The sequence below is a fragment of the Streptomyces sp. NPDC059816 genome (assembly GCF_042732055.1).
Classification (GTDB): Bacteria; Actinomycetota; Actinomycetes; order Streptomycetales; family Streptomycetaceae; genus Streptomyces.
In genome coordinates, this window is sequence record NZ_JBHWIQ010000023.1 from 57,672 (window position 1) to 113,794 (window position 56,123).

At 74.1% G+C, this 56,123-nt stretch carries 54 protein-coding genes and 2 riboswitches (1 of these 56 only partly in view); of the genes, 25 read left to right on the plus strand and 29 right to left on the minus strand.

What is annotated here, in order from left to right; translation table 11 throughout:
• Nucleotides 1-512, minus strand: the 5' portion of a protein-coding gene (locus tag ACFV88_RS26790) for an O-antigen ligase family protein (RefSeq protein WP_385494522.1). Its footprint begins 448 nt before the window's first position; 512 of the gene's 960 nt are visible here — the first part of the coding sequence; its start codon is at nt 510-512; its stop codon lies off the left edge, out of view.
• Nucleotides 513-800: 288 nt separating this feature from the next.
• On the opposite strand from ACFV88_RS26790, the gene lnt reads away from it, so the two are divergent.
• Both lnt and ACFV88_RS26800 read left to right on the plus strand, forming a co-directional pair.
• Nucleotides 801-2,426, plus strand: a complete 1,626-nt coding sequence (gene lnt / locus ACFV88_RS26795) for an apolipoprotein N-acyltransferase (protein WP_385494451.1) — start codon at nt 801-803, stop codon at nt 2,424-2,426.
• A gap of 51 nt (nt 2,427-2,477) precedes the next feature.
• On the plus strand, nt 2,478-2,951 hold the full coding sequence (locus ACFV88_RS26800; RefSeq protein ID WP_385494452.1) for an NUDIX domain-containing protein: 474 nt from the start codon (nt 2,478-2,480) through the stop codon (nt 2,949-2,951).
• Nucleotides 2,952-3,020: 69 nt separating this feature from the next.
• On the opposite strand, the gene ACFV88_RS26805 is transcribed toward ACFV88_RS26800, so the two are convergent.
• Complete coding sequence (locus ACFV88_RS26805) at nt 3,021-3,221, minus strand: hypothetical protein (RefSeq protein ID WP_385494453.1); 201 nt, start codon at nt 3,219-3,221, stop codon at nt 3,021-3,023.
• A 561-nt stretch (nt 3,222-3,782) separates the two neighbouring features.
• Here ACFV88_RS26805 and ACFV88_RS26810 point away from each other — a divergent pair.
• The 4 genes from ACFV88_RS26810 (at nt 3,783) to ACFV88_RS26825 (ending at nt 9,143) form a co-directional block, all read left to right on the plus strand.
• The gene (locus ACFV88_RS26810; protein ID WP_385494454.1) at nt 3,783-4,679 is read left to right on the plus strand and encodes a potassium-transporting ATPase subunit C; all 897 of its coding nucleotides are present in this window, start codon (nt 3,783-3,785) and stop codon (nt 4,677-4,679) included.
• A 1-nt stretch (nt 4,680) separates the two neighbouring features.
• A complete protein-coding gene (gene kdpA, locus ACFV88_RS26815; RefSeq protein ID WP_385494455.1) occupies nt 4,681-6,330 on the plus strand; it encodes a potassium-transporting ATPase subunit KdpA in 1,650 nt (549 codons plus the stop codon).
• A gap of 115 nt (nt 6,331-6,445) precedes the next feature.
• Entirely contained in the window at nt 6,446-7,816 is a 1,371-nt protein-coding gene (locus tag ACFV88_RS26820) for a ferric reductase-like transmembrane domain-containing protein (RefSeq protein ID WP_385494456.1), read from the plus strand.
• A 427-nt stretch (nt 7,817-8,243) separates the two neighbouring features.
• Nucleotides 8,244-9,143, plus strand: a complete 900-nt coding sequence (locus tag ACFV88_RS26825; protein WP_385494457.1) for a glycoside hydrolase family 19 protein — start codon at nt 8,244-8,246, stop codon at nt 9,141-9,143.
• Nucleotides 9,144-9,236: 93 nt separating this feature from the next.
• Here ACFV88_RS26825 and ACFV88_RS26830 read toward each other — a convergent pair whose 3' ends face one another.
• Nucleotides 9,237-9,896, minus strand: coding sequence for a TetR/AcrR family transcriptional regulator (locus ACFV88_RS26830; protein WP_385494458.1), 660 nt, complete (start codon nt 9,894-9,896; stop codon nt 9,237-9,239).
• A 196-nt stretch (nt 9,897-10,092) separates the two neighbouring features.
• On the opposite strand from ACFV88_RS26830, the gene ACFV88_RS26835 reads away from it, so the two are divergent.
• From ACFV88_RS26835 to ACFV88_RS26845, 3 genes are all read left to right on the plus strand, one after another.
• Nucleotides 10,093-11,598, plus strand: a complete 1,506-nt coding sequence (locus ACFV88_RS26835; protein WP_385494459.1) for an MFS transporter — start codon at nt 10,093-10,095, stop codon at nt 11,596-11,598.
• Between the two features lie 231 nt (nt 11,599-11,829).
• The gene (locus tag ACFV88_RS26840) at nt 11,830-12,588 is read left to right on the plus strand and encodes a DUF4118 domain-containing protein (RefSeq protein ID WP_385494460.1); all 759 of its coding nucleotides are present in this window, start codon (nt 11,830-11,832) and stop codon (nt 12,586-12,588) included.
• Nucleotides 12,589-12,718: 130 nt separating this feature from the next.
• Nucleotides 12,719-13,537, plus strand: a complete 819-nt coding sequence (locus ACFV88_RS26845; protein ID WP_385494461.1) for a GNAT family N-acetyltransferase — start codon at nt 12,719-12,721, stop codon at nt 13,535-13,537.
• Between the two features lie 66 nt (nt 13,538-13,603).
• On the opposite strand, the gene ACFV88_RS26850 is transcribed toward ACFV88_RS26845, so the two are convergent.
• Entirely contained in the window at nt 13,604-14,122 is a 519-nt protein-coding gene (locus tag ACFV88_RS26850; protein WP_385494462.1) for a hypothetical protein, read from the minus strand.
• Nucleotides 14,123-14,287: 165 nt separating this feature from the next.
• A complete protein-coding gene (locus tag ACFV88_RS26855) occupies nt 14,288-15,280 on the minus strand; it encodes a fibronectin type III domain-containing protein (protein ID WP_385494463.1) in 993 nt (330 codons plus the stop codon).
• A 218-nt stretch (nt 15,281-15,498) separates the two neighbouring features.
• On the opposite strand from ACFV88_RS26855, the gene ACFV88_RS26860 reads away from it, so the two are divergent.
• Entirely contained in the window at nt 15,499-16,263 is a 765-nt protein-coding gene (locus ACFV88_RS26860; protein WP_385494464.1) for a glycoside hydrolase family 75 protein, read from the plus strand.
• A 19-nt stretch (nt 16,264-16,282) separates the two neighbouring features.
• Here the strand turns inward: ACFV88_RS26860 and ACFV88_RS26865 are convergent, their stop codons facing one another.
• The 7 genes from ACFV88_RS26865 to ACFV88_RS26895 all read right to left on the minus strand — a co-directional run bounded on the left by ACFV88_RS26865 (nt 16,283) and on the right by ACFV88_RS26895 (nt 22,272).
• Nucleotides 16,283-16,732: a PTS-dependent dihydroxyacetone kinase phosphotransferase subunit DhaM gene (locus ACFV88_RS26865; RefSeq protein WP_385494523.1), complete on the minus strand. Its 450-nt coding sequence runs from the start codon at nt 16,730-16,732 to the stop codon at nt 16,283-16,285.
• Between the two features lie 4 nt (nt 16,733-16,736).
• On the minus strand, nt 16,737-17,354 hold the full coding sequence (dhaL, locus tag ACFV88_RS26870; protein WP_385494465.1) for a dihydroxyacetone kinase subunit DhaL: 618 nt from the start codon (nt 17,352-17,354) through the stop codon (nt 16,737-16,739).
• Nucleotides 17,355-17,405: 51 nt separating this feature from the next.
• Nucleotides 17,406-18,398: a dihydroxyacetone kinase subunit DhaK gene (gene dhaK, locus ACFV88_RS26875; RefSeq protein ID WP_385494466.1), complete on the minus strand. Its 993-nt coding sequence runs from the start codon at nt 18,396-18,398 to the stop codon at nt 17,406-17,408.
• Between the two features lie 178 nt (nt 18,399-18,576).
• On the minus strand, nt 18,577-19,473 hold the full coding sequence (locus ACFV88_RS26880) for an alpha/beta fold hydrolase (RefSeq protein WP_385494467.1): 897 nt from the start codon (nt 19,471-19,473) through the stop codon (nt 18,577-18,579).
• A 68-nt stretch (nt 19,474-19,541) separates the two neighbouring features.
• The gene (locus tag ACFV88_RS26885) at nt 19,542-20,891 is read right to left on the minus strand and encodes an MFS transporter (protein WP_385494468.1); all 1,350 of its coding nucleotides are present in this window, start codon (nt 20,889-20,891) and stop codon (nt 19,542-19,544) included.
• Nucleotides 20,888-21,547, minus strand: a complete 660-nt coding sequence (locus ACFV88_RS26890) for an ArsR/SmtB family transcription factor (protein WP_385494469.1) — start codon at nt 21,545-21,547, stop codon at nt 20,888-20,890. Before ACFV88_RS26890 ends, ACFV88_RS26885 begins: the two co-directional genes overlap by 4 nt.
• Before the next feature lie 155 nt (nt 21,548-21,702).
• Nucleotides 21,703-22,272 carry a TetR/AcrR family transcriptional regulator gene (locus ACFV88_RS26895; RefSeq protein ID WP_385494470.1) on the minus strand — a complete coding sequence of 190 codons (570 nt, stop codon included), beginning with the start codon at nt 22,270-22,272 and terminating at the stop codon, nt 21,703-21,705.
• A gap of 90 nt (nt 22,273-22,362) precedes the next feature.
• Here ACFV88_RS26895 and ACFV88_RS26900 point away from each other — a divergent pair, with 90 nt between their 5' ends.
• Nucleotides 22,363-24,243 (plus strand): ABC transporter ATP-binding protein, encoded by a 1,881-nt coding sequence (locus tag ACFV88_RS26900; protein ID WP_385494471.1) that lies wholly within the window; start codon nt 22,363-22,365, stop codon nt 24,241-24,243.
• Between the two features lie 59 nt (nt 24,244-24,302).
• On the opposite strand, the gene ACFV88_RS26905 is transcribed toward ACFV88_RS26900, so the two are convergent.
• From ACFV88_RS26905 to ACFV88_RS26935, 7 genes are all read right to left on the minus strand, one after another.
• Entirely contained in the window at nt 24,303-25,013 is a 711-nt protein-coding gene (locus tag ACFV88_RS26905; RefSeq protein WP_385494524.1) for a (2Fe-2S)-binding protein, read from the minus strand.
• Nucleotides 25,014-25,066: 53 nt separating this feature from the next.
• Complete coding sequence (locus ACFV88_RS26910) at nt 25,067-25,915, minus strand: ABC transporter ATP-binding protein (protein WP_385494472.1); 849 nt, start codon at nt 25,913-25,915, stop codon at nt 25,067-25,069.
• A complete protein-coding gene (locus ACFV88_RS26915; protein WP_385494525.1) occupies nt 25,912-26,916 on the minus strand; it encodes a FecCD family ABC transporter permease in 1,005 nt (334 codons plus the stop codon). The genes ACFV88_RS26910 and ACFV88_RS26915 overlap by 4 nt, the downstream gene beginning before the upstream one ends.
• A gap of 110 nt (nt 26,917-27,026) precedes the next feature.
• The gene (locus tag ACFV88_RS26920) at nt 27,027-28,007 is read right to left on the minus strand and encodes an ABC transporter substrate-binding protein (protein WP_385494473.1); all 981 of its coding nucleotides are present in this window, start codon (nt 28,005-28,007) and stop codon (nt 27,027-27,029) included.
• Nucleotides 28,008-28,066: 59 nt separating this feature from the next.
• Nucleotides 28,067-28,456 (minus strand): (2Fe-2S) ferredoxin domain-containing protein, encoded by a 390-nt coding sequence (locus ACFV88_RS26925; RefSeq protein WP_385494474.1) that lies wholly within the window; start codon nt 28,454-28,456, stop codon nt 28,067-28,069.
• A gap of 60 nt (nt 28,457-28,516) precedes the next feature.
• A riboswitch (cobalamin riboswitch) is annotated at nt 28,517-28,644 on the minus strand.
• 161 nt (nt 28,645-28,805) lie between these two features.
• On the minus strand, nt 28,806-29,441 hold the full coding sequence (locus ACFV88_RS26930; protein WP_385494475.1) for a sigma-70 family RNA polymerase sigma factor: 636 nt from the start codon (nt 29,439-29,441) through the stop codon (nt 28,806-28,808).
• Nucleotides 29,442-29,502: 61 nt separating this feature from the next.
• Nucleotides 29,503-30,159 (minus strand): hypothetical protein, encoded by a 657-nt coding sequence (locus ACFV88_RS26935; protein WP_385494476.1) that lies wholly within the window; start codon nt 30,157-30,159, stop codon nt 29,503-29,505.
• Nucleotides 30,160-30,350: 191 nt separating this feature from the next.
• Between ACFV88_RS26935 and ACFV88_RS26940 the strand changes: the two genes are divergently transcribed.
• Nucleotides 30,351-31,379 carry a ferric reductase-like transmembrane domain-containing protein gene (locus ACFV88_RS26940; RefSeq protein WP_385494477.1) on the plus strand — a complete coding sequence of 343 codons (1,029 nt, stop codon included), beginning with the start codon at nt 30,351-30,353 and terminating at the stop codon, nt 31,377-31,379.
• 33 nt (nt 31,380-31,412) lie between these two features.
• On the opposite strand, the gene ACFV88_RS26945 is transcribed toward ACFV88_RS26940, so the two are convergent.
• A complete protein-coding gene (locus ACFV88_RS26945) occupies nt 31,413-31,925 on the minus strand; it encodes a DUF4430 domain-containing protein (protein WP_385494478.1) in 513 nt (170 codons plus the stop codon).
• A 162-nt stretch (nt 31,926-32,087) separates the two neighbouring features.
• Nucleotides 32,088-32,160: riboswitch (cobalamin riboswitch) on the minus strand.
• 331 nt (nt 32,161-32,491) lie between these two features.
• Between ACFV88_RS26945 and ACFV88_RS26950 the strand changes: the two genes are divergently transcribed.
• The 3 genes from ACFV88_RS26950 (at nt 32,492) to ACFV88_RS26960 (ending at nt 35,869) form a co-directional block, all read left to right on the plus strand.
• Nucleotides 32,492-33,502, plus strand: a complete 1,011-nt coding sequence (locus tag ACFV88_RS26950) for an alcohol dehydrogenase catalytic domain-containing protein (protein ID WP_385494479.1) — start codon at nt 32,492-32,494, stop codon at nt 33,500-33,502.
• Nucleotides 33,503-33,717: 215 nt separating this feature from the next.
• The gene (locus ACFV88_RS26955) at nt 33,718-35,121 is read left to right on the plus strand and encodes a rhodanese-like domain-containing protein (RefSeq protein ID WP_385494480.1); all 1,404 of its coding nucleotides are present in this window, start codon (nt 33,718-33,720) and stop codon (nt 35,119-35,121) included.
• Nucleotides 35,114-35,869, plus strand: coding sequence for a sulfite exporter TauE/SafE family protein (locus ACFV88_RS26960; RefSeq protein ID WP_385494481.1), 756 nt, complete (start codon nt 35,114-35,116; stop codon nt 35,867-35,869). The genes ACFV88_RS26955 and ACFV88_RS26960 overlap by 8 nt, the downstream gene beginning before the upstream one ends.
• A gap of 38 nt (nt 35,870-35,907) precedes the next feature.
• Here ACFV88_RS26960 and ACFV88_RS26965 read toward each other — a convergent pair whose 3' ends face one another.
• Nucleotides 35,908-36,189: a metal-sensitive transcriptional regulator gene (locus tag ACFV88_RS26965; protein WP_385494482.1), complete on the minus strand. Its 282-nt coding sequence runs from the start codon at nt 36,187-36,189 to the stop codon at nt 35,908-35,910.
• Between the two features lie 105 nt (nt 36,190-36,294).
• On the opposite strand from ACFV88_RS26965, the gene ACFV88_RS26970 reads away from it, so the two are divergent.
• Entirely contained in the window at nt 36,295-36,879 is a 585-nt protein-coding gene (locus ACFV88_RS26970) for a rhodanese-like domain-containing protein (protein WP_385494483.1), read from the plus strand.
• Between the two features lie 208 nt (nt 36,880-37,087).
• Here ACFV88_RS26970 and ACFV88_RS26975 read toward each other — a convergent pair whose 3' ends face one another.
• The 3 genes from ACFV88_RS26975 to ACFV88_RS26985 are packed head-to-tail and all read right to left on the minus strand — an operon-like array spanning nt 37,088 to nt 40,759.
• Nucleotides 37,088-39,403, minus strand: a complete 2,316-nt coding sequence (locus ACFV88_RS26975) for an FtsX-like permease family protein (RefSeq protein ID WP_385494484.1) — start codon at nt 39,401-39,403, stop codon at nt 37,088-37,090.
• Nucleotides 39,404-39,407: 4 nt separating this feature from the next.
• The gene (locus ACFV88_RS26980) at nt 39,408-40,253 is read right to left on the minus strand and encodes an ABC transporter ATP-binding protein (protein WP_385494485.1); all 846 of its coding nucleotides are present in this window, start codon (nt 40,251-40,253) and stop codon (nt 39,408-39,410) included.
• Complete coding sequence (locus ACFV88_RS26985) at nt 40,250-40,759, minus strand: PadR family transcriptional regulator (protein ID WP_385494486.1); 510 nt, start codon at nt 40,757-40,759, stop codon at nt 40,250-40,252. Before ACFV88_RS26985 ends, ACFV88_RS26980 begins: the two co-directional genes overlap by 4 nt.
• A gap of 201 nt (nt 40,760-40,960) precedes the next feature.
• On the opposite strand from ACFV88_RS26985, the gene ACFV88_RS26990 reads away from it, so the two are divergent.
• From ACFV88_RS26990 to ACFV88_RS27005, 4 genes are all read left to right on the plus strand, one after another.
• Entirely contained in the window at nt 40,961-42,250 is a 1,290-nt protein-coding gene (locus ACFV88_RS26990; RefSeq protein ID WP_385494487.1) for an ABC transporter substrate-binding protein, read from the plus strand.
• Nucleotides 42,251-42,599: 349 nt separating this feature from the next.
• Nucleotides 42,600-43,244: a hypothetical protein gene (locus tag ACFV88_RS26995; RefSeq protein WP_385494488.1), complete on the plus strand. Its 645-nt coding sequence runs from the start codon at nt 42,600-42,602 to the stop codon at nt 43,242-43,244.
• Nucleotides 43,245-43,476: 232 nt separating this feature from the next.
• Entirely contained in the window at nt 43,477-44,325 is an 849-nt protein-coding gene (locus ACFV88_RS27000; protein WP_385494489.1) for a helix-turn-helix transcriptional regulator, read from the plus strand.
• An 88-nt stretch (nt 44,326-44,413) separates the two neighbouring features.
• Entirely contained in the window at nt 44,414-45,181 is a 768-nt protein-coding gene (locus tag ACFV88_RS27005) for a glucose 1-dehydrogenase (RefSeq protein WP_385494490.1), read from the plus strand.
• A gap of 231 nt (nt 45,182-45,412) precedes the next feature.
• Here the strand turns inward: ACFV88_RS27005 and ACFV88_RS27010 are convergent, their stop codons facing one another.
• Nucleotides 45,413-45,799, minus strand: a complete 387-nt coding sequence (locus ACFV88_RS27010) for a VOC family protein (RefSeq protein WP_385494491.1) — start codon at nt 45,797-45,799, stop codon at nt 45,413-45,415.
• Between the two features lie 285 nt (nt 45,800-46,084).
• Between ACFV88_RS27010 and ACFV88_RS27015 the strand changes: the two genes are divergently transcribed.
• A complete protein-coding gene (locus ACFV88_RS27015; RefSeq protein WP_385494492.1) occupies nt 46,085-48,310 on the plus strand; it encodes a tetratricopeptide repeat protein in 2,226 nt (741 codons plus the stop codon).
• A gap of 30 nt (nt 48,311-48,340) precedes the next feature.
• Here the strand turns inward: ACFV88_RS27015 and ACFV88_RS27020 are convergent, their stop codons facing one another.
• From ACFV88_RS27020 to ACFV88_RS27030, 3 genes are all read right to left on the minus strand, one after another.
• Entirely contained in the window at nt 48,341-50,203 is a 1,863-nt protein-coding gene (locus ACFV88_RS27020) for a serine hydrolase (RefSeq protein ID WP_385494493.1), read from the minus strand.
• Nucleotides 50,204-50,418: 215 nt separating this feature from the next.
• Nucleotides 50,419-50,595, minus strand: coding sequence for a hypothetical protein (locus ACFV88_RS27025; RefSeq protein WP_385494494.1), 177 nt, complete (start codon nt 50,593-50,595; stop codon nt 50,419-50,421).
• Between the two features lie 43 nt (nt 50,596-50,638).
• Nucleotides 50,639-51,496, minus strand: coding sequence for a methyltransferase domain-containing protein (locus ACFV88_RS27030; protein ID WP_385494495.1), 858 nt, complete (start codon nt 51,494-51,496; stop codon nt 50,639-50,641).
• Nucleotides 51,497-51,524: 28 nt separating this feature from the next.
• On the opposite strand from ACFV88_RS27030, the gene ACFV88_RS27035 reads away from it, so the two are divergent.
• The 3 genes from ACFV88_RS27035 (at nt 51,525) to ACFV88_RS27045 (ending at nt 54,546) form a co-directional block, all read left to right on the plus strand.
• A complete protein-coding gene (locus ACFV88_RS27035) occupies nt 51,525-53,018 on the plus strand; it encodes a PLP-dependent aminotransferase family protein (RefSeq protein ID WP_385494496.1) in 1,494 nt (497 codons plus the stop codon).
• Between the two features lie 119 nt (nt 53,019-53,137).
• Complete coding sequence (locus ACFV88_RS27040; protein WP_385494497.1) at nt 53,138-53,380, plus strand: DUF397 domain-containing protein; 243 nt, start codon at nt 53,138-53,140, stop codon at nt 53,378-53,380.
• 260 nt (nt 53,381-53,640) lie between these two features.
• Nucleotides 53,641-54,546 (plus strand): universal stress protein, encoded by a 906-nt coding sequence (locus ACFV88_RS27045; protein WP_385494498.1) that lies wholly within the window; start codon nt 53,641-53,643, stop codon nt 54,544-54,546.
• Between the two features lie 64 nt (nt 54,547-54,610).
• On the opposite strand, the gene ACFV88_RS27050 is transcribed toward ACFV88_RS27045, so the two are convergent.
• Nucleotides 54,611-55,324 (minus strand): pyridoxal 5'-phosphate synthase, encoded by a 714-nt coding sequence (locus ACFV88_RS27050; protein WP_385494499.1) that lies wholly within the window; start codon nt 55,322-55,324, stop codon nt 54,611-54,613.
• Between the two features lie 133 nt (nt 55,325-55,457).
• On the opposite strand from ACFV88_RS27050, the gene ACFV88_RS27055 reads away from it, so the two are divergent.
• Nucleotides 55,458-56,078, plus strand: a complete 621-nt coding sequence (locus ACFV88_RS27055) for a CGNR zinc finger domain-containing protein (RefSeq protein ID WP_385494500.1) — start codon at nt 55,458-55,460, stop codon at nt 56,076-56,078.
• Nucleotides 56,079-56,123 lie beyond the last annotated feature (45 nt).

The window sequence follows — 56,123 nt, forward strand, 5'->3', positions numbered from 1 at the left end:
ACCGCCCACGCAGCGGCGGTGACCCCCGCCGCTCCCGCCGCCAGGGCACCCAGACCGAACGCCCGACGGGCCAGCCGGGCCGCCGCCAGCGAACAGAGCAGGATGCCGACGCAGAGCGTCAGCCCCGCCATCGAATCGAGCACCGGTGCCGCCGCCGTGATCAACAGGGCCAGGGCCCACAGCGCGCGGCGCGCCAGCACGCTGTGCGTCACCCACGCCGCGCAGCACGCCGCCCCCGCGGCCAGGGCGAGCAGCGCCGCGGTGGCGCCGCCGTGGCCGAGCGGGGACGAACCCTCCGGCGCGGTGCGCACGTGCGGCAACAGGAACGCGAGGACCAGGCCCACCAGGGCGGTCGTGGCGAGGGCGCCCACCGGGAGCAACGCCCCGTAGATGCGCCCGAACGCGTACGCCGCCGACACGGCCAGCACGGCGAGCAGCACCCCCTCGGGACGGCCGCCACTCGCCGCGGCGCTCATCAGCGCCCAGCCCGCACAGACACCCAACAGCACCATGCCGACCGGATCGGAGACCGTACGGGCGTCCGGCACCGACGCGGGAGCGTCCGACCCGTCGCCCGGGGCGCCCCGGGTCCGCCCCGTGTGGCCCGCGGCCCCCGTGTTGCTCCATGTCCCCATCCGTCGTCCCCCCGACGTCATGACGGGCCCCGGCGGCCCTGGGATGTGGCCGTTCGTGCGGGGCTGTGGCTCACGGTAACCGCTGGTGCCGTGGTTTGTGGATGGGTTCGGCGAGATCGTCTTGCGGGGTCCGGGGGTGCCGTGGCCGGGTCGTAGACTCCTGGGGTGACCGTCATCGCCACTCCGACCGACGAGCCGGAGCGCCTCACCCCGAAGCCCGCGGACACCGCGCGGCCGTCGTTGACGAGGCGCGTGGCGCTGCGGCTCGTACCCGCCGTGGTCGCGGCGCTCTCCGGGGTGCTCCTCTACATCAGTTTCCCGCCGCGCACCCTGTGGTGGCTGGCGCTGCCCGCGTTCGCGGGGTTCGCGTGGTCGGTCCGTGGTCGGTCCTGGAAGGCCGGACTGGGCAGCGGGTACGCCTTCGGCCTCGGGTTCCTGCTGCCGCTGCTCGTCTGGACGGGCGTCGAGGTGGGGCCCGGTCCCTGGCTCGCGCTGGTGGCCATCGAGGCGGCGTTCGTGGCACTGGTCGGCGCCGCAGCCGCCGCCGTGTCCCGGCGGCCCGGCTGGCCGGTGTGGGCCGCCGCCCTGTGGATCGCCGGGGAAGCGGCCCGCGCGCGCGTGCCGTTCAACGGCTTCCCCTGGGGCAAGGTGGCCTTCGGGCAGGCCGACGGCGCGTTCCTGCCGCTGGCCGCGCTCGGGGGGACCCCCGTCCTCGGCTTCGCCGTCGTCCTGTGCGGATACGGCCTGTACGAGGCGGTGTCGCTGGGGGTCGCCGCGCGGCGCGGAAGGGCCGTCCGGCGGGTCACCGCCGCCGGCGCCGCGGTGGCGCTCGCGCTGCCCCTGCTGGCGGCACTCGCCGCGCGCCCGCTGGTCAGCTCCGCCGCCGAGGACGGCACGACGACGATCGCCGCGATCCAGGGCAACGTCCCCCGGCTGGGGCTCGACTTCAACGCACAGCGCAGGGCCGTCCTCGACAACCACGTCAAGGAGACCGAACGCCTCGCCGCGGAGGTCGCCCGGGGGCGCGTCGAACAGCCGGACCTCGTGCTCTGGCCGGAGAACTCCTCCGACATCGACCCGTTCCGCAACGAGGACGCACGTGAGGTCATCGAGCGGGCGGTGGCGGCGATCGGCGTGCCGATCGCCGTCGGCGGGGTCGTCACCACCGAGGACGGCCGGCTCCTCAACCAGCAGATCCTCTGGGACCCGCAGAAGGGCCCCGTGGACACCTACGACAAGCGTCAGATCCAGCCGTTCGGCGAATACCTTCCGCTCAGGTCGATCGTCAGCGCCGTCAGCAGCGACGCGAGCATGGTCCGCAAGGACTTCAGCCGGGGCTCCGAGCCCGGGGTCTTCACGATGGCGGGCGCCCGGGTAGGCATCGCGACCTGCTACGAGGCGGCGTTCGACTGGGCGGTGCGCGACACGGTCACCGAAGGGGCCCAACTGCTGTCGGTGCCGAGCAACAACGCCACCTTCGGGCGCAGCGAGATGACCTACCAGCAGCTCGCCATGTCGCGGGTCCGGGCCGTCGAGCACAGCCGCACCGTCGTGGTGCCGGTCACCAGCGGGGTCAGCGCCGTGATCATGCCCGACGGCCGGGTCGCCGACCGCACCGGGATGTTCACCCCCGACGCGCTCGTCGCCGAAGTGCCGCTGCGGTCGAGCAGCACCCCCGCCACCCGGCTGGGCATCGTGCCCGAGGTGCTGCTGGTGCTGGTCGCGGCGGGTGGCCTCGGTTGGGCAGGTGCCGTCCGGCTCCGGACCCGCCGGGAATCCGCCACCGGGTGAACCGGCCGACCCGCGGGCGCCCTTGGGCGCCCAGGCCCTATCGTCGGTCGCATGGCTACTCCTGAATTCATCTCCACCCTGCGTGACACCGCGGGTCATCAACTGCTCTGGCTCCCGGGGGTGACGGCCATCGTCTTCGACGACGAGGGCAGGGTGCTCATCGGGCGGCGCAGCGACAACCGCGCGTGGTCGGTCGTCGGTGGCATCCCGGAGCCGGGGGAGCAGCCCGCGGCGTGTGCGGTGCGCGAGGTGTACGAGGAGACGGCCGTGCGCTGCGTGCCGGAGCGCGTGGTGCTCGTGCAGGCGCTGGAACCGGTGTCCTACCCCAACGGTGACGTGTGCCAGTACATGGACATCACGTTCCGGTGCCGGGCCGTGGGCGGCGAGGCGCGGGTCAACGACGACGAGTCGTTGGAGGTGGGCTGGTTCCCGCTCGACGCGCTGCCGGACCTCAACGAGTTCAGCCTCACCCGGATCAAGCACGCGCTCGCCGACACGCCCACCTGGTTCGAGCCCACTGCGTGAACCGACGCGGTGCGCGTGCGCTCACCCGTCCGGGTGAGCGCGGAGCGCGGGGGCGCCGGGCGACCGGCCTCAGCGCCGGTGGTCGTCCTCGCGGTGGAGCGCCACCCGGTCGTGGGCCGGACCGGTGCAGGAGCCGTCCGCGCGTTTCACCGCGGTGCACGGCAGGTGGCGCGTCCCGACGTGCCGGGTGCCGGGTGCGCTGACCGCGGCCCCCGCGTCCGCCAGCGGGCCGCCCGAACGCGCGGTCCGCGCCCGGTAGACCGCGTTCACCTCGCGGATGCGGTCCGGGGTGATGGCGCCGGCGCCTGGAGCACTCGCACGGTCCGGGTCCGTGGTCCGCCCGCGCGGCGGGCCGCCGCTTCGATCTGGTCGGCGAGGCGTCCGACGTCCGCGGCGTACCGCCGGACGTGCCGTCCGAGGTCGGATCACCGCACCCGACGGCCACCGGCAGGGCCGGCAGACAGCCCCCGGTCCACGGTCCACGACGTCCGCATGCGCGGCCCCGCCCCGGTGGAGACGTGGAACGGCTCCCCCCGTGATCCCGCCGCCCCGGTAACGGCCGCACCGCCGATTCGGCCACAGGAGGCGCTGAGAACGCGCCATCGCCGTCGGCGCCCACGGCCCGGGTCCGGCCGCCCGCCCCCGCGTCAGCGTCCCGTCAGGGCGCGGGGGTTCGCCGTATGCGTCGCGTCATGGACCGCCGACCGCCCGGTCGTGGGGGCCTAGCGTCGGCAGCCGGCCCGCCCGCCCACCCGGCCGCCCCCACCGCTGCTCCCCTGCTCACCCGTTCCTTTGCTCCTGCGCGAGCTGTTGATCCCGAGGCTACCGACCATGAACCGACGCCCCTGGCCGCCCGCCCGGTGGGGTCCCCCGCTCACCGCGATCCGCGTGGTGCTGGCCCTGACCGTGCTCCTCGGACTCGCCTACCCCCTGGGCATGACCGCCGCCGCACAGGTGCCCGGGCTGCGCGACCGCGCCGAGGGCTCGCCGCTCACCGGACCGGACGGCGAGCGGCTCGGCAGCGAACTGATCGGCCAGTCCTTCACGGACGCCGACGGCGAACCGCTGCCCGGCTACTTCCAGCCCCGCCCCTCGCACGCCGGCGCCGGCTACGACGCCTCGGCCTCCGCCGCCGGGAACCTGGGCCCCGAGTCCACCGTCGACACCCCGCCCGCCGGCACCGCCCCCGGCGTGCCGAGCCTGCTGACCCTGGTCTGCGCCCGCAGCAGGGCGATCGGGCTGCGGGAGGGCGTCGACGGCGACCGGCCCTACTGCACCGCGGACGGCGTCGGCGCGGTCCTCGGGGTCTACCGCGCGCACGGCACCACCGGTCGGGTCACCCGGGTGGTGAGCCTCAACCAGCCGTGTCCCGCGCGCCCGTTCCGCGCCCGGTACGCCGGCGCCGCCGTCGGGTGCGCCCGGCCGGGCGAGGACCACGCCCGCGCCGTGGTCACACCGGTCCGCGGTGACGCCCCCGCCCGGCCGGTCGTCCCGGGCGACGCGGTCACCGCGAGCGGCAGCGGACTCGACCCGCACATCAGCCCCGCGTACGCCCGGCTCCAGACACCACGGGTGGCCGCACGGCGGGGCCTGATCGAGGACGCCGTGCGGACCCTGGTCACCGCGCACACCACCGGTCGGGCGCTCGGCGTCCTCGGGGAGCCGGTGGTGAGCGTCGCCCCGCTGAACGCGGCACTCGACCGGCTCCGGCCCGGCAAGGGGGCCTGACGTGCACGGTTGGCTCCAGACCACCCTCGTGGTGGCGGTGGTGGTGGGGCTGCACGTGCCCCTCGGCGACCACCTCGCCCGGGTCCTCGACGGCGACCGACACACCCGCGCGGAACGGGTCCTGTACCGGTTCTGCGGTGTGGACCCGCACCGCGAGCAGGACTGGCGGCACTATCTGACCGCGCTGCTCGCGTTCTCCGCGGTGGGCGTCCTCGCCCTGTTCGCCCTCTTCACGCTCCAGGGCCGACTGCCCTGGTCCACCGGACACCCCGGCATGCCGTGGCGGCTCGCCCTGCACACGGCCGTCAGCTTCACCACCAACACCAGCTGGCAGAACTACGTCGCCGAGGACACCACCGGGCACCTGGCCGTGATGGCGGGCCTCGGCACCCAGGCGTTCGCCTCCGCCGCCGTCGGCATCTGCGTCGCCCTGGCGCTGATCCGTGGCCTGGTGCGGCGGGACACCGATCACCTGGGCAACTTCTGGGTCGACCTGACCCGCACCCTGTTCCGGGTGCTGCTGCCGCTCGCCGTCGTCACCGGACTCGTGTTCATCGCGCTCGGCGTCCCGCAGAACCTCGACGCCCCGCAGTCGGTGACCACCGTCACGGGCGGCCCGCAGAGCCTGCCCGGCGGCCCGGTGGGGTCCTGGGAGTCCATCAAACTGATGTCGGGCGACGGCGGGGGCTTCTTCAACGCGAGCAGCGCCCACCCCTTCGAGAACCCCTCGGCGTGGTCCCACGCGCTGTCCGTGGTCCTGATGCTGCTGATTCCGACCGCGCTGCTGCGCACCTACGGGCGGCTCGTCGGTTCCACCCGCCAGGGGTGGACCCTCCTGGCCGTCGCCGGCGCCCTGTTCACGCTGCTGGCCGTCGCCGGCTCCGCCGCACAGGGCGCCGCGGGCGGAACGGTGCCGCAGGCGGTCGGCGGTTCGTACGAGGGCACCGAGACCCGGATCGGCGTCGCCGGCTCCACCCTGTTCGGCCTCGCGGCCACCGCCAGCGCGGACGGCGCGTCGGGCGCCTCGTACGACAGTTTCACCGCGTTCGGCGGCGGGGTGCTGCTGAGCGCGATGATGCTCGGTGAGATCGCCCCCGGCGGTACCGGCAGCGGACTGTACGGGCTGCTGGTGGCCGTGCTGGTCGCCGTGTTCATCGGCGGCCTCATGGTCGGCCGCACCCCCGAGTACCTGGGCAAACGGCTCGGTCACCACGAGATCCGGTACGTCGCCCTGTACACGCTCGTCGCCCCCGCCACGATCCTGCTGTCCGCCGCGCTCGCCCTCGCCCTCGGCCACGGCCGCTCCTCCATGGGCGAACCGGGGCCGCACGGACTGACCGAGCTGATCTACGCCTACACCTCCAGCGTGGTGAGCAACGGCAGCGCGATGGCGGGCTTCAACGGGGCCACCGACTTCCACCACCTGCTGATGAGCGCGGTGATGCTCCTCGGCCGCTACCTCCCCATGGTGTTCCTGCTCGCCCTCGCGGGCCGGTTGGCACGGGGGCGTTCCACGGCCACCACGGCCGGTACCCTCCGCACGACGGGCGTCACCTTCGTCGCACTGGCCACCGGCGTGGCGCTGCTGTCGGCCCTGCTCAACCACCTGCCCGTGCTGTCCCTGGGGCCACTGGCCGAAGGGCTGCGGTGAGGGTTCCCGGCGCCGCGATCCGGCCTTTCCCGCCGGACGCCCCCACCGCGTGAACCGTGCCGGACCCGCCCACGTACCCCTCCTCGCAACGGACTACCGACCGGAGGAGACCCACGTGCCCGAACCCCTGCGCACCGTCCACCCGCCCCCGCCGCACCCCGGTCGGACGGCGGCCACCGGACCCGCCGTCCGGCCGGCCGTGGTGATCGCTCGGGCACTGGTCGGGGCCGGAGCCCTGGCCGTGCTCTGCCTGTGGTGGTTCGGCGCCGCGCCCGCGGGGGGCGCGGGAGGCCGGCTCACCGACGCGGGGCGTGTCACCGGGCTGCTCGCCGGCTACGCCGCCGCCGTACTGCTGCTGTTGATGGCCCGGGTGCCGTGGCTCGACCGGACGCTCGGCACCGACCGGCTCGCCCGCTGGCACGCACGGGGCGGCCGGATCACCGTGTCGCTGATGACGGCCCACGTCCTGCTGGTCCTGAGCGGCAAGTCCGTCACCGAGGAGCGGAACCTCGTGGACGAGACCGCTGCCGTCCTCGGCTACCCGAACATGCTGAAGGCCGCGAGCGCCTTCCTGCTGTTCCTGTTCGTCGCCGCGCTGTCCGCCCGTGCGGCCCGGCGCCGGGTGAGCTACGAGACGTGGCACGTCCTCCACCTCCTCACCTACCTCGCGGTGTACCTCGGCTTCTGGCACCAACTGTCGTCCGGTGCCCACTTCGTCGGGGACCGGGCCGCCCGGATCGCCTGGTACGCCTGGTACGGGACGGTGGCCGCCCTGGTGGTGTGGTTCCGCGTCCTGGGACCCGTCCGGAGCGCACGGAGACACCGGTTGCTCGTCTCGGAGGTGCGGCCGGAGGCCCCGGACGTGGTCTCGGTGTACCTGACCGGGCGACGGCTGGACCAACTGCGGGCCAGACCGGGGCAGTTCATGCGCTGGCGCTTCCTGGCGCCCGGGCTGTGGCGGACCGCCACCCCCTACTCGCTGTCGGCGCCACCGGACGGCCGTTCGCTGCGGATCACCGTCAAGGGCGTCGGGGAGCACAGTCGTGCCCTCGCCCGGATCGCGCCGGGCACCCGGGTCTGGGCGGCGGGCCCCTACGGGGGCCTCACCGCGTCCCGGGCGAAGGCCGGCAAGTCGCTGCTGCTCGCGGGCGGCGTCGGGATCACCCCGCTGAGGGCGCTGTTCGAGACGCTGCCTGGGGACGCGGTCCTCGTCTACTGGGCCCGCAGCGCCACCGATCTGGTGCTGCGCGGGGAGCTCGACCGGATCGCCGCCGAGCGGGGCCTGCGCGTCGTCTACTCGGTCAGCGATCCGGACGGCTACCGGGTGCCGTTGGACGCGCGCAGCCTGCGCCGGTTGGTTCCCGACCTGGCCCGGCGGGACGTCTACGTGTGCGGCCCGCCCCGGCTGACCCGGGCCGCGCTGTCCGCCCTCGCGGAGGCCGGGGTGCCGGGCTCCCGGGTGCACCACGAGTCGTTCTCGCTCTGAACGGGGTCGGACCGGTGGCGGCCGGTCCTGACCTGATCGGGTCCCCGACGAAGCGGGCCCGGGCAAGCGTGTGCTGTGCGCCCGTTGCACTGCCGCCCCCTGCGTACCGTACTGATGCACCCTCATATCGACGTCTACGGTGGATGGTTGGGGAGGTCAAGGGGCGAGCAGGGGCCAAGGGGCCGTTGCCGTGCACTGATTGTTCGCGGGGAAAGATCGGGGAAGGGTTTCCGGGCGGACGGCGCGGCCGGTTAGCGCGGGCAGAATGGTCTAAACCCTTGACTGGTACAGACCAAGGCGATTGAGTGGCATCCCGCCCCCCACCGCGGTCCGCCCGTCGTGCACCAGCCGCCCCTACCGGCACGTGCACGGGACGTGCTCCGTCCCGAAGACCCCCGGCGAGGCCGTACGCACGAGGAGTAGACGCATGTCCCAGCGACGCCTCACCGCCGCGCTCGCCTCCCTGGCCATCGCCACCGGCATCACGGTCGCCCTGCCCGCCACCCAGGCCGTGGCCGCGCCCTGTTCGAGCTACCAGGCCTGGACCCCCGGCACCTCCTACGCGGTGGGCGACGTCGTCCGCTACCGCGACGGCAAGGCGTACATCGCCGAGCACGCCAACCCCGGCTACGACCCCACCGTCTCCACCTGGTTCTGGGACCCGTACGCGTGCGAGACCGGTCCGTCCGGTCCCGAGACCCCCGCCGGCACCTTCGTCGTCACCGAGTCGCAGTTCCACCAGATGTTCCCGGGCCGCAACTCCTTCTACACGTACGCCGGTTTGAAGGAGGCGCTGAGCGCCTACCCGGAGTTCGCGATGACCGGCGGCGAGACGGTCAAGAAGCAGGAGGCCGCCGCCTTCCTCGCCAACATCGGCCACGAGACCGGCGGTCTCGTGCACGTGGTGGAGCAGAACACCGCCAACTACCCGCACTACTGCGACGCGACGCAGCCCTACGGCTGCCCCGCGGGCCGGGCCGCCTACTACGGCCGCGGTCCCATCCAGCTCAGCTGGAACTTCAACTACAAGGCCGCGGGTGACGCGCTCGGCATCGACCTGCTCCGCAACCCCTCGCTGGTGCAGACCGATCCGGCGGTCGCCTGGAAGACCGCCCTGTGGTACTGGAACACCCAGTCCGGCCCCGGCACCATGACGGGCCATCACGCGATGGTGACCGGCGCCGGGTTCGGCCAGACCATCCGCAGCATCAACGGTGCGCTGGAGTGCAACGGCGGCAACCCCGCGCAGGTCCAGAGCCGGATCAACAACTACCAGCGCTTCGCCGCGCTCCTCGGGGTCCCCACCGGAGGCAACCTCTCCTGCTGAGCGCCTTCGCTCAGCGGTCACTGACCAGCGGGCGCCCGGGGTGAATCGCCCCCCGGGCGCTTCTGCTGTTGTCCGGCCCGCCGGGTCGGGGAGTCAGGCGTCGGTGGCCGGCCCGGTCGCGTAGTACGCCAGGAACATGCCCACCCCGGCGTCGAGCAGCTTCTCCGTGGCCTCGTCGTCCAGCGTCGTGCCGTACTGGCCGACGACGAGGTGTGGGAAGACGAAGAGCGCGTAGAGCTGGAGGACGGCCACCTCCACGTCCCCGACGGCGAGACGGCCCCGTGCGTGCAGGGTGCGCAGCGCTTCGGCCACCTCGGGGTGATGGCCGGTCGGGCCGTGGCGGCGCCAGGCGTCGCCGAGTTCGGGGAAGCGGTGCTGCTCCGCGGCGACGAGGGCGCGCAGGGCGATCACGTCCTCGTTGTCCCTGACCGACTGCACCCAGGACCTGGCCACCTCGGTGAGCGCTCCGTGCAGATCCGCCGCTTCGGTGAGCCCGGCGAGCGGAGCCGTGGCGTCCGTCGCGGTCAGCGGTTCGTCGAGGGCCCCGGCCACGACCGCCGTGAACAGGGCTTCCTTGCTGCGGAAGTGGTTGTACACCGTCACCTTGGAGACCCCGGCGGCAGCGGCGATCGCGTCCATGCCGACGCCGAAGCCGTCCCGGAGGAACAGGGTGCGCGCCGCCGCGATGATGTCCCGCCGCTTGCGCTCGGCCCGGGGGCCGCTGGGGGCGGGGTGGGGGAGGTCGCCGCTCATGGGGGCAGCCTATCAGCAACTGAACGGTTGAGTTCATGTGAACTGATCTGTACGGTACAGTTCAGTTAGTTCGGTCGAGCCGCCGACCCGGGCCGACCGGCCCGATCACCCGGCGTCCCGGGACCCCGTCACGCCCCCGGTCGACGCACCCTGCCCGCGCCCGTCGAGGCGCACCCCTGCGCACGGAGGAACCGCCATGCCCCGTTCCCGGCCGCCCGCCGATCCCGATCCGGACCCCGGCCCCGATCTCGATCCCGACCCCGACCTTGAACCGGCACACCCGCACGGCGCCCACCCGGACCCGCACGGCAGTGCCCACCACGAGCCCGAGCCGCGCCGGTGGACGGCGCTCGCGGTCATCTGTCTCGCCCAGTTCGTCCTGATCCTCGACGTCACCGTCGTGAACGTCGCCCTCCCCGACCTCGCCGTCGACCTCGACCTCACCCGGTCCGCCCTGACCTGGGCGGTCACCGCCTACACGCTCTGCTTCGGCGGGCTGATGCTGCTCGGCGGGCGCCTCGCCGACGCCTTCGGGGCCCGCCGGATGATGACCGTCGGGATACTCGTCTTCACCACCGCCTCACTGCTGACCGGACTCGCCCAGAACGCACCGCAGTTGCTCGGCGGACGCATGGCCCAGGGGGTGGGCGCGGCGCTCCTGTCCCCGGCCGCGCTCTCCCTCGTCACCACGATGTTCCACGGCGCCGAGCGCACCAGGGCCCTCGGGGTGTGGGCGGCCGTCGGAGGCTCCGGCTCCGCGGCCGGCGTGCTCATCGGCGGGGCGCTGACCGACGGCCCGGGCTGGCGCTGGGCGTTCTACCTCAACGTGCCCGTCGGCATCGCGGTCCTCGCGGTCCTGCCCGCCCTGGTCGCCGCCCGCCCCGCTCGTCCCGCCCGCCTGGACGTACCGGGAGCGCTCCTCGTCACCGCCGGCACCGGCGCCCTGATCTACGGTCTGGTCCGGGCCGGCGACCAGGGGTGGGCCGATGCCGTCACCCTGCTGTGCCTGTTCGGCTCCCTCGCCCTGTACGGGCTCTTCTGGCTCGTCGAACGCACCAGCCGGGCCCCGCTGATGGACCTGCGGATGTTCACCCGGCGTCCGGTGCTGGCGGGCGCGTTCCTCATGCTGGTCGCCACCGCGCTGCTGCTGTCGTTCTTCTTCCTCGGCAGCGTGTACCTCCAACACGTGCGCGGACACGGTGCGTTCCGCACGGGCCTGTTGTTCCTGCCGGTCGCCGTGGGCACCGCGGCGGGCGCGCATCTGGGGTCCCGGTGGGTCGGCCGGATCGGCGCGCGGCCGACCGCGGTCGGGGGCCTGGCGGTCGCGGCCGTGGGCTGCCTGCCCCTGACGGCCCTCGACGCCGGGACGCCGGTCTACACGGTGGTGCTGCCCGGGCTCGCCTTCGCCTCGCTGGGGATCGGCGCGGTGTTCGTCACGGCCACGGCGACCGCCCTGGCCCTGGTGGAGCCGCAGGAGTCGGGTCTCGCTTCCGGAGTCGTCAACACCTTCCACGAGGTCGGCGGCTCGGTGGGGGTCGCGGTGGTCTCCACCGTCGCCGCCGCCGGCATCGACCGGGGGACCCCCGGCGGCTTCGCCGACGCCTTCACGCTCGGCGCGGTGGTGGCCGCGGTGGGTGCGGTGGTCTCCCTGGCCCTCGTGCCGCGCGGCAAACCGCAGCTGAGCGGGGTCCACGTCCACTGACCGTCCCCGATCGGCGGGCCCGGTCGTCCGGTGGCCCGGTGCCGTCAGGGAGCCGTCAAGGACGGCGGGGGCGGTCGCCGGTCCGCCCGCGGAGTCGGACGCTGGACGTAGCGGGACGTGCCGGCCCCGCCCGGTCCGGGTCCGTGCGGACGAGCCCCCGTCCCTCCGCCGGGCCATGACGGCGACGGCCCCGCGCCCCGCCACGACCCCGACCGCACGAGGGAGGCAGCGATGCGTACCCGGACACCCGTCGCGCGCGACCGGCTGGCCCTGCTCGCCGCTCTGACGCTCCCCCTGCTCACCGTCACGGCGCTCACCCCGCTGCGGACCCGCACCACCAGCGCGGTGCTGGCCCTCGCCGTCGCCGTGGCCGTCGTCGCGGTGGCGGCGCTCGGCAACCGGCTCGCAGCGGTCCTGGCTGCCCTCTCCGCCACCGTGTGGTTCGACCTCTTCCTGACCCGCCCCTACGGGACGCTGCGCATCGTCGACACCGGTGACCTCCTCGCCGCCCTGCTGCTCCTCGTGATCGGGCTGAGCGTGGCGTGGATCGCCACCCGGGCGCGGCGGCTGAAGGCCGTCACGGTCACCGACGGGGCCCAGCTCACGGCCCTGCACGGCACCGCGACCACCGGGCGGCGCTCGCCGGACGCGGTCACCGAGGCGGCGCGCCGCCAACTCGTCGCCGTACTGGGGCTGCGCGGGTGCCGGTTCGAGTACGGCTCCCTGCTCGGCCACCCGCCCCGGCTCGAACAGGACGGCACCGTCACCGTCGACGGCCGTCCCCATGACGTGGACCGGTACGGCTGGCCCGCGGGGGAGATCGAACTGCGGGCCGCTGCCGGGGGACGTTACGTCGGACGGTTCCTGCTGGACCCGGTGCCCGGGACGACGGCCGCACTGCGCGCCCGGATCGTCGCCGTGACCCTCGCCGACCAGGCCGCCGCCGCCTGGCTGGCGGGGGCGGCGGCGAGCGGCCCGCCGGAGCCCTGACCGGCCGCCGCCGCATTGCGGACACATGAACGCTCCACCGCTTCGGGAATACCGGTGGGGCGTTCCTCCTTGGCTCCGGTGGCGCGGGTGGCGGTCATCCGCGCGCACGACCGCAGCGAGAGGAACCCCCATGTCGCAGGCGCAAGCGCAGGCGTACGCGCCCACCGGTGACCGCGGGGCCGGGACCGGAGAGCCCGTGCCCGCCCGCAGCCCGGAGACCGCCCTCACGGGGGTCCCGCACGTCCTCGACAACCCGGCGCACGCCGCGCTCAACGGAACGCACGCGCACCTCGCCGAGCGGCACGGCCGAGTGGTCCGCTACCCGCTGGACGTCTCCCCCTGGCTGGGGCTCCCCGACGACCCCGGCCCACAGGACTGGCTGGACCTCGCGGCCCTGGTCGGCCCGGACACGGAGGTCCACCTGCCGGGTGTACGGGTGTCGCCGCCCGAGGGGTGGACGGCCACCTCCCAGCACACGGGCGTGCAACTGGTGGACGACGGGCTGGTACCCGCCCACGACCCCGAGACGGTCCGGCTCGGTCCCGCCGACGTGCCCGAGATGCTGGAACTGGTCGCCCGCACCCGGCCGGGTCCCTTCCTGCCGCGCACCGTCGAACTCGGCACGTACCTCGGCATCCGTCGGGGCGGGACGCTGATCGCGATGGCGGGGGAGCGGCTGCGCCCGCCCGGCTGGGCCGAGATCAGCGCGGTGTGCACCGATCCCGCGTACCGGGGCCAGGGCCTCGCCACGCGACTCGTGCGGGCGGTGGCGGCGGGGATCGGGGAGCGCGGCGAGACGTCGTTCATGCACGCGTCGGCCGGGAACACCGGGGCGATCCTGCTGTACCGCAGGCTCGGCTTCGCCCTGCGCAGGACCACCGAGTTCGGCTCCGTACGCACGCCCGCCCGCGCCGGGGGGCACGACCTCTCCGAAGCGGTCGCCCGGTGACCGGGGTGGGGCCCGCCGGCAGGCGGCTGCCGTTCGCCCGGTGCGGACGGCAGCCGCCTGCGGCGTTCAGCGCCGGTGCGGACGGGCCCGGCGCCGCAGGTACAGCGCGGCGGTGACGGCACCGACGGTGACCAGGGCGCCACCGCCCATCAGGGTCACGGTCCGGTAGTCGGTGGAGCTGCCGCCCAGTCCGCCCCGGACCCCCGCCGGCGCGCTGGTCGCCGACACGGTGGGGGTCGTGTTGACGGTCACCGACTGGGTGCCGGCGGTGGTGCCGTCCGCGCACACCACCGCCACGGTGTACGTGCCGGAGCCGACGTCCGTCCAACTCGCGGACCGGGTGGCGCCCGAGCCGAGGGTGACCTGCCGACCCTGCGCGAAGGCCGCCTGAGTGCCCGTCATCAGCGAGGCCGTGCCGCCCTGGCCGCAGGCCGCGGTGCTGACCCGCACCGTCGACCCGCTGGCCACGACGCTGATCCCGGACACTCCGGTGCCTCCGGCGAAGGCGGGCGCCGCGAGCCCCAGCGGGAGCACGGCGGCGGCCACGGTCAGTCCGGCACGGCCGGCTATCAGGGTGGTGCGCATGTGTCTGCCCTCCGGCCGCACGGTTGGCGGAACGTCCCGTGCGCCGCCGAAGTGGGGAGTCGTCCGTGCTGCCTGAGGCGAGCCAACGGCCAAAACCTCCGGTCCGCATGCGGGCACGGACCGGGCAGGTGACGCACTCCCACGTCCGGCGGAACGCCGGCCCCGTCAGCCGCCCGTCACCACGGTCCGCTCCTGCGAGTACGCCCCGTACGTTCCGTCCGGCAGCATCGCCTGGATGCGCACCCGGTACGTCACCCCCTTCTTCCGGTCCACGTAGAAGCTGTGCTTCGCGCGTCCGGTCGGTGGCTCGCCGCCCCAGATCAGGGAGGTGGTCTGCTCGCGGTTGAGCTGGATGCGGTACTGCATCACGACCGCGTCGGTCTCGGGCGGGTCCCAGGACAGTTCGAGGTGGTACGCCCCGGCCTTCGCCACGGACACCGCCCGGAAGTCGGTGGGCGCCGTGTCCCGCCCGTCGTCCGCGCCCTCGGCGGTGGTGAGCCGCACGGTCCGGGACTCCTGGGACGAGTTGTCCGCCGCGTCCCGGGCCTTGACGGTGAAGACGTACGCGGTGCCGGGCCGCAGGCCGGTCACGACGGTGCGGGTGTCCCGTGGGCCCGCACTGTGGATCTTCGTTCCCGACTGGTAGATGTCGTAGGAGACCACGCCCTGGTCGTCCGTGGACTTCTTCCAGGTGAGCAGGGCGCTGCGGCTGCCCTGGGCGCGGCCGGCGAGCGCGCCGGGCACGGTCGGCGGCTTCTTGTCGGCCTTCGTGACCTTGGGGGTGGTCGCGGTGGCGGCACGGCTCTCGGGGCTGAGGGTTCCCCGGTCGTCCCGGGCGCGGACGGTGAACGAGTACGAGGACGAGGGCTTGAGTCCGGAGATGTCGACCATGTACTGCTCGCCGGGCAGGTCCTTCACCTTCTTGTCGCCCTGGTAGATCTCGTACCCGGTGACCTTCGCTCCCGGTCCGGGTCGGTTCCACATCAGGTGGACGGTGCTGGAGCTACCGGCCTGCGCGGTGACCCCGATGGGCGCGGCGGGCGGGGCGACCGCCTGTTTCTCGCCGGTCAGCCCGCAGCCGGCGGTGAGGAGGAGCGCCGCGGCGGCCAGCGGGAGGGCGCGGGCGACGGAGGTACGGAGTGGGGGGATGGGACGCACCGTGGTGCCTTCCGGTTGGTGGCATTGGTACAGACCTATATGGCACGGATGGTGAGTCCACATCAAGAGGTTGACGGTTGTTCCTCTCTCGGAGGAGAGGGCCGTACGGGTCACGACACGCCGCCCCCGCCTCGGCCGGTCGGTCCGTCCGGCCGTGTCGCGGTGGACACCGCTCGACGAACGGCAACGGTTCTGTGGTGGTTCGTCATGATTCGTCTATGGAGGGTCTGTTCCTCGTGCTCATGCGAACGGTGGTTCCGACCGCCGCCCTCGGTGCCGTCCTGCTGGTCCCCGGATCGTTGTCCGCCGACGCGCTTCCCCCCGCTCCGGGGGCAGGGGGAAGCGGACGGGCCCCCCGCGCGGACCCGCCCACCGCCGCCGAACTGCTCGCGGCGGTGGGCGGCTGCGTCCAGGTGTCACGGGGCGCGTACCGTACCGACGCCTCGGCGGCCCGGGAGACGGTCCCGGTGTGCGGGAAGACCGGGGTGGTCCACTGGAAGGCCGATCTGGACATCGACTGCGACGGACGCCGGGGCACCCACTGCAACGAGCGGACCGACCCCTACTTCTCACCGATGACGGCGTTCACCCAGTCCGACGGCCGGTACCTCAGCGCCGAGCAACTGCCGTTCGTCGTGGTGCCCGCCCCCAGCAGCCGCTGGCGCTACGCCGAGCACGGGGTCAAGGGCGGCAGCGTCGTCGCCGTCGTGCACCGCGCGCAGGTGCTCTACGCGGTCGTCGGCGACAGCGGCCCGGCCGGGGTGATCGGTGAGGCGTCGTACGCGGCGGCCGAGGCCCTGGGCATTCCGCCCGACCCCCGCACCGGTGGTGTCGCGTCCGGCGTGACCTACATCGTCTTCACCGGCACCAGGGTCCAGCCGATCGAGAGCCACCGGGCCGCCGTCATCGAGGGCGAACGGCAGGCCCGGGCGTTCGTGGCCCGCCGGGGCGCCGCCCGCACCGCCCCGGGCCCGTGGGGGTGACGGGGGACCCCGCGTCCGTTCACTGCTTGCGGTAGGCGTACGCCTCGGTGGCCGCCGCCGCGACCGCGTCCAGGTCCGCACCGGTGGACGCGGTGACCACCGCCCCCACCGCACCCTCCAGGAACGGCGCGTCCACCAGTCGGGTGCCGTCCGGGAGTTCGTCCCCCTCCAGGAGCAGCGCCTTCACCGTGAGGACCGCGCTGCCGAGGTCGGTGAGCACCGCCACGCCGACGCCCCGGTCGACCCGGGCCGCCGCCGCGGAGATCAGCTCCGCGCTGGTCCCGAAACCCCCGTCCTCGGTGCCGCCCGCCGCAGCCACCGGGGCGGGCGCACCGCCGCCCGCGAGTCCCACCGCCAACGCCGCCACGGCTTCGGCGACCGCCGCGCTGTGCGACACCAGTACGATCCCGACCACCGGTTCACCGCGTCGGGCGTCCGCCGAGGAGCCTGGGCCGTTCCCACCGCCCACCGTGTCACTCACCCGTGCCGCCTCCCTGGGCGAAGCCGAGCGCGGCGATCAGCAGCGCGGACGAGGTCGCGCCCGGGTCCTGGTGGCCGATGCTGCGTTCGCCGAGGTAGCTCGCCCGCCCCTTGCGCGCCAGCATCGGGATCGTGGCCTGCGCCCCCGTGTCGGCGGCGGCCCGCGCCGCGGCGAACGTACCGCCCTGCGTCAGCGCTTCGACCGCCGGCACCAACGCGTCCAGCATCGTCTTGTCCCCGGGGGCCGCCCCGCCGAGCGTCGCCACCGCGTCGACCCCGGTGCGCAGCGCGAGCGCGAAGTCGGCGCCGGACACCTCGGGGGCGCCCCCCAACGCCTTGCCGGTGCGGCGCAGCAGCGTTCCGTACAGCGGGCCCGAAGCTCCGCCCACGGTCGAGATGAGCCGACTGCCGGCGAGGACCAGCACGGCGCCGGGGGTTTCGGGTGCCTCCGTCGCCAGGGCGTCCTGCACCGCGAGGAACCCCCGTTGCAGGTTGCTGCCGTGGTCGGCGTCTCCGATCGGGGAGTCGAGGGCGGTGAGCCGGTCCGCCTCACGGTCCACGGCCGTGGCGGTGGCCCGCATCCAGCGGAGGAAGAACTCGGTGTCCAACACGCGAACTCCTGGTGAGGGATGGTGGGGGAGCGGGTGACGGGGGCGGCGTGGTCACCTGCCCCAGCGCAGCGCGGGCGTGCTCACCGGGGCGTCCCACAACCGCAGCAACTCCCCGTCCACCTGGCAGAGGGTGACGGAGGCCCCCGCCATGTCCAGCGAGGTGACGTAGTTGCCGACCAGGGTCCGGGCCACGGTGATCCGCCGCTCTCCGAGGACGCGCTGCACTTCGGCGCTGAACCCGTAGAGCTCCAACAGGGGGGTCGCGCCCATGCCGTTGACCAGCACCAGGACGGGGTTCCTCGGGGTGAGGTCGTCGAGGACGGTGTGCACCGCGAAGTCCGCGATCTCCCGGGAGGTCATCATCGGCCGTCGCTCCCGCCCGGGCTCCCCGTGGATGCCGATGCCCAGTTCCAGTTCCCCGGACGGCAGGTCGAAGGTGGGACTGCCCTTCGCCGGGGTGGTCACCGAACTGAGGGCCACCCCGAAGCTGCGGGAGTTCTCGTTCACCTGACGGGCCAGGGCCTCGACCCGTTCGAGCGGCAGGCCCTCCTCGGCCGCCGCGCCCGCGATCTTCTCCACGAAGAGGGTGGCGCCCGTCCCGCGACGCCCGGCGGTGTACAGGCTGTCGATGACCGCCACGTCGTCGTTGACGAGGACCTTGGCGACCCGGATGCCCTCGTCCTCGGCCAACTCGGCGGCCATGTCGAAGTTGAGCACGTCGCCGGTGTAGTTCTTGACGACGAAGAGCACTCCGGCGCCGCTGTCCACGGCGGCGGCCGCCCGCAGCATCTGGTCGGGCACGGGCGAGGTGAACACCTCGCCGGGGCAGGCCGCCGACAGCATGCCCGGACCCACGAAACCGCCGTGCAGCGGTTCGTGCCCGGAGCCCCCGCCCGAGACGATTCCGACCTGGCCGGCGACCGGTGCGTCACGGCGCACGATCACCCGGTTCGCCACGTCGACGGTCAGGTCCGGGTGGGCCGCGGCGATGCCCCGCAGGGCGTCGGCCACCACGGTCTCGGCCACGTTGATCAGCATGCGCAAGGGGTTCCTCCCGGGAGACGGTCCGGCGGACGTACGAGCGGCTTACCCGATGAGATGGGTCCTCTCCAGTATCGAAGACGACGGGGTGATCGTGCAGCACCGCCCCGCCGTCAAAGGCGCCGAACCCGCCCGCTCGGGGTCGCGGCGCCGGTGCCGCTCCGGCCGGCTCCGGCGTCCGTCACCCGAGCAGACGCCGTACCTCCTCAGCGATGATCCGGGGCTCGCCCACGGGGACCATGTGGCCGGAGCGCAGGGCGTAGACGTGACGCCCCCGGCGGGACTCCGCGGCGCGGTGCGCATGGGCCGTGTCGAGGGCCGCCCGCAACTCGGGCGTCATCCCGGGGGTCTCCAGCGCGGCCGAGATCACCGTCACCGGCACGTTCCCCAGCTGCGGGGGCCGCTCCAGCAGGGACCGCAGACCGTCCGTCACCGCCGCGAGTTCGGCGCCACGGGTGCGCATGGCCCGCGGGGTGAAGCCCTCCCGGCGCATGTCCGCCCCGGCGTCGGGCGGGAGCGCGTCGGTGAGCGGACGGAAGGCGGGGCCGAGCTGACCCGTACGGGCGAGCTCCGCGCTCTTGCGCTGGGCCGTACGCTCCAGCGCGCGTGACGTCGGGTCGAACAGCGGTTCGCACGCCTCGTCCGTGGCGTCGATCAGGACGACCCCCGCGATCCGCCCGGTGGCCGCCGCGGCGGCCACCCGGACCACCGGACCGCCCCAGCTGTGCCCCGCCAGGACGAAGGGACCCGGCCCCAGGTGGTCCAGCAGGTCGCCCAGGTCCCGGGCCAGCCGTGCGAGGGTGCGCGGCGCCCGGCCGCGCGGGCTGCGGCCGAGGCCGCTGCGGTCGTACACCACGGTGTCGGCGTCGTCCGCGAGCTCCTCCTGGACGAGCGCCCAGTACGAGCGGCTCGCCGCCAGTCCGCCCTCGAACACCACCGTCGCCGCGGCGCCCGGCGGCCTCGCGGTCCGGCGCTGGTGGTAGAGGGTGCGGCCGTCACGGGTGCGGGCCCGGCCCACGACCCCCTGGGTGTGCCCCGCCGTGTGCTCCGCTCCGGTCGCCGTCCGGTCCTGCCGCATCCGTTCGTCCTCCACGCATCAGTGCCCCCGAGGCCATATGACCCCGCGTCAGGTTTGGTGAGGCAACCCTAACTTGCCGTCGCGGTGGTCTCCGGCACCGGTGCGGAGGAGCCCGGTGCGGAGTCCCGCTCCGGTGCCCGACACCACAGCAGGGCCGCCGCGAGCAGCAGGGCCGTGGCGAGCAGCCAGGGCAACGGGCCCACCCCGAGCGAAGCGACGAGCAGGCCGGTGACCGCGCCGGTCAGCTGGAGGGCCAGGGACTGTACGGACAGGGCGGTGGCCCGGCCGGACGAGGCCACCGCGCGGTGCAGCAGTTCGTTCTGGTTGGGGCCCGCCGCCCCCAGCCCCAGGTACAACAGCCCGTAGCCGAGGGCGCCCAGTGCCCAGGCGGGCGGACCGGAGGCGGCGGCGGTCACGCCGAGCAACAACAACCCGACCGCTGCGGTGGCCAGGGACACCAGGACCGCCCGCTGCCCGCTGCCGGCGCGTCGGGCGACCGGCGGGGCCAGCTGGCTGCCGAGGGCCGAGCACGCGAAGCCGGCGCAGGAGAGCGCGCCGAACACCAGCGTGCCGGACTCCGGAGCGCCCGTCAGCGCCGCCACCCGCCCCGGGGTGAGCAGTTCCGTGGTGGCGAGCGCGCCACCGATCGCCGCCGTGTTCCACAGCACCCGTCGGACCAGGGCGCTGCGCCCGCCGAGCCGCAGTCCTTCGGCCACGGTCGTGGGCACGCCCCGCAACACGCCGGGCAGGGTCACCGGGGCGCGCGGGGGTTCCCGCAGCGCGGTCAGCACGTATCCGGTGAAGCCCAGGACGACGACGGTGCCCAGCAGCAGGGGCGCGGACAGCGGCAGCACCAGGTCCGAGGTGGCCGAGGCGATGCGGTCGCCCGGGCCGAGGTCCAGCAGCCAGGGCAGCGCGCCCCCGACCAGGGTGCCGAGGGCGAGGGCCGCGGAGGTCGCCGCACCACCGCGCGCCAGACCGGTGCGCAGTTCGGCGTCGGGACCCCGGGACGCGTGGACGGCGTCGACGTACCAGGCTTCGGCGGGGCCGCTGGACAGGGCGCGGCCCGCACCCATCAGCGTCATGCCCAGGGCGAGTGCCCAGGCCGTGGTGGACAGGGCCTGGAGGGTGAAGGCCACCGCGTTGAGCAGTCCGGCGGCGGCGAGGACGGCCCGGCGGCCGATGACGTCCGAGAGCCCTCCGGTGGGCAGTTCGAGCACGGCGGCGGTGAGGGAGTGCGCGAGGAAGAAGCCCGCGACGGCGGTGAGGGCCATGCCGCGTTCGGTGAAGAGGAGGACGAGCGGTGCGATCGTCAGCCCCATGGGCAGCCAGAAGAGCGCGCAGGTCGTGACGTAGCGACGGCGGGCCGACCGGGGGTCGATCCGCGGACCGACGGCTATGCCGCCGGGGGCGCTCACCGGTGCTCCTCGCTGTCCGGTTCCGTGGCGCCTTCCGCCACCCCCGTCGCCCCGGTCGTGGGTGGGGCGGGCGGCTCGGGGGCGAGCGGGAGGCCGGCGGTGATGAGGACGACCTGTCGGGCGCGCGGGTCCTCGGCGTCCCGGGCGGTCAGTTCGACGACCCGTTCCTCGAAGGCCCGCCACAGTTCGGTCACGGACTCGGGGGTCAGCCGGGGGAGCAGGTCGGTGATCCCGGAGGGTTCGCGCCACTCCTCCCCGAGCCGGCCCGCCTCCATGTCCTCCTCGTGCCGGGTCAGCGAGCTGGCGAGGTGCTCCAGCTGGCGCCGGCGCAGCGCGCTGACGGCGGCGCGGCCCCCGGGGGAGGCACCCATGGCGGAGTTGCTCCAGGAGGTGACCGCATGGACCGCGCGCCACCGGCGTTCCCGCCCGTCCCGGTGCTCGGCCTCGGTGACGAAGGCGTACCTCGCCAGGACCCGGAGGTGATAGCTGGTGGACGCGGAGGACTCCCCGGTGCGGACGGCCAACTCGCTCGCGGTGGCGGGCCCGTACTGGCGCAGCAGGCCGAGCAGACGCGTCCGCAAGGGGTGGGTCAGGGCCTTGAGGGCGGCGGCGTCCGTATCGGGGTCCAGGACGCGGTGGTGCTCTTGACTGGTCACTCATCGACCATAGGACGCTCCCGACAGTTTCCCAAAGTATTTTTGCAGAATTTCTTTGGGAGAATCTCGACGCCCGAGCCGCACGGGGCGTTGGACTCCGCGCGGGTGTCGCGTTCGACGGGAGCGATCGGGTGTGGGCCCCCCTTCCGCCGGGGCTACTCGGCGCGGACCGCCTTGGTGAGCGTGGTCAGGCAGGCGGTCAGGGAGTCGTGCTTGGTGGCGCCGTGGTCGCGGACGTAGGTCCAGGCCGTGTACAGGGTCGCCCACAGCAGCTGCTCGATCCAGGCGTCGGTGAGCCGGTCGTCCAGGGCCTCCTCCGCCCGGCCGCGCGCCAGGAGTGCGCACAGGGCCACGTCCGTCGCCGACTCCGGGTCCCCGTCCTGTTCGTCCTCCCAGCCCGGGCTCACCAGCATCACGATGTCCCCGAGGTCGAACAGTTCGTGGACGAAGCGGCGCAGGGCGTCCAGGGGAGGCCCCTCGTCGGTCCGTGCCTGCCGGGCGGCCTCGTCGATCCGCTCGGACGCGTACGCGGAGAGCGCGGCGAGCAGGGCGGCGCGGTCCGCGAAGTAGCGCTGGAGCGTGCTGCGGGCCACTTGGGCGGCGTCGGCCACCTGGCTCAACGGTGCGGAGTGGTCCTCGCTGAGGACCGTGACGGCGGCGTCGAGGATCGCACGGCGGGTTCGTGACCGGGTGCGGGACTCCTCCGGAGGCATCTGTTTCAGCACGGGCCCAGTGTATCGGTGTGGGTAATCAGTTGCCGGATATCGATACTCCATGCTCTTATCTGGGGCATGGATGACCGATTTAATGAACCGGTGGCCGCCTCGACCACCTCCCCGACCACGGAAGGACCGTCGCCCGACCCGGCAGTCCCGAAGGGCGGCGGCTTCGCCCGGCTACGGATTCTGGGGAGCTTCGCCCGCCCGCACCGCCGGCGCCTCGCCCTCGGGCTGCTCCTCGCGCTCCTGGGCTCGGCGATGGAACTCGCCACCCCGATGACCACCAAACTGGTGCTCGACTCGCTGGGCGGCGACATCCGACTCGCCTGGCCGATCACCGTGCTGCTCGGCCTCCTCGTCCTGGGCGCGGTCGTGGGGCTGTGGCAGACGATCCTGCTCGGCACCGTCGCCGAACGGATCGTGCTGGACGCCCGCGAGTCCGTCGTGCGCCGCTACTTCCGTGCCGCCCTGCTCCCGCTCAGCGCGCGCCCCACCGGGGAACTCACCACCCGCGTCACCTCCGACACCGTGCTGCTGCGCGAGGCCGCCTCCTCCAGCATCGTCGGCCTGATCAACGGCGGGGTGCTCATGGTCGGCACCCTCGTGCTGATGGGCGTGCTCGACCTGGTGCTGCTCTCGGTCACGGTCGGTGCCGTCGTCCTGATCGCCGCCGTCTTCCTGCTGCTGATGCCGAAGATCGCCACCGAACAGGAGAAGGCACAGGCAGCCCTCGGCAGCATGGGCGGGGCGCTCGAAGGCGCGCTGCGCGCCCTGCGGACCGTCAAGGCGGCCCGCGCCGAGGACCGCGTCGCCGAACGCATCGTCGGCCACGCCCGGACGGCCACCGCGCACGGCGTCAACTCCGTGCGGCGCGAGGCGGTCGCCTGGTCCGTCGCCTACGGAGGCATCCAACTCGCGCTGATCGGCATCCTCGGCTTCGGCGCCTGGCGGGTCTCCCACGGGAGCCTGGAGGTCTCCAGCCTGATCGCCTTCCTCCTCTACACCTTCGGACTCATGGGACCGGTCACCGAACTCTCCGGCCACGTGACCGCGCTCCAGTCGGGCATCGCCGCCGCCGCGCGCATCCGCGAGGTCGAGGACGTCCCCCTTGAAGGCCAGGCGGAGCAGGTGCCCGACACGCGCGGCCCGGGCGCCACGGCCGGCGCTGCGGTCCCCGTGCGGCCGGAGGGGGACGGCGAGCGCCCGCTGATCGAACTCCGCGGGATCACCGCCCGCTACGCGCCCGGCGGGCAACCCGCCGTGCGCGAGGTGGACCTCGACATCCCGGCCCGCGGCCACACCGCGATCGTCGGCCCCTCCGGCGCCGGCAAGACGACGCTGTTCTCGTTGCTGCTGCGCTTCGTCCACCCCGAGCACGGCCGAATCCGGCTCGACGGCACCGACTACGCCGACCTGTTGGTGGCCGACATCCGCCGACGCTTCGCCTACGTGGAGCAGGACACCCCGCTCGTCCCCGGTTCGGTGCGCGACAACATGCTGCTCGCCCACCCGGACGCCACCGAGGACGAGTTGTACCGCGCCCTGGACGAGGTGCGGCTCGGTGACCACGTCCGCACGCTGCCCGACGGACTCGACACCGAGCTGAGTCCGACCTCGCTCTCCGGTGGCCAGCGCCAACGCGTCGCCCTCGCCCGGGCCCTGCTGCACGCCCCGGACGTCCTGCTCCTGGACGAGGCCACCGCCCAGATCGACGCCCTGACGGAGGCCGCCATCACCGAACACGTCCGCGCCCACGCGGACCGCGCGGCCGTGCTGTCCATAGCCCACCGGCTGTCCACGGTCGTCGGCGCCGACCGGATCGTCGTGATGGAGGAGGGCGGGGTCCGCGCGGTCGGCACCCACCTCGAACTCCTGCACGGCGACCGGCTCTACCGGGACCTCGTCGAGGCGCTGCACATGTCCGGGCCCGCAACCACCGAGCCGTCCGTGGAGTACGCGGGCCGCGCCGGGCAGTGACCCGGTGGGCCGGGCGGTGACCGGGAGCGGCCAGGTCGACGGGCGGCCGACCCGGGAGGTCAGGGCTGCCGCTCCGCCAGACCGCAGTCCCCGCACTTCGCCCCTGCCGGGGCCCGGTAGTACAGACAACAACTGCGCCGCCGGAACGTCAGGTCCGGGCCGGTGACCGAGCCCGTACCGGCGAGGCGGCCCGTGCTCAGCAGCCGGTCCACCAGGGGCTCCAGCCGCCCGCGCGCCCCCGGCCGGGCGGCCAGGACGGCCCGCCCCGCCTCGACCAGCGCGGAGGCGGTGTTCCCGTCCAGGAGCCGGGGGGACACCTTGACGGGGAGCCCGGCGCGCAATGCGTCCAGCCGCCGGGTCACCACCGTGTCGTACAGCTCGTCCACGAGCCGGGGGACCCGGGCCGCGTACCGCCCGGTGGCCCGCGGCAGCCGCAGCGCAGGCCCTTCGTCGGCGCGTTGCAGACGGGACAGGTCGGGCACGACGCCGTGCAGGACCGTGCACGCGAGGAGCGGTGACCACAGCCGGGCGGCCTGGCTGAGCTGGGTGATCGACGCGGCGACCCGCGGCTCCTCGCTGCGGTGGCGGGCCGTGGTCGCCGCGATCAGATCGGGCACGCCGCGCGCGTACGCCTCCCCGAGGGAGTGCCAGCCGGCGTCGGGTCCGCCCACCCGCACCGAGAAGAAGCCGCCGAGTTCCGCCACGTCGCGCAGGGCCGCGGCGACCTCGGCCGGCGGGGCCGTCGCCTCGCCGGGGTCGCCGGGGTCCACGGCGTTCGGGCGCTCGTCCGCCCGGCGGTGCCCGACCGGAGGCGGGGAGCCCGTCACGGGCGGAACGCCCGCGTCGGACCCTCGTCCCCGGTCACCAGGGTGATGTGCGGGACCCCGGTGACCGGATGCCGGTCGACCTCGGCCTCCACCCGGTACACCTCGGACAGCAACTCCCGGGTGAGGACCTCCGCCGGCGGGCCCAGCGCGACGACCCGACCGGCCGCGAGCACGCAGAGCCGGTCGCAGAAGGCGGCGGCGAGGTTCAGGTCGTGCAGGGCGACGACCGTGGTGACGCCGAGTTGCCGCACCAGCCGCAGCACGTCCAGCTGGTGGCGCAGGTCCAGGTGGTTGGTCGGCTCGTCCAGCACCATCGTGCCGGCCTGCTGGGCGAGGGCGCGGGCGATCAGGACGCGCTGCTTCTCCCCGCCGGACAGCCGGTTGAAGGGGGCCTGCGCGAGCGCGTCCACGTCGAGGCGGGCCAGTGCCGAGGCGATGACCGCCCGGTCGTCGGCGTCATCGCCGGCGAAGGCCCGTTTGTGCGGGGTGCGCCCCATCGCCACCACGTCGTACACGGTGAGTTCGAAGTCCCCCGCGCTCTCCTGGAGCACGGCGGCCAGCTGCCTCGCCAGTCGCTTGCCGGGCAGTCGCCACACGTCCTCGCCGTCCAGCAGCACCCGCCCCGAGGTGGGCCGCAGCGTGCGGTACACCGTGCGCAGCAGGGTGGACTTCCCCGCGCCGTTGGGTCCCGCGAGTCCGACCACCTCACCCGGGGCCACCTGGAGGGACACTCCGGTGACCAGCGCCCGGCCGCCCACGGCGACCGTCACGTCCTCGATGTCCAGTGCGCCGGGCGCGGCCGTGCCGGGCAGCCGCGCACCCTCCTTCTCGATCGGCGCCGTCATGACGTCCTCCGTCGCATCAGCCACAGGAAGAAGGGGCCGCCGACCAGTGCGGTGAGAATGCCGACCGGGACCTCCTCGGGGCTCATCAGGGTCCGTGCCGCGAGGTCCGCGGCGATGAGGAACGCCGCCCCCAGCAGCGCGGCGGCGGGCAGGGCCCGGCGGTGGTCGGCGCCCACCAGCAGCCGCACGATGTGCGGCATGATGAGGCCGACGAAGCCGATCTGACCGCTGACCGCGACGATGGTGCCGATCATCAGCGCGACGACGGTGAACATGGCCGCTCGGAAGCGGTGCACGTCGAGCCCGAGCGCGGTCGCCGCCTCCTCGCCGGCCAGCAGCAGGTTCAACGGGCGGCTCACCCCGAGCAGCACCACCGTGCCGGCGAGCACGACCACGGCCGGTATCCACAGCATCGACCACGTGGTCCCGGCGAGCCCGCCGAGCATCCAGCGCAGCGCCGACTGCGTCTTGTGCGGGTCGTTGGAGGTGACGATGAGGAAGCTGGCGAGCGCCGACAGCACCTCGGCGGTGGCGACGCCCGCGAGCACCAGGCGGATGGTGGTCATCCGCCCGCCCGACCGGGCGAGGAAGTACACCGCGATCAGCGCGGCGAGCGCCCCGCAGAACGCCGCCAGCGGCAGGGTCACCAGGCCGAACGCCGTCAGGTTGAACACCAGGACGCTCACCGCACCGACCGAGGCGCCCGAGGAGACCCCGAGCAGCATCGGATCGGCCAGCGGATTGCGGACCAGGGCCTGGAGCGCGGTTCCGGCGACGGCGAGTCCGGCACCGACCACCGCGCACAGCAGGACGCGCGGCAGCCGCACGTCCATGACGATCGTCTCCCGCACCGGGGTCCAGGTCGTCTCGGCGAGTCCGGGGTGCACCCGGTGCAGCAGGATGCTCCAGACCTGACCCGCGGGGACGTTGACCGAGCCGACGGCGATGCCCGCCGTCCCCGCCACCGCCACCAGGGCGGCCAGCAGGACGAGGACCAGCACGTACGGCGGCTTGGCCCGACCCGTCCGAAGCTCCGACGAGTCGGGCGACGGGGCCGGGTCCCGTCGGGTGGTGTGCAGCGCACCGGCCCCGGCCGTCCGGGGCGCGCCGGTCACTGGAAGCGGTCCGGGTGCAGCTGACGCGCGAGGTCCGACACCCCGGTGGGCACCCGGACGCCGAGCACCGTCGAGGACAGCGGCAGCACCGCGAACCGCTTGTTCTTGATCGCCGGGACGTCCTTCAACGCGGGGTGCGCGAGGAGGAACTTCTTCTTGTCGGCGACGGTCTTGTCCCCGTAGTCGTAGATGACGATGGCCTCCGGTGCCCGTTCGGCGACCTGCTCGAACGAGACGTCGCCGAACTGCTTGTCCAGGTCGTCGAACTGGTTCCGGCCGCCCGCCTCCTTGATCATCTCGTTGCCGATGCCGGCACCGCCCGCGGTGAACGCCGTCTTGTCGCCGCTGTCGTAGACGAACACCTCGACCGGGTCGACGCCCTTGAGCTTGCCCTCGACACCGCTCAGCGTCGTGCGGACCTTCTTGACCTCGCGTTCGGCGCGGTCCTTCACCCCGAAGATCTTTCCGATCGAGCGGAGTTCCGTCTCGATCAGGTCCATCGTCACCGGCCCCTTGGGGCACTCCTCCACATTGAGGTAGGAGTTGACGCCCGCCTTGGTCAGCGCGGCGCGGCTGCGGCCCTCCTGCTCGTCGAAGGTGCTCGCGAACCCCGCGTAGGCGAAGTCGGGTTCGGCGGCGAGCAACGCCTCGAAGGACGGGTACTCGTCCGCGAGGACCTTGATGCCCTGGTAGGCGTCCGCGTACTCGGGCAGGATCTTGTCGTCCAAGTAGGCGGTGCCCACCATGGACTTCTCCAGTCCGAGCGCCAACAGCACTTCGGTGGCGTGCTGGTTCAGGGAGACCGCCCGCTGCGGGGGACGCTGGTACGTCGTCTTCACGCCGCAGTTGGTGACGGTGACCGGGAAGCCCTCGGGCGCGGAGGCCGCGCCGTCGGTCTTCTCGTCGGTGCCACCGCCACCGCAACCCGCTATCAGGAAGGCGGCTGCGGCAAGCAGGGCGACGGAGCGTCTGGCCATGGTGTGGTCGGTCCTCTCACCGCGGACGGCACGGCGCCGCCCGCGATCGGTTCGTTGGTTCAGTGCGTCGCGTCGGACTGCGCGGTACGGACCCGCCGCGGCGGGGTGAAGACGTAGAGGTCGAGGACGTCCGGTGGTGCGGCGACCCCCGGGCCGCCGGCGCGGACCCAGGAGACGATGTCCTCGGTGGCGTCGGAGTCGTTGACGAGGCCGAGCCAGACGGGACGTGCCCCGGCGGCGCGTCCGGCGGCCGACGGGCGGACGACGATCACATTGGCCTGATCGCAGACGTCCAGGCAGGCGGCGACCGTCACCGAGGTCGCCTCGCGCAGCCGCGCCACCTGCGCGGAGTGATCGACTCCGATCACCTTCGCGCTGCCGCAGCAGCAGTCCCGGCACACCACGACCCGGCACGGCACCGGATCGTCGGCCAGCGGCCCTTCGGGCATCCCGACTCACGCTCCCCTCTGGGGAGATCCGCCCCAGTTCTGTCGAGGAGGCGACCGCGTGAGTCTCCTGGCTCTCGGGTCACCGCTCGCCCCGCCCTTCCCACCCGCACAGGGGCAGTGGGCCGTTCGGGGTTCGCTCGCCGATCACAGTGGCGGGACCGCACCGGATTCACACCGGTTTCCTCGTTCCGCCGTCGCCTTTCCGCGTCATCATGACAGACCCGGCGCCCGGAACCCATGCCTGGGACGCGGTTGCTGCGCAGGTCACACGCCCGGACCGCGGGAACGGGCCGCGGGAACGGGCCGGTCCCGGTGCGGGCGGTGAGTGCCGCCCGCACCGGGACGGCGGTCAGGCCGCCACGAGGGCGGGGGCCCCGCTCGGTTGCTCCAACCAGCTGGCGGCCAGGTCCCGACGGGCACGTGCCACCCGGGAGCGGATGGTTCCCACGGGGCAGTCGAGGGCCTCCGCGGCCTCCGCGTAGGACAGGCCGAGGAGCCGGGTCAGGGCGAACGCCTGGCGCCGTCCGGGTTCCAGCGAGTCGAGCGCGTCCATGAAGGCCACCGATTCCTCGAAGCCGGGGAGGTGGCGGGGCTGCGCGCGCTCCGCGGCGGTCAGCCAGTCGGCGCTGTCCGCGATCCTGGGCCGTGCGGAGGCCCGGCGCAGCCGGTCCACGACGACCCGGCGGGCGATCGCCAGCAGCCAGGTGCGTGCGCAGGACCGTCCGGCGAATCCGCTGAGGCTGGTCAGTGCGCGCAGAAAGGTTTCCTGGGCCAGATCCTCCGAACCCGGGACATCGGTGGTCAGATGGGCGACGAACCGCCGTACGTCGTCATAGGTGGCGTGGACGAAGAGTTCGGCGGCGCGCTGGTCGCCGAGGCCGGCGGCCAGCGCCCAGGTGGTGATCTCCGCGTCGCGGTGCGCGTGCCGGGCGGCGGCAGCGCCGTTGCGGGTGGATCGTGCGCCTTCTCCAGGTGAATAAGGCATGACAAATCGCCCTTCGCGTCCGGGATTTAACCCGTCAAAGGTGAAATAAGTGGACAAAACCTCAGGACGCGAAAGGAGGGGGTCCTCGTCGAGGGGCCGCGCGCAACAGGGCGAGCGGGGACGGGAGGCGGTCGGACGCACGACGCTCGACCGGGGCGGGAGTCGCCACCGGCAGGACCTGCGCCCCGCACAGGGCGGCCACGGCGAACCGCAGCAGGCCCCCGAGGAACAGCGCCAGCGCCCGGCCGAGTTGGGCGAGCGCGCGCTCCCCCCGCCAGAGCCACCAGCCGCACACCGCACCCGCGAGCACGTGCGCGCTGGCCATGCCCGAGCTGACCGAAGAGAGGTCGAACAGGCCACGCAGGGAACGGAAGAGGGCGAGTGCGGTGCTCCCGGCCAGGCCCGTGCCGTCCGCGGTGGCGGGGCGCGGATGGGCCGTGTGGACCCCGTGTGCCGTGCCGCCCGGGCCGTGGGTCAGACCGAACAGTGCGTGCAGCATGACCTGGGCCCCGGCGCTCGCCCCGATCACCGCGCCCGCGGACCGTTCCCTGCGGGTCAGTCGCCAGGCGAGCAGTGACACCGGGGGAACCGCGACCGCATACCCCTGGAACGAGGGCGAGACCCCCGACGCCAGGGCGTGGCCGAGCCCGGACACCACGACGCACACGGCGACGAGGATCGTCGCGTGCGTGAGGCGGAGTGCGGTTCCGGCTCCCATGAGAGTCATGGTGCCAGTGGGATACGGGTCCCGGGTAAGGGCTTTGACCGGACAGTTGGCGCGATCGCCCCCGTTTGTGGACACCGTGTGTCGTGACCCATGTCACTACCCGCTCCCGGGAACTTTCCGCCCTCCGCATCCGACTACGTGTGCGACCGGCCCCACCCGGTCGTGCACGACCTCATTGACACGTGACAGAAGCGGAGCCCCTCGCCGTGAACCCCACAAACGACCGTGCTGCGCCCGGTTCCGAGTCCTCTCCCGCCGTAGGTGCGCCCCCCGGACCGTCGGGCGTGTCGACGGCGCCGCCCCGCCCCCGGGCGACCCTCCGCGGTGACCTGCGGGCGGGTGTCCTCGACGGCTCCCTCGCCCTCCTCGTCACGGGCGCCGTCTTCGTGCTGCTCTACGTCCGGATCGAGGCCGAGACCTCGTCCACGCTCACCGTGATGCCGTTCATGGCCGACACGGGTGCCTTCTGGATGTACTTCCTCAGCCAGGCGTTCGGCTGGTCCGCGCTGCTGTGGGCCTGGGGCACCGTGGTCCTCGGACTGCTGCTGTCCGGCCCCCGCCCGAGCTGGCTGCCCCTGGCCGGCCCCCGCCTCGAACGGCTCCACCGCACCACGAGCATCAACACCATCGCGCTGATCGCCGCTCATGCACTGCTGTTCGCGGCCGAGTTGGTCCGGCACGACACCGACGCCTGGTACGCCAGCACCGCCACGGCCTTCGTCGAGGCGTTCGTGCCCGGCGGGTACGCCTCGGGAACCGGCCGGATCGCGATTCCCGTCGGTCAGGCCGCGCTCTACCTCGCGATCCCCCTCGGCCTGCTCTTCTACGTCCGCCACCGCATCGGCGCCAGGACCTGGCGGGTCATGCACCGCTTCGTCCTCGTGGTGTACGTCCTCAGCGTCTGGCACACCCTGCTGTACGGCACGAACGTGTGGTACGACGGCTGGTTCCGCACCACCGTGTGGCTGCTCCAACTCCCCGTCGCCGCACTGTTCCTGGCGCGACTGATGCGTCCGGCCCGGCGATCCCAGCGGCTCGCGGCCTCCGGTGGACGGCCGGGGGCCAAGGCCGTCTGGGCGCTGCGTCTGGGCGGGCGGCTGGCCGTGGTCGCCGTCCTGGGCGTGCTCGTGGCCGTGCTGCTCACGGGCCGGGACGGCGGACGCACCGAGCCGCCCGCCGACACCACGTCCAGCCACACCGAACACGGCTGATCCCGGGGCCGCTTCGGGGTCGGCGCCGGAGGGTTACAGGGCGGTCCAGGTGAAGGCCACCCGGTCCCCGGCGTGGATTCTGAACTGGCAGCCGCCGACGGGGGTCGACGTCCCGTTCACGGAGATGTTCCAGTAGGCGGTCGCGCCCCCCTCGACGTTCTTGATGGACTGCACGAAGTAGTCCTCGAACGACGGGTACCAGGTGCCGTCCCAGGCGAACCCGCGCTTGCGCGCCGCGTCGTCGAGGGCGGCCGTCGGCGTGGGCACCGCACTGGGGTGGGCGCCGCCGTTCGTGCCGTCGCAACGCTGGGTGCCACCGGTGGCCGGCGTGACGTCGTGGCCCTTCGTCCGGATCTTGCCCCGGAACAGCACCCCGTCGGGCCCGCGCACGGTCAACGTGACCTTCACCGGGGTGTTGGTCCCGGCCGTCAGCGTGCTCCCCGCGGCGGGCGCGACGCCGGGGGCGGCCAGTGCGGGGGCACCGGTGAGGACGAGACCGAGCAGGGCCGCGGCGACGGCGGTGCGACGGAAGAGGTGGTGACGCATGGGGCCTCCTGGCGGATACGGGCCCACGGGGTGAAGTGCCCCGAGTTCCCCCTGCGTTCGGCCGCCCGTCCAGGTCCTCATGGACGGGGCACCCGGTGCGCGGGACGCCAGGGCTCCACCTCCGCAGACCATGACAGAGGGAAGCGGTGTACGGGGAACCCCGGGCGCTCCGACTCGCGGCACCGCAGTGCCGCACACGGTTGCAGGTCAGCGCCGGATTCCCACCGGCTTCCCCCGAACGTCCCCCATGCCGTTGTGGTGTCCGGCGGCCCGCGCCGAACAGTGGCATCGTACGGCGGCCGGGGCCCCCGGGTCCGGTGATCGGGAGGTTCCGGTGCGGCGCACTGCCGTCACCACGACCGTGCGGCGCGACGGGTGGGGCGCAGGAGGCCGAGGGTGCTCAGCGTTGCGCGAGGGGCGTCGGCGCTTCTTGGACGGCCCAACCGTTGCCGGCAGGGACCGCTCCGCGTTTTTGTGGTCCCGGCCTTGACCGAGCCTGCTGCGGTGCGGCGCCGTCCGGATGCCCCTCGCCGGCACTCCGCGCACGATGGAAGCGGGAGGCCGTCATGAAAGCTGCCGTGGTCCGTGCGTTCCGTGAGCCCCTGGTCATCGAGGACCGGCCCGACCCCGCACCGGGCCCGGGGCAGGTACTGATCGCCGTCGAGGCGTCGGGCCTGTGCCACACCGACATCCATGCGGCGCACGGTGACTGGCCGGTGAAACCGACGCCGCCGTTCGTGCCCGGTCACGAGGCCGTCGGGATCGTGGAGACGCTGGGTGACGGGGTGAGCCACCTCTGTGTCGGGGACCGGGTCGCCCTGCCCTGGCTCGGCTGGGCCTGCGGGCGCTGCGAGCACTGTCTGTCGGGCTGGGAGACGCTCTGTGAGCAGCAGGTCAACACCGGGTACGGCACCGACGGCGGGTACGCCGAGAAGATGCTCGCCTGGGCCGACTTCGCGCGCCCGGTGCCGGACGGCGTCGACCCCCGCGACGCGGCACCCCTGACCTGCGCGGGAGTGACCACGTACAAGGCACTCAAGGTCGGCGGGGTGCGGCCCGCCCAACTGGTCGCGATCTCGGGCGTGGGCGGGCTCGGCCACCTCGCGGTGCAGTACGCCAAGATCGCCGGGGCGACCGTCGCGGCGATCGACGTCACCGACGAGAAGCTCGCCCTCGCCCGCTCCCTCGGCGCGGACATCCTCGTCAACGCCGCCACCGAGGACCCGGCGGAGGTGCTCCGCGCCCACGGGGGTGCGCACATCGGGCTCGCCCTCGCCGTGAACGAGGCCGCGTTCGGCGCGCTGAACGCGGGGCTGCGGCGGGGCGGACGGTTGGTGATGGTCGCCATGCCCGCGGGCGGAACGATCAAGGTGCCGATCTTCGAAACGGTACTGGGCGGCACCGCCGTGCTCGGGTCGATCGTCGGAACCCGGCAGGACCTGGACGAGGTCTTCCGGCTGCACGCGGCGGGGCGCACCCGGGTCATCCGCGAGACCAGGCCCCTGGAGTCGGTGAACGACTCCATCGCCCAGGTGCTGGCGGGGGACGTACGGGCGAGGATCGTCTTCACCTTCTGACCGGCCGGGCTGAGGCGCGGGCCCGCGCCTCGTGCACCCCGCCCCCGGCCCCCGTGCTGCATCCCGCCCCTCTCACCAGCGGTCTTTCCGGCCGTCCTGGGTCCCTGTGCGCTGTTCCGAGCCGGCCGCTCCGGGGTCGTTCTATACCCCCCTGGGTATTTGTTAGGGTGCAGGTATGGATACCCCGGGGGGTACAGCGAGAGGAGTGTGCAGCCGTGTTCTTCGTCGACACCCTGGAGTTCGAGGGCCTGGGCAACCGCAGCTATCTGGCGGGCGGCCCGGACGCGGCCGTGGCCGTCGACCCGCCCCGTGACATCGACCGGGTCATCGCCGCTGCGGCGCGCCGGGGCGTACGGATCGCCCACGTCGTGGAGACGCACCTGCACAACGACTACGTGACCGGAGGGCTGGAGCTGGCCCGGGTCAGCGGGGCGCACTACCTGGTGCCCGCCGCCGCCTCGGTCTCCTTCGCCCGCACGCCCGTCAGCGACGGCGACACCGTCCAGGTCGACGAGGGCCTGACGCTCCGGGCCGTCGCCACCCCGGGCCACACCCCCCACCACACCTCGTACGTGCTGGTCGATCAGGGGCGTGACGTCGCGGCGTTCACCGGAGGCTCGCTCCTCATCGGCGGGGTCGGTCGCCCCGACCTGGTGGAACCCCGCCTCACGGTGGAGCTGGCACGGGCGCAGCACGCCTCCGCCCACCGACTCGCGGACACCCTCGCCGACGACGTCCCGGTCCTGCCCACCCACGGCTTCGGAAGCTTCTGCTCCTCGGGCCCGGGCGGCGGCTCGGCCTCCACCATCGGCACCGAACGTCTCGTCAACGCCGCGCTGACCCAGGACGCCGACACCTTCGTCGCCGAACTCCTGGCCGCTCTGGAGGACGTCCCCGCGTACTACGCGCACATGGGCCCCGCGAACGCCGCAGGCCCCGCCCCCGTGGACCTGACCCCGCCGCGTCCCGCCGACGCGGACGAGATAGCCGCCCGGCTCGCCGCGGGGGAGTGGGTGGTCGACCTGCGCGGTCGGGTCGCCTTCGCCCGCGGCCATGTCGCCGGAACACTGAACTTCGAGGGCGACGGCCAACTCGCCACCTACTTGGCCTGGTTGATCCCGTGGGGCAAGCCCGTCACCCTGCTCGCCGAGACGCCGGAGCAGATCGCCGCCGCCCAACGGGAACTGGTCCGGGTCGGTGTGGACCGGCCCGCCGCCGCGGCGACCGGCGACCCCCGGACCTGGGTGCGCAAGGGCGACTCCCTGACCGCCTTCCCGCGCGCCACCTTCGCCGAACTGGCCGCGGCGCGTGCCGAACTGGCCGCGGGCGGTGTGGGCGGTGCGGGGGCCGACCCGGTGGTCCTCGATGTCCGACGGGACTCCGAGCGCGCGGCGGGTGCCGTCACCGGATCGGTCCACATCCCCCTCCACGAGCTGCGCGGCCGGCTGGCCGAGGTGCCGCCGGGCGTGGTGTGGGTGCACTGCGCGGGCGGGATGCGGGCCGCGATCGCGGCATCCCTGCTCGACGCCGCGGGGCGCACGGTCGTCGCCGTCGACGACGGGTTCGACGCGGCGGCGCGGGCCTCACTCACCGGGACGGACGCGTCCCGCGGTGAGTGAACTGATCCTCGCCCTGCTCGCCGGAGGCACCGTCGGGATCACCCTCGGAGCCCTCGGCGCGGGCGGCGGCATCATCGCCGTTCCCGCACTGGTCTACCTGCTCGGCTTCACCCCCGCCGAGGCGACGACCGCGAGCCTGCTCATCGTCTCCGTCACCTCGCTGACGGCCCTGTACGCGCATGCGCGGACCGGTGCCGTCCAATGGCGCGGCGGCCTTCTCCTCGCCGCGGCCGGAGTGCTCCCGGCGGCGCTGGCCGGCGTGCTCGCGGCGCGGGTGCCCGCCGCCCTGCTGACGGCCGCCTTCGGACTGGTCGCCGGGCTCGCCGGGCTGCGGATGTTGCGCCCGGTACCCCAGGCCGCCCTTCCCACCGCCGCCACCGCCGTGCAGCCGGTGAAGGTGGTCTCGGCGGGCGCCGGGCTGGGTGCGCTGACCGGGCTGCTCGGAGTCGGCGGGGGATTCCTCGCCGTGCCGGCACTGACGGGGGTGCTGGCGTTCCGGATCCGTGCCGCCGTCGCGACGAGCCTGCTGGTCGTCTCCGTGAACGCCTTGGTCGCGCTCGCCGCCCGCGGGGGCACGGCGACGGGGGTCGACTGGGCGGTCGTGGGACCCTTCGCGGCAGCGGCCGTGCTCGGCGCGTGGGACGGGAAGCGGCTCGGGGCGAAGCTGCCGGAGGCGGTGCTGCACCGGGTGTTCGCGGGCGTGCTGCTCGCGGTCGCCCTGCTGATGCTCGTGGACGCGGTCCGATGACCCCCGCCGGGCGGCCTCCCCCTCGCCGGGCGCCGGACCTAGGCCAGGGACAGGAACAGCTTCTCCAGCCGAGCCCGCATCCGCTCCCGGTCCTCCGGGGCGGACATGTTCTCGTCGGTCAGACAGTGTTCGAGGCCCGTGGCGATGATCGCGAACCCGGCCCGGTCCAGGGCGCGGGACGCGGCGGCGAGCTGGGTGACCACATCGGCGCAGTCCCGGCCCTCCTCGATCATCTTGATCACTCCCGTGATCTGGCCCTGGGCCCGGCGCAGCCGGTTGACCACGGTCTTCAATTCCTCGGCTGCCAAAGCCAGTTCCACGACAGACTCCGTTCGATATACCCCTATGGGTATTCTACCGGAGGGGCGCGGCACACCGGAATCACCACCACCACCTCAGTACCACCGATGGAAGGACACGACACCGTGACGACATCCCCCGCACTCACCCCCGACCAGGCCGCCCAGCGGCTCGGTGCGCTCACCGTGATCGACGTGCGCACCCCCGGGGAGTACGCGTCGGGCCACCTCCCGTACGCCCTCAACATCCCCCTCGACGACCTGCGCGCCGCCCTGCCCGACCTCCGGGACGCCGCGGACCGGGGCGACCTGCTCGTCGTCTGCGCCTCCGGGAACCGCTCCGTGCAGGCGTGCGCCGTGCTCGCCGAGGAAGGCGTGGCCGCCGCGACGCTCACCGGTGGCACCACCGAGTGGGCCCGCCTCGGGTACGACCTCGACCGGCCGGAGGACGGCCGCGCGGTCTGGGCGATGGAACGCCAGGTCCGCCTCGCCGCCGGCACGCTGGTCCTCGCCGGACTGCTCGCCGGGCGCCGCTGGTCCGGGGCGCGCTGGGCCTCCGCGGGAATCGCCGGCGGGCTGGTGTTCTCGGCGGTCACCAACACCTGCGGGATGGCCACGGTCCTGTCCCGGCTGCCGCACAACCGCTCCCGCGCCTGTGACCTGGACTCCGCCCGCGCGACGCTGCGCACCCGTACCGCGCCCGCGGAGTAGAACCGGAATCCCGGGCGGTCCGCCCGCCGCCCGGGGCGGGGGGCACGCCCCGGTGGCCACCCGCGCTCGCGTGGCCGTCCGCGTCCGCCGGGCCGTCCGTCGCCGTCGCGGGCGCCCGCTCACCGTCCGTGGGGACCGGGCTGTCCGACCGGGGCGGAACCGCGGTGGCGGCGGTCCAGCGGGATGGGCGAACGCCGGCCGGGCCGGATCACCCCGGCGCCGCCGTCGGGTCCGGTGCCCGGCGGCGTTGCGCACGCACCGCGGGCACCAGGGCCAGCGCGACCGCCATCAGCACCGGGCCGGCCGCGCCGAGCGCCAGCCAGGGTACCGCGGGCAGCACGGCGATGCCGGCGCCCACCCCGCTGCCGTGGCCCTCCGCGTCGATCAGCGGCCGGGCGAGCAGCAGCCCCAGGGCGATGCCGACGGCCGTCGCCGCGACGGCGGTCACCGCGCAGTGCGTGACGATCACCCCCACCAGCTGACGTGGCGTCAGGCCCAGCCCGCGCAGCGCGGGCAGCTCGCGGCCGTGGTGCCGGGCGGCGGCGCTCACCGACCCCGCCAACTCCACCACCGCGATCAGCCCGAGGACGCCGATCAGCCCGCCCAGCACCCCGGTGACCAACTCGGTCGGTGCCGGGGCGGAAGGCGCCCGCCGGACGTCGGCGCCGGGCAGGGCCGCCCGCAGGGAGCGGGCCACCGCGTCCGGGTCGGCGCCGGGGTGCAGCAGCACCGCGTACGACTGCGGGGCGCCCGCGGTGCCGCCCGCCCGCAGTGTGTCCAGGGTGGTGGTGATGACCTGTCCGTTGTGCTCCGGCTCGATCGAACGGCCCACCACGTGCAGGATGTGCGGGGTCCCACCGACGGTGAGCCGCACCCAGTCACCGACCCCGGTGCCCGTCGCGTCGAGCAGGCCCTGCCCGGCCACGGCCTCGTGGGGCGCGCGCGGGGCCCGGCCCTCCACCGCCACGAACGGATAGGCGTGGGCCGCGGTACCGAGCCCGCGCAGGGTCACCGAACGGGTCTGGCCGGGAATCAGGGCCGTGACCTCCGCCGCCGGGTACACGGCCCGTACCCGGGAGTCGTCCGCGATCCGGGCGACCTGTCCGGGCGCCGGGCCCGCCGCGCCCGGCCGGACGGTCAACGGGGGCGCCGGGTTCACCCGTCCACCGCTGCCGCTGCGCAGCGCCTCCAGCGTCGAGAGCGCGGCCAGCGCCACGGTGATCATCATGATCGGCACCGCGAGCCGCACCACCGACCCGGTGAACCGCGCCCCGCGGTGCGTCGCCCCGCGCCAGCCGAGCACCAGGTGCGGCGGTACGCCCCAGCGCAGTGCGCGGCGGGCCGAGCGCGACATGCGGCGTGCCCGCGGCCGGGCCGCGCGGGCCATCGGGCTCGGCGGGACCCGGGCCGCCCGCCACGCGGAGAGCGCGGTCGCCGCCGCGATGACCCCCACCGTGACCGCGCCGATCGCCCCCGCCCCCGGCACGGAACTCGGGAGGGCCACCCCGTACGAGACCGCCTCGCCGAGCGGTCCCGGCACCCGTGAGCCCACCGTGCGCACCAACAGGCCCCCGAGCACCACCCCCACCAGGGCCAGCGCCGCGTGCTGGGCGACGAACATCACCGCGACCTGACGTGGCGTCATGCCGATGACCTTCAGCACCGCGATGTCCCGGACCTGCCCCCTGACCCGGCCACTGACCCCGCCGGTCACCGCGAGCGCCGCCGCCACCAGCGAACCGACGCCGAACCCCCGCAGCAACCGCCCCGACAGCCGGTGTTCCGCCGCCGCCGCCGCCCGTGCCTCCCGCCAGGTGGAGACGCGCACCACGTGCTCCGGGCCCGCCACGGCCACCGCCTGCTGCACCACGAAGTCGGTGTCCGTCCCGTCGGCGAGCCGCAGGCCCACCGTCCGCCCGGGTGCGTCCCCCGCGGCGTAGCGGGCGGCCGTGCCCGCCGCCGTCCACGCCGTGCCCGGGCGCTGTGCCCGGGCGTCGCCGGTGTACCCCGCCTCCGACGAGGTCATGACCCCGACGACCCGCAGGACGCCCGGCGGCGCGCCCGCGGCCCGTATCCGGAGGTCATCGCCGGGGCGCACCCACAGCGCCTCGGCGGTGGCCCGGTCGAGCACCGCCTCACCGGGCGCACCGGACAACCACCGTCCGCTGAGGAACCGCCGTTCCCGCCCGGTCGGTCCGTCGGGCCGCACCGACCGCAGTTCGAGCGCGGCCCGCGCCGTGGCGCTCCGTGCCGTCACCGGGACGGTGCCGTAGGGGCCGGACACGCTCTCCACCCCGGGCAGGTCCGACAGCGGACGGGTGTCGGCACCGGAATCGAGCCGCAACCAAACGTGGTTGCCGCGGGTCTGGGTGAACACCTGCTGCCAGGGGCTCGCCGCGAACTGGAGGAGCGCCGCCGACAGCAGCAGCGCCGCCATCACCCCAGCCGTCGCCAGCGTCAGCGTCGCCGCCCGGCCCCGGTGGGTGCGCAGATCGGCCAGCGCCCAGCGTCCCAGGGCCCGCACCGGCTCACTCCGCCAGTTCGACGAGTCCGGCGGCGGCGCGGGCGCCGGACCCGGGGTCGTCGCCGAGTCGGATCTCGTCGACGATCCGACCGTCGCTGAGGGTGAGCACCCGCTCGGCGGCGCTCGCCACCCGTGCGTCATGGGTGACCAGGACGATCGTCTGACCCGCCGCGTGGAACTCGGTGAGCAGCCGCACCACCTCACGGGTGCCCCGGCTGTCGAGACTGCCGGTGGGCTCGTCCGCGAGCAGCAGGTCGGGCCGGTTGACCAGGGCGCGGGCGAGGGCGACGCGTTGCTGTTCGCCGCCCGACAGATCACCCGGCAGGGCGTCCTCCCGGCCGGCGAGGCCCAACTCGCCCAGCAACTCCCGTACGGCCGCGCGACCCGTACGGGAACCGCGTCCGGCGAGCAGGGCGGGCATCTCCACGTTGTCCGCCACGGTGAGCGTGGAGACCAGGTTGAAGAACTGGAAGACGATCCCCAGACGTCGGCGGCGCAACACCGCCCAGCGGGTCTCGCTCAGTGCGTCGACCCGGCGCCCGGCGAGCCGGATCGTGCCGCCGTCGGGACGTTCGAGACCGGCGAGCAGCCGCAGGAGCGTCGACTTGCCGGCGCCCGATGTCCCGGTGACGGCGACGAACTCCCCGGGCGCCACGTCGAGATCGACCCCGCGGACCGCGTGCACCACACCCGCCTCGCCGGCATGGGACTTGGTCAGGCCCCGCACGCTCAGCAGCGGCGGTGCCACGGCCGCGGACGCACCGTCCGCGTCATCGGGGCCGGGTGCTTCGACGCCGCTCCCGGTCGACCTCCCGTCATCGGGGCCCGCACCCGGGACTGAGACGCTCATTCGAGTTCCTCCTGACAGCGTTCCAGCCAGTCGAGGTCGGCCTGGAGGTGCAGCGACGCCCCCTCGATCAGGAGCCGGGCGATGCGCTGGTCCGGGCCCTGCTCCGCGCGCTCCAGCCGGGACAGGGTGCGCATGAGGGTGAGGTAGTGCCGTCGCTGCCGGTGGATCAGCGCGATCTGGTCGGCGGTCCCGGTCAGATGGGCGAGAGCCAGCTTCATGAAGAAGTCGTCGCGCACGCGCGGAGCTTCGGAAGGGGTCTCGTACCAGAGGTCCACCGCTTCCCGGCCGGCCACGGTGATCTCGTAGATCTTCTTGTCCGGCCGGTCCGGCTGGCTCACGTGCTTCCCCTCGATGAGCCCCGCCTGTTCCAACCTGCCGAGCGTCACGTAGAGCTGCCCGATGTTCGGCTGAGGGTACGCCGCACCGAGGAGTTTCTCCAGGGCCTGCTTGAGCTCGTAACCGTGGGCGGGACCACCGGCGAGCAGCGCCAGCAGATGTAGACGCACGGTGCCAGGTCCCTCCTAGGCGAGTGGGGCGGACGCGCTGCCGGGGCCGCCGGGTCGCTCCGGCACCCGCGCGCTCGGACCGTGGCCGACCGGTGGGTGGCGCGTCGATTCCGCAGGTATACATGATGCCTGGTGCGGCACCGGTGGGAACGTACCCGTTGCGGGGGGTTCCCGCGGTCGGACCGGGGGAGGGCGGAAACGATGCGCGGTGGTGCCGTCGGCGGACGCGCGGCCCGGATCTGCGGCGTCCTGTTGGTGACCCTGCTGGTGCTGACCGCGGCAACGGCCTCCGGAGCGCCCCGGGGCGGCCCCGCCGAGGCGGCCGGCGGACGCGGCCCGCTGACCGTGGTCACCGGCCGGGACCTCACCGGCTACCTCCACGAGGTCCTCGCCGACTGGAACCGCGCCCGCCCCGCCGAGCGGGTCGAACTCGTCGAACTCCCGGAGGCCGCCGACGAGGTGCACGCCCAGCTGCGGGACAGCCTGCGCTCGGGCAGTGCCCGCTACGACGTCCTCAACATCGACGTGGCGTGGACGGCGGAGTTCGCGGGCAACGGCTGGATCGCCCCCGTGGACGGCGCCCGGGTGCCCGACTCCGCGCTGCTGCCCTCGGTCCTCGACACCGTCACCTACCGGGGCCGCCGCTACGCCGTCCCGTACGTCACCAACGCGGCCCTGCTGTACTACCGCAAGGACGTCCTCGACCGGGAGGGCCTGGAACCGCCCCGCACCTGGGACGAACTGGCCCGGCAGGCGTCGACCCTGTCCCGGAAGTACCGCATGCACGGGTACGCCGGTCAACTCCTCCCGTACGAGGGCCTGACCGTCAACGTCACCGAGGCGATCCAGTCGGCGGGCGGCTCGCTCACCGGCCCTGACGGCGAGGTCACCGTGGACACTCCGGCTGCGCTCGCCGGGCTGCGGTTCCTCACCGAAGGGCTGCGCGCGGGCTGGATCCCCGAAGCGGCGCTCGGCTACAAGGAGGAGAGCTCGCGACAGGCCTTCCAGGCGGGTGAGTTGCTGTTCCTGCGCAACTGGCCCTATGTGCACACCCTGTCGTCCGCCCCCGGCTCGCCGGTCGCGGGCAAGGTCGGCGTGGTGCCCCTGCCGGGACGCCACGGCGCCGGCCAAGGAGTGCTCGGCGGCTCGAACCTCGCGGTCAACGCCCGTTCCCCGCACCCGCGTTCCGCCGCCGATCTGCTGACCTACCTGCTGAGCGAGGACGTCCAGCGGCGGGTGCTCACCGAGGGCGCGCTGCCGCCGGTACGGGCATCGCTGTACACCGACCCCGCACTGGTGCGGCGCTACCCCTACCTGCCCGTCCTCGCCCGTAGCGTCGCCGCCTCGCGGGTGCGGATGAAGAGCGCCCGCTACGAGCAGGTCAGCCTGGCGATCGCCGCCGTCACCCACGGGGCGTTGACCGGACGGGTCGCGCCCGAGGACGCCCTGCGGCGACTCGACCGCGAGGTACGGGACATCCTGCTGAAGTAGATGCATGTTAGGTAAAGATCGGGGCTGGAGGGCGCCACGTCCAGACCCCCGACCTCCGACGCCCACCTGCGAAGCCTTGCCCAACAGCGCCCATCCCATCCACGGTTCGTCGTCCGTCGGGACGATCCGGAGCCCGGGAACGGTGCATGACACCGCAACAGTCGGGTACCTAACACGTAGGTACGGAGTTTTTCGGTGGGTACGGGTGCCCCGCGCACCCCGGACGCCCCCGGTCCCGCGCGGAGCCCGAACGGAGGACGCCTTGTTGACGATCGACCCACCCCGCGTCACCGCCCCGCCCCGCCCGAGACCGCTGCCCCGGCCCCCACGCGCCAGCGAGGGTCCCCGCGTGGTGATCATCTCGCCGGACGTCGGCGCCAGCGTCGAATGGGCCAGGCGGCTGCACCGCGCCGGGCCGCCCCGGTTCATCGTCCGCCGCTGGGGCGACCAACGCGGCTACGAGTACCTGCACCGGGCCCCCGGCGTCCTCGCCCTGCTGGACACCCCGCGACACGAGTCAGGAGACGAACTCGTGCAACGCGTGCGGTCGTTGCGTCTCCTGGCGCCCGTCGCGGTGGCCACGGCCCACCGCGTCGACAGTGCGGCGCTGCTCGCCGCCGGGGCGGTCAACGTGCTGCGCCGGGACAGTGCCGAGACCGCGATCGCCGCACGCATCGAAGCGGACCTGCGCTGGTTGCGACGCGACCTGGGCCCGGACCCGGGCCGGCGCGAACCGTTGCGGCCCTACCGGAGCCAATCGCTGCTGATGGAGATCCTGTTGGCGGTGCGTTCCCCGTTGTGCTGCCACGACATGCGCTGGCTGCTGGGGGACACCGCCCGTCCCATGAGCCTGCGGGCCCTGCGCGCACGGGTGGAGCGGCTCGCGCCCCACCTGGCCCGGCACGGACTGGAGTGTCGCCGCCAGGTGCGGTGGGGCGCCGACACGCTCACCGTGCGACCGGTCGGGCACCGGTCGGCCGCGCTGTCGGCGTGAGGTGCGCCGCGGGGCCGTCCGTCCGCCCCGGCCGACGCAGGTGCGCTCCGACGCGCACTCGCCCGCGTCCGGGACGGTCTGAGGCACGAGACCCGCAGCCCTGACCTCGCACCCGGCCCCGCCGTCCGGCGGTCGGCCTCGGTGCGCGGCACCCTCCGGCCGGTGCGTCCGCCGTACCCGGACCGGCGACTAGCCCTGCGCCCGGCCCCTGCACCGTTGCTACCGTGGGGACATGGTCAGCGACATCCGGTCCCCGCACGGCCGCCGCGCGCAACTGCGGGACTTCCTGCGCACCCGGCGAGCCCGACTCACCCCCGCGGACGTGGGACTCCCGACGGCGGCCCGGCGCCGCACACCGGGCCTGCGCCGGGAAGAGGTCGCGGTGCTGGCCGGGGTGGGGGTGTCCTGGTACACCTGGCTCGAACAGGGACGCGACATCAATGTGTCCGGCGAGATCCTGGACGCCATCGGCGGGGCGCTACGGCTCGACGGGCCGGAGCGGGCACACCTGTACCTGCTCGCCGGTCTCAACCCGCCGCGGACGACCCCGGCCCGCGCCGAGGTCACCCCCGAGTTGCGGCGGCTGATCGACGCCTGGGAGCCCCGTCCGGCGATCCTGCGGGACCAGCACTGGAACCTCGTCGCGGTCAACGGCGCGGCGCGGCTGGTGTTCGGGTACGACGACTCGGACCACAACTGCCTCTTCACCTTCTTCACCAACGACCGCTACCGGTCCATGCACCTGCAGTGGGAACAGATCGCCCCCAGCGTGGTCGCCGCGTTCCGCGCCGATGCGGCCCGCCATCCCGCGGACCCCGTGTTCGGTCGGATCGTCGACGAACTCCACGCGATGAGCCCCGAGTTCGCGCGACTGTGGGCCCAGCACGATGTGGCCGAGGTGACCCAGGCGGTGAAGGCCGTGCGGCACCCCGAGGCGGGGGAGATGGTCTTCGACACCACGGTCCTGTCCCTGGCCGAGTGGCCCGACCACCGCATGGAGTTGCAGAACCCGCGCCCCGGCAGCGGCACGGCGGCCCGGCTGGAGGCACTGGTCGCGGCCCAACCCGCCACGGCGGTCTGAGCGACCCGCGCGGGGCGGAGGGTGGTGGTGCGGGTACCAGGTTAAGCCGGCACTGTCAGCCGCCCGGCCCAGGCCGCAGGGTGGAGCCATGACCAACACCACCGCTCGTTTCGAGAACAAGACCGCACTCATCACCGGAGGCGCCTCGGGGATGGGGTTCGCCGCCGCCCGCCGTCTGCTGGCCGAAGGCGCCCGGGTCGTGATCACCGGCCGTGACCAGGGCCGGCTCGACGCCGCCGTCAAGGAACTGGACGCCGGCGACCGGGTCCTGGCCGTGCGCGGCGACGTGTCGAACACCGTCGACGCACAGGCCCTCGCGGATCGGGTCCGGGAGCGCTACGGACGGATCGACGCGCTCTTCGCGAACGCCGGCGTCGCCTCCTTCGAGTCCGCCGCCGAGGTGACCGAGGCCGAGTTCGACCGGGTCGTCGACATCAACTTCAAGGGGGTGTTCTTCACCGTGCAGCGGCTCCTGCCGGTCCTCGCCGACGGGGCGGCCATCGTGATCAACTCCTCCTGGACCGCGCACCGCGGCCTGCCGAACGGCTCGCTGTACTCGGCCACCAAGGCGGCGGTCCAGAGCCTGGCCCGGACGTTCGCGGCCGAGTTGGGCCCCCGCGGCATCCGGGTGAACACGGTCAGCCCCGGCTACATAGACACCCCCATGTACCGCAAGGAGGTCGCCGAGGAGACGGAGGCCGCCGTGGTCGCCCAGATCGTCGCGGGCCGCGTCGGCACCGCCGACGACGTCGCCGACGCGGTCGCCTTCCTCGTGTCGGACCAGTCCTCGTACGTCAACGGGCAGGACCTGATCATCGACGGCGGGCTCGTCGCAGCCGTCCCCGCGGCCCTCTGAACCGGGCGCCGGCCACCGAGGGCCCGTGCGGCATCCGCCCCACCACCCCGCCACCCGCCCGGCATCCACCCCGGGAGGGTGCGCGGGGGCCGCTGCCGGCACTGAACGCAGGGGTCACCCTGGCGGACCTGGCCCCGGACGTCTCCGAGATCGGCTATCCGCGGCCCGGCCGACGGCCGACCTGACCGCTGCACACGGGATCTCGGGGGACGCCGGAGCCGACCCGTGGCCTCACTGGTGCTCGGGGACGGCCCACGCGACCAGCTGGAGGACGACCCCGTTCGGGTCGGTGACCTGGAAGAGGCGTTCGCCCCACGGCTCTTCGCGCAGCGCCATGGTGATGGGGGCGCCCTCGCTGCGCAACCGCTCGAACTCGGCATCCAGATCGGTCACGGTGAAGGCGAGGATCACCCCCGCGGCCCGCTGCTCCCGTACGTCTTCGGGCAGGACCTCGGTTCCGCGCTGAAGGAAGATCACATGGACCGCGTCCTCGCGGACCAGCGAGGCGAAGCCGTCGGCGGCCGCGGCCTCCTGAAAGCCGAAGTGCTCGACCAGGAACGCGGCGGAGGCGGAAACGTCGTCAACGGTCAGGGAGACGGCGGTGGACGTGATGTTCATGGCCTGCCCTAAGGTCGGGAACGATCTCTATACGTCGTACATTGTACTGCGTAGAGAGAGGAGCGGGGCGACCAGGTACCGCAACCGCCCGCCCCACCCCCGACCGCTCCCACCGCATGCGCCGTCACCACCCCCGTGCCCCGCGTCCGTTCCGGTGCACCAGGCCCCCCGCAGGCAGGAACCCTCCAGGTAGCCGGCCCGCCCCGTACCCTCTCGCCATCGGGGTGGCCATACTGGACGGGGCCGATGGGCGCTGACGGGTGACGACGGGGGCAACGACGGGAGATGACCGACACCAGGTTGATCCAGGGCCGCTACCGACTGATCGAGGTGATCGGACGGGGCGGCATGGGCGAGGTGTGGCGGGCCAAGGACGAATCCCTGGGCCGCGGGGTGGCGGTGAAGTGCCTGAAACCGCTCAGCCCGCACCACGACCAGTCGCACGCCCGCGTGCTCAGGGAACGGTTCCGGCGCGAGGCCCGGGTCGCGGCGGGGCTCCAGCACCGGGGCGTCACCGTCGTCCACGACTTCGGCGAGTCCGACGGTTCGCTGTTCCTCGTCATGGAACTCCTGGAGGGCCGCAACCTCAGCCAGCTGCTGGAGGACAACACCCGGCTCCCGCTGCCCGTCGCCGAGGTCGTCGACATCGCCGAACAGGTCGCCTCGGCCCTCGCGTACACGCACGAACAGGGCATCGTGCACCGGGACCTGAAGCCCGCGAACATCATGCGGACCGCCGACGGCACCGTGAAGATCTGCGACTTCGGCATCGCCCGGTTCGGCGACGCGGGATTCACCTCCCGACTCACCGGCACCGGCATCGCCATGGGCACGCCCCACTACATGTCGCCGGAGCAGATCGGCGGCTCCGAGGTCGACCAGCGCAGTGACCTGTACTCCTTCGGCTGCGTCCTCTACGAGATCGCCACCGGCGCACCGCCGTTCGACCTCGACGACGCCTGGGCCGTCCTCATCGGACACCGTGACACCGCGCCCGAGCGACCGCGTCACCACCGCGCGGAGCTCCCCGCCTACTTCGAGACGATCGTCCTCGACCTGCTGGCCAAGGAACCCCACGAGCGGCCCCGGGACGCCCGCGAACTCGCCCGCAGACTCACCGCCGGACGGCACCCCGGCGTCCCGTTGCCCCTCTCCGACGTTCCGGCGCGCGACGGAGCGGGCCACCGGGCCCCGCGCCCGCCCCGGCTGCCCTCCTGGACCGGGGGCATGACCACCGGACGCAAGGCCGCCGGCGTAGCCCCCCGGCCGCACCCGCCCACCCCGGCCGCCGGGCTGACCGACGAGTGGATCCCCCGGCTGCCCACCAGCCGCATCCGGTCCGTGGCCGTGCACGAACGGCCCGCGCCCGCCCCGGAGACCGTGGCCGTCCTGGTGTCCCGGCACAACGCGGGACTGAGCCTCGGCCGGCTCGGCCGCTGGTCCGAGGCCGGCGAGGTGCACCGCGCCGTCGCCGCCGAGCGCGAACACGCCCTCGGCCCCGACCACCCGGACACCCTCGCCAGCCGCTACGAGGTGGCGTTCACCCTCAGCCGCACCGGTCGCGCCAGTGACGCCCTGCGCGAGTACGACCGGGTCGCCGACGGACGGGAGCGGGTCCTCGGCGCCGACCACCCCGACACCCTCGCCGCCCGCCAGGAGACGGCCTACGTCCTCGGGCAACTGGGTCGGCACTTCGAGGCGCACCAGATGTACACGGCCGTACTCGCCGTCCGGGAACGCGCCATGGGCGCCGACCATCCCGACACCCTGCGCTGTCGGCACAACCTCGCCTTCAACCTCAGCCGGCTCGGGCGGTTGGAGGACGCCTACCGGTTGGCCGTCGAGGTGGCCGCCGCCCGTACCCGGGTCCTCGGCGCCGACCACCCGGACACCCTCGTCACCCGCTACGAGGTCGCCTACGCGCTCGGTCAACTCGGCCGCTGGAACGAGGCGCTGGACACCTATCGCGCGGTGGCCCGGGCCCGCGCCACCGCGCTGGGCGCCGATCACCCGGACACCCTCGCCGCCCGCTACGAGGTGGGCATCAGCCTCGGTCGGCTCGGGCACGGCGAACCGGCGCTGGAGCTGTACCGGGAACTCGTCGCGGACCGCACCCGCATCCACGGCGCCGCGCACCCGGAGACGCTGCGCGCCCGCCACGGCCTCGGAGTCAACCTGGGCCGCCTCGGCCGCTGGGACCAGGCCCTCGCCGAGGCCCGTGACGTGTCCGCGATCCGGGACCGCGTGCTCGGGGGCCACCACCCGGACACCCTGGTCAGCCGGCGCGAGGTGGCCGTGGGCCTGGGCTGGTTGGGACGCTGGGGCGACGCCCTCGCCGAGTACCGGGCGGTGGCCGCGGCCCGGGAGCAGGTCCTCGGCGCCGATCACCCGGACGCCCTCGCCAGCCGCAACGACGAGGCGCACTGCCTGGAGCAACTCGGCCGGGGCGCCGAAGCCGTGGAGCTCTACCGACGGGTCGCCGCACTGCGCCACGGCACCACCGGCGGCTGATCCGGCGGTGCCGCGGCACGGCGGGACCCTTCAGTCCGCGGACCGGGTCCAGCCCACGGCGGTGACGGCCGCCGCGTCCCGAGCCCGCCGCTCGTCGAAGACCCGCCGCCCGTCGTCCACCCGCAGACCCGTCACGTACACCCCGCGCCCCACGTACGCACGGTCGGTGTCGTAGCGCCAGCGCAGGCGCACCGGAGCGCCCCGCCAGGCGCTCAGGTCCGCGGTCACGGCGTACCAGAGGCGTCCGGACCAGCCACTGACCGTCCCGTCGGCACCGTGGACGGGTCCGTCCCCCTGCCCGGCCCGCCGTCCGTCCCGCTGTTCGCCGTGCTGCTCGGCGTGCTGTTCGGCGAGGAAGGGAACCGGCCGCCACGTCCCCCCGTCGTCGTCGGACGCCTCCAACCGCAGTGCGTCCGCCCGGGGCTCGGTGTCCCACCACAGGGCGCACCGCAGCCGCGCCCCCTCGCCGGAGAAGGTCAGGGCCGGCAGCGTGAGCGTCGCCGTGCCGTCGTTCACCATGCCGCCGAACCAGGCGGTGCCACCACGCGGCGGCCGGACCGGCACCGCACGGGCGAGGTGGTTGGCGGCGGCGACCCGGGGCGCCGACCCGGACCGCCACCTACGCACGGGATGCACGGAGTTGCCGAGGAGGACGAGGAACGAGTCGGTACTCGGATCGAGGACGAGGCACGTCCCGGTGAAGCCGGTGTGACCCGCCGTGCGCGGGGTGGCCATCGCGCCCATGTACCAGTGCTGGTAGAGGTCGAAGCCCAGCCCGTGTTCGTCCCCCGGGAAGGCGGTGTTGAAGTCCGTGAACATCAGCTCCACGGACGCCGCCCGCAGGATCCGGGTCCGTCCGTACGCCCCGCCGTTCAACAGGGTGCGCCCCAGCACCGCGAGGTCCCACGCGGACGAGAACACCCCCGCATGTCCCGCGACCCCGCCGAACGCATGGGCGTTCTCGTCGTGCACCTCGCCCCAGACCAGCCCCCGTTCCACCCCCGACCAGGGCGCCCGCGCGTCCTCGGTGGCGGCGATGCGCGGCTTCCAGGAGGGCGGCGGGTTGAAGCGGGTGTCGCGCAACCCCAGCGGGCCGGTCACCTCCTCGTCCAGCAGCACGTCCAGGGCGCGCCCGGTCAGGCGTTCCAGGACGAGTTGCAGGGCGATCAGATTGAGGTCCGAGTACAGGTACCGGGAGCCCGGCGGGTACTGCGGCGCCTCCCGCCACAGTCGGGCCAGCCGGGCCTGCGGCGTGGGCTCGGCGTAGAACGGCACCCAGGAGCGCAACCCCGAGGCGTGGGTGAGGAGTTGACGGACGGTGATGTGCTGCTTCCCGGCCGCCCCGAACTCCGGCAGGTACGAGGCGACGGTCGCCTCCAGCGCCAGCGCACCCCGCTCCACCTGTTGGACGGCGAGGAGCGAGGTGAACAGCTTGGAGACGGACGCCAGGTCGAACACGGTGTCCGCCGCCATCGGGACCTGCTGCTCCGGCGGGAACTCCACCCCCGTGTCGGTGGTCTCGTCGTACGCCGCGTAGCGCACCGCCATCCCGATCGGCCGGTGCAGGGCGACGGTGTCGCCGCGCCCGGCCAGCAGGACGGCCCCCGCGTACCAGGGGTGCGCGGGGGAGGGGCGCAGGAACCGTTCCGCGTCGGTGACGAGCCGGTCGAGGTGTTCGGGGAGCAGGCCGGCCCGACGCGCGCTGCCCCGGTGCAGGGTCGGGTTGCTCCGCGATCCGCCCGGCGCCGGAGCAGCCCGGGCCGTCCCCACGGCCAGCGGCGCCAACACCAGTGCCCCGCCCAGGGCCAGGGCGCCCGCCCCGAGACCGCGTCTGGTCACTGCGCCCCCTCCCGTCGGTGAACCCGTCGCGCGGTCCTGGGGGGCAGCGGTCATGTCGTTCCTCCTGGGGGTCGTCCGGGAACCGGCACACGGGCCCGAGGGTGTTGCCGCATCCGGGACGTGTCAACCCCGCCCCGGCACGCGGCACGGATGGCGGACCGTGCCCGCGGACGGTGCTCGACCTTCGCACGTGCCCCGCCGGGGACCGTGCCGCACGGTCCCGGCACGCCGCGGGGTACGGCACACGGACGACGGGGCCGGCGGGGCAGTCAGCCCGTCCGGTCGGCGGCGGCGCGGAGTTCGGCCCGGGCCCGGGCCGAGTCCCGGTCCCTCCCGTCCGCACCGCCGACCTGCGCGGGGTCCCTCCGTGCTCGGCGCCGATGGGTGCACTCCAACGCCCAGACGATCAGGGCGGTCCACAGGGCGAGCGCGCTGAGTCCGATCACGGGAGCTCCCTCTCCCGGTCCCGGGCGGAGGGCTTCACGTCCGTCACGGGGACGCCGTGGGGGAAGCGGGCGGATTCACGGCCAGGGCCTTGAAGAACGTGTAGTGGAACGTCCCGTCGTCGGCGGCCCGGTGCAGATCGGCGATGCCCCGGTCCCATGCGGCCCTGGTGGTGAGGGCGGCGCCCAGCGCCTGGTGCCGGACGGACTCGACCATGGCGATGAAGGTGTTGCGGGTGAAGCCGTCCACCCACGCGGGCCGGGTCCGGTCGGTGTAGACGGTGTGCGGGCGGACCACGACGTCCTCGTACCCGGCCCCGGCCAGCAACGGCTGGAGCTGCCGACCGAGCAGTGCGTTGCCCCCCGCTGCCGCCTGGAAACGGACCTGGAGGTCGATCACCGCCCGGGCGTCCGCGCTGTCGGGGTGGAAGAACACCGATCCGTGGTCCCCCTCGATCACGGTCAGGCTGCCCCCGGGCCGCAGCACGCGCCGCAGCGCGGTCAACGCCCCCTGGGGGTCGGGTAGGTGCTCCAGCACGAAGCACACGAAGACGTGGTCGAACTCCGCGTCGGCGAAGGGCAGGTCGAACACGTCGGCCTGCTGCCACTCCACCGGCGCCCCGGGTGCGACGGCCGCGAGGTGGGCGCGGGCCCGGGCGAGCGTCTCCGGGGACCGGTCGACCGCGACGATCCGGGCCCCTGGGCTGGAACGCAGCAGATGGACCGTCTGGGCGCCGACCCCGCAGCCGACCTCCAGCACCCGGCTGCCCGCGGGGTACGCCGTGCCGGTGTGCAGCAGTTGGGCCAGGGTGTCCGCCTGGTCGCCCAGCCGGCGGCTCTCGCGCGGCGAGTACCCGTGCACGTAGTCGGTCACCGGGACCTCAGGTGTCGTCGCTGTGTTCATGTGCCCACCCTGCTGCCACTATGGCCCGATGGACAGATCCAATGAGGGCGCTCTCCATCGGTCCAAAAGGGCCGGCTCCGACTTCCTCCACCTGGTCATCGAGGAGGCGCCCCGGGGCGGGAAGGCCGACTGGCTGGCCCGTCGGATCAGGCTCGCGCTGGCGGACGGCCGGCTCCCGGTGGGCAGCAGACTGCCGGCCACCCGGGTCCTCGCCGGCGAACTGGGCGTATCGCGCGGCGTGGTCACCGAGGCGTACCAACGCCTGGTCGAGGACGGACACCTCGCCGGACGCGGGCGCAACGGAACCGTCGTGGTCGCCGCTCCCGCGGTGACGCCCACGGACGCCGGGCCGCCCGCGCCCGCCGAGGGGCCGCCGCCGCGTTCGGTGTTCGCCGCCGCCCCCGGGGTGGACGTCTTCGACGCGGTGCGTTCGGCCGGCGCCCGGATCGACCTCTCCCCGGGGCTCCCCGACCTCGCGGCGTTCCCGCGGGCCGCGTGGCTGCGGGCCGAACGCCGCGTGCTCGGCCGGCTCGCGGCGTCCGACCTCGGGTACGGGGACCCGCGCGGTACGCCCGCACTGCGGCTGGCCGTCGCCCACTGGATCGCCCGCAACCGCGGCATCCGGGTGGACCCCGCCGACGTCCTCATCGTCGCCGGCACCGCCCAGACGCTCACCCTGCTCGGGCGGGTCCTGCACGACGCCGGCCTGCGCGCGGTGGCCGTGGAGGACCCCGGCTCGCTGGGCGCCCGGCAACACCTGCACGCCTGCGGGTTGGCGACCCCGCCCGTCGCCGTCGACTCGGAGGGCGTGCGCGTCGACGAACTCCGCGCCACGGGCGAAGCGGCCGTGCTGCTGACCCCCGCACACCAGTTCCCCACTGGTGTGGTCCTGCGCGGCGGCCGACGCGCCGAGCTGATCCACTGGGCCCGCGAAGCCGACGGACTGGTCATCGAGGACGACTACGACGCGGAGCACCGCTACGACCGGACCCCGGTCCCCGCCCTGCGGTCCGTCCTCACCGAGAACGTCTGCTACGCCGGCAGCGTGTCCAAACTCCTCGCCCCCGCCCTGCGCATCGGATGGGTCATCGCCCCGCCGAAGTACCGTGACGCCCTCGTGGACGCCAAACGGTTCGCCGACCTCGGCAACGCCGCCCTCCCGCAACTCGTCCTGGCCGACTTCATGGAATCGGGGGCCATGGAACGCCAACTGCGTCAGCTGCGCGGGCACCACCGCCGACGCAGGGACGCCATGATCGCGGCCATCGGCAGCCATCTGCCGAGCGCGACCGTGCGGGGCGCCGCGGCGGGCCTGCACCTGACGGTCACCTTCGACGCCGACTTCGCCGACACCGAGCTGGCCGCCGCGGCCCTCGCCCGCCAGGTGAAGGTGCACCCCTTGTCCTGGCACGGCCAACGCGCCCACCGCCCGGGACTGGTCCTCGGCTACGCCGCGAGCACCCCCACCGACATCGGCGAAGGGATCGCGACCCTCGGCGAAGTCCTCCGGCGGCTGCCCTGACCGGGGGGTCGTCGCCCGGCTGCGCCACCCGCGGACACCAGTGCGTTCCGTGGCCTGTTCCGGCCCCGTGGCCCTCGCTAGGCTGGCCGCGGCACCGACGCACCGGGAGGAGCACGGACGTGGCCGAGAGCACCACCCAGCAGCATCCACGCGCGGGCTGGGAGAAACCGGAACTGGATCTGAGCAACGCCGACTGGAGGTCGAGCAGCCGCGGCCGGGGCGATGTGCAGATCGCCTTCGTGGAGGGGTTCATCGCGATGCGCAACAGCCGCCGCCCCGAGAGCCCGTCACTGATCTTCACCCCGGCCGAATGGGGCGCCTTCGTGCTGAACGCCCGGGAAGGCGAGTTCGACCTCACCTGAGCCGCCGCCCCGTCGGTGCACCCCTCGCCGCCCCGCTGAGGAGCCGTCACCTCCTGCGCCGGACCCGGGACGGCCCGACCCGCGCGCCCGACCGGATCGCGCTGCGGGGACGGTTCCGGTGATTCTTCGGGACACGTGACCTTCGACCCTGTCCCGGGGTACCCCGGTGCGACAGGGTGGCAGCAGAAACAGGTCACGAGGGTCGTGCGGCTGGGGCCGCGCGACCGCGTGCCGACGCAGTCGCCGGAGACGAGGATTCCATGAGCACCCTGCCCGTCATCGCCGCAGTGGACGGATCGGACAGCAGCCTGCGCGCCCTGGACTGGGCGTTGGCGGAGGCGGAACGGCGCGACACCGGTCTGCGCATCGTGCACGTACGCCAGTACGCGCCGTCGAACCAGCCCGAAGTGCTGGTCTCCGGGGCGTCGGAGCCCACCGTCGACCCCGTCCTCACCCAGGTGCGGAACCGATGGGCCGACCGCGCGGGACTGCCCGCGGTGGAGTACGTCGACTACGAGGGCGCGCCCGGTTCGGTGATCCCGGGCCTCGGCGAGTCGGCCCAGCTCATCGTGCTCGGCTCACGGGGCCGGGGCGGATTCGCGAGTCTGCTGCTCGGTTCGAACGGCATGGCCGCGGCCCGTGACGCCGCCTGCCCGGTGGTGATCGTGCCGCAGGAGGGCCGCGAGGTCCACAACCCCGCCGAGGTCGAGCCCGGCCCGCGCGTGGTGGTCGGCGCGTCGGCCGAGGCGCCCGACGCCCGCACCCTGGCCTTCGCCTTCGCCGCTGCCGACCGGATGGGCGCCCGGGTCGACGTGGTGTCCGCCTTCCCGTGGCCCGAGTACGTGTGGACGGCCGCCGGCGGTTTCGTTCCGTCGGAGTCGGACCAGCAGGCCGCGCAGGACGAGACGGTCGCCCTGGTCCGGGACATCGTCGCCCCTTACCGCAAGGAGCACCCGGACGTCCGGGTCGCCGTCATCGCGGCGCCCGGCGACGCGGCCGGACACATCGTCGGCGCCTCCAAGGACGCCGAGTTGATCGTCGTGGGCCGTCACCGCCGTCGCCTGCTCAAGCCCGCACGGCTGCTCGGATCGGTCACCCAGGCGGTGCTGCTCCACGCGGCGAGCCCCGTGGCGGTCGTCCCGCCGGAAGAGGGCGAGGACGCCTGACCGGCGGGGTGGGCCGGGTCGGCCGACCCGGCCCACCCCGAAGCGCCGGACGGGCCCACTCGGCTCACGGCCAGAGCAACTCCCGACGCCAACCGTCGCCCTCGCGCACGTACCGCAGTCGGGTGTGCCGCCGGGACCGGTCGCCCTGCCAGAACTCGACCGTGTCGGGCCGCACGGTGTGCAGGGTCCAGCCCGGTGCGACGAGCCCCGGCTCCCGTTCCACCCGGGCGAGGGACTCCGCCAGCGCCCGCTCCCGTTCGGCGGGATCCGTGAGGGGGCGTGACTGCCGGCCGAGCAGCGCCTCGGCCCGCGCCCCGGCGCCCCGGGCGAGGAAGTCGGCCGCCGCGTGCTCGGCGCTCTCCCGGACCACCGGGCCCCGCACCCGTACCTGCCGGGCCAGCGACGACCAGTAGAAGGTGAGTGCGGCGTGCGGGCGGGCCGCGAGCTGGCGCCCCTTGGGGCTGCCCGCCTCCGAGGCGAACCGCCAGCCCTCGGGTCCCACGTCCTTGAGGATCAGCATCCGGGCCGCCGGCCTGCCGTCGGAGTCGGCCGTGGACACGGTCATCGCATGCGGCTCACGGACACCGGCCCGGATCGCGTGGCGCAGCCACCGGGTGAACAGCTCCACCGGGGTCCCCGGCGCCCGTGACGGGTCGAAGTCGGGCAGTTCGCCGGCGAACACCTCCAGCCTGCGCAGCAGTTGACGCAGTTCATCGCTCTCCGTCGTGCCGTCGGGCTGCTCCGTCGAACCGTCGTGCACGGTCCCTGACTCCTGCATCCGATACCCCCTGTGGGTGCGCCCGGTCCCCTCTGCACGTGCACGGTGCGGCGTGCACGCGGACTCCGGACCCGTTTCCCCCAGGTTAATGGAAGGGGATGATCTGGGCATTAGTTTCCGTATCATGGCCGACATGGACCCCCTGATCCCCGCTCCCGATCCGGCCCTCGCACTGGAACTGGCGCTCACCATCCGCCACGACGGCCACGGCGGGGTCGCCGACGACCTCACCGACCCCATGGGGCTCACCGACTGGGTCCGGCGACGTCCCACCTCCTTCGGGTACGGTTTCGACGCCGCCGGCTACACCGCCGATCCGGCCAACCTCGGCCGGGTGCACCAACTGCGCAACGCGGTCCGGGCGCTGTTCGCCCGGGCCGTGCGACCGGCTCCCCCGAGCAGCGCCGACGCCTCCCGGCTGCTCCCCGTAGCGGACGCCCTGGAGGTGCTGAACACCGCCGCCGGCCGGGTCCCCGCCGTGCCCGTCCTGAGCTGGCCCGAGGGGGGCCCACCCGTCCTCAGCCCAGCTCCCGCAGGTCCGACCGCCCCCGGTGACCTGCTGCTGACCGCCCTGGCCAGCGCCGCCGGGCTGTTCCTGGCGAGCCCCGACGCCGCACGGCTGCGGGCCTGCCACGCACCGCGGTGCGTCCGCTACTTCCTCAAGGAGCACCCCCGTCAGGAGTGGTGCAAGCCCGCCTGCGGGAACCGGGCGCGAGTCGCCCGGCACCACGAACGGCACCGCCCGGCGGGCTGAGAACCGTCCGCGAACCTGACCAACCCCACGACGGAATCCGGCCCG

Bases quoted from the DNA above. Each gene is read 5' to 3' on its own strand.
- ACFV88_RS27030 (WP_385494495.1), bottom strand. From the start codon at position 51,496: ATGAACACAGCGACGACACCTGAGGTCCCGGTGACCGACTACGTGCAC.
- ACFV88_RS26980 (WP_385494485.1), bottom strand. From the start codon at position 40,253: ATGAGCGTCTCAGTCCCGGGTGCGGGCCCCGATGACGGGAGGTCGACC.
- ACFV88_RS26850 (WP_385494462.1), bottom strand. From the start codon at position 14,122: ATGCGCACCACCCTGATAGCCGGCCGTGCCGGACTGACCGTGGCCGCC.
- ACFV88_RS26800 (WP_385494452.1), top strand. From the start codon at position 2,478: ATGGCTACTCCTGAATTCATCTCCACCCTGCGTGACACCGCGGGTCAT.
- ACFV88_RS26925 (WP_385494474.1), bottom strand. From the start codon at position 28,456: ATGCCCGAAGGGCCGCTGGCCGACGATCCGGTGCCGTGCCGGGTCGTG.
- ACFV88_RS27000 (WP_385494489.1), top strand. From the start codon at position 43,477: ATGGTCAGCGACATCCGGTCCCCGCACGGCCGCCGCGCGCAACTGCGG.
- ACFV88_RS27005 (WP_385494490.1), top strand. From the start codon at position 44,414: ATGACCAACACCACCGCTCGTTTCGAGAACAAGACCGCACTCATCACC.
- ACFV88_RS27035 (WP_385494496.1), top strand. From the start codon at position 51,525: ATGGACAGATCCAATGAGGGCGCTCTCCATCGGTCCAAAAGGGCCGGC.
- ACFV88_RS27050 (WP_385494499.1), bottom strand. From the start codon at position 55,324: ATGCAGGAGTCAGGGACCGTGCACGACGGTTCGACGGAGCAGCCCGAC.
- ACFV88_RS26810 (WP_385494454.1), top strand. From the start codon at position 3,783: ATGAACCGACGCCCCTGGCCGCCCGCCCGGTGGGGTCCCCCGCTCACC.
- ACFV88_RS27010 (WP_385494491.1), bottom strand. From the start codon at position 45,799: ATGAACATCACGTCCACCGCCGTCTCCCTGACCGTTGACGACGTTTCC.
- ACFV88_RS26825 (WP_385494457.1), top strand. From the start codon at position 8,244: ATGTCCCAGCGACGCCTCACCGCCGCGCTCGCCTCCCTGGCCATCGCC.
- ACFV88_RS27055 (WP_385494500.1), top strand. From the start codon at position 55,458: ATGGACCCCCTGATCCCCGCTCCCGATCCGGCCCTCGCACTGGAACTG.
- ACFV88_RS26860 (WP_385494464.1), top strand. From the start codon at position 15,499: ATGGAGGGTCTGTTCCTCGTGCTCATGCGAACGGTGGTTCCGACCGCC.
- ACFV88_RS26830 (WP_385494458.1), bottom strand. From the start codon at position 9,896: ATGAGCGGCGACCTCCCCCACCCCGCCCCCAGCGGCCCCCGGGCCGAG.
- ACFV88_RS27015 (WP_385494492.1), top strand. From the start codon at position 46,085: ATGACCGACACCAGGTTGATCCAGGGCCGCTACCGACTGATCGAGGTG.
- ACFV88_RS27020 (WP_385494493.1), bottom strand. From the start codon at position 50,203: ATGACCGCTGCCCCCCAGGACCGCGCGACGGGTTCACCGACGGGAGGG.
- ACFV88_RS26840 (WP_385494460.1), top strand. From the start codon at position 11,830: ATGCGTACCCGGACACCCGTCGCGCGCGACCGGCTGGCCCTGCTCGCC.
- ACFV88_RS26990 (WP_385494487.1), top strand. From the start codon at position 40,961: ATGCGCGGTGGTGCCGTCGGCGGACGCGCGGCCCGGATCTGCGGCGTC.
- ACFV88_RS26930 (WP_385494475.1), bottom strand. From the start codon at position 29,441: ATGCCTTATTCACCTGGAGAAGGCGCACGATCCACCCGCAACGGCGCT.
- ACFV88_RS26945 (WP_385494478.1), bottom strand. From the start codon at position 31,925: ATGCGTCACCACCTCTTCCGTCGCACCGCCGTCGCCGCGGCCCTGCTC.
- ACFV88_RS26950 (WP_385494479.1), top strand. From the start codon at position 32,492: ATGAAAGCTGCCGTGGTCCGTGCGTTCCGTGAGCCCCTGGTCATCGAG.
- ACFV88_RS27045 (WP_385494498.1), top strand. From the start codon at position 53,641: ATGAGCACCCTGCCCGTCATCGCCGCAGTGGACGGATCGGACAGCAGC.
- ACFV88_RS26880 (WP_385494467.1), bottom strand. From the start codon at position 19,473: ATGCGGCAGGACCGGACGGCGACCGGAGCGGAGCACACGGCGGGGCAC.
- ACFV88_RS26920 (WP_385494473.1), bottom strand. From the start codon at position 28,007: ATGGCCAGACGCTCCGTCGCCCTGCTTGCCGCAGCCGCCTTCCTGATA.
- ACFV88_RS26935 (WP_385494476.1), bottom strand. From the start codon at position 30,159: ATGGGAGCCGGAACCGCACTCCGCCTCACGCACGCGACGATCCTCGTC.
- ACFV88_RS26845 (WP_385494461.1), top strand. From the start codon at position 12,719: ATGTCGCAGGCGCAAGCGCAGGCGTACGCGCCCACCGGTGACCGCGGG.
- ACFV88_RS26910 (WP_385494472.1), bottom strand. From the start codon at position 25,915: ATGACGGCGCCGATCGAGAAGGAGGGTGCGCGGCTGCCCGGCACGGCC.
- ACFV88_RS26835 (WP_385494459.1), top strand. From the start codon at position 10,093: ATGCCCCGTTCCCGGCCGCCCGCCGATCCCGATCCGGACCCCGGCCCC.